This is a genomic window from Pseudomonas sp. HMSC076A11 (assembly GCF_001810205.1).
Classification (GTDB): domain Bacteria; phylum Pseudomonadota; class Gammaproteobacteria; order Pseudomonadales; family Pseudomonadaceae; genus Pseudomonas; species Pseudomonas aeruginosa.
The window spans coordinates 1-54,345 of record NZ_KV800319.1; the positions used below are offsets into that span (position 1 = coordinate 1).

General features: G+C 67.8%; 54 protein-coding genes and 1 pseudogene (1 of these 55 only partly in view). 31 read left to right on the forward strand and 24 right to left on the reverse strand.

The window, feature by feature from the left end:
* Positions 1 to 85: hypothetical protein (locus HMPREF2716_RS29910; protein ID WP_239667261.1), on the reverse strand; the 85-nt coding region annotated here is incomplete at its 3' end.
* Positions 86 to 423: 338 nt separating this feature from the next.
* Between HMPREF2716_RS29910 and eatR the strand changes: the two genes are divergently transcribed.
* The 4 genes from eatR (at position 424) to HMPREF2716_RS24400 (ending at position 4,783) form a co-directional block, all read left to right on the forward strand.
* Positions 424 to 2,355 (forward strand): sigma-54-dependent transcriptional regulator EatR, encoded by a 1,932-nt coding sequence (eatR, locus tag HMPREF2716_RS24385; RefSeq protein WP_010793418.1) that lies wholly within the window; start codon positions 424 to 426, stop codon positions 2,353 to 2,355.
* A 157-nt stretch (positions 2,356 to 2,512) separates the two neighbouring features.
* Positions 2,513 to 3,868, forward strand: a complete 1,356-nt coding sequence (mpl, locus tag HMPREF2716_RS24390) for a UDP-N-acetylmuramate:L-alanyl-gamma-D-glutamyl-meso-diaminopimelate ligase (RefSeq protein WP_070622033.1) — start codon at positions 2,513 to 2,515, stop codon at positions 3,866 to 3,868.
* A gap of 8 nt (positions 3,869 to 3,876) precedes the next feature.
* The gene (ubiX, locus tag HMPREF2716_RS24395; RefSeq protein WP_003093227.1) at positions 3,877 to 4,506 is read left to right on the forward strand and encodes a flavin prenyltransferase UbiX; all 630 of its coding nucleotides are present in this window, start codon (positions 3,877 to 3,879) and stop codon (positions 4,504 to 4,506) included.
* A 28-nt stretch (positions 4,507 to 4,534) separates the two neighbouring features.
* A complete protein-coding gene (locus tag HMPREF2716_RS24400) occupies positions 4,535 to 4,783 on the forward strand; it encodes a YceK/YidQ family lipoprotein (protein ID WP_042159398.1) in 249 nt (82 codons plus the stop codon).
* 19 nt (positions 4,784 to 4,802) lie between these two features.
* Here HMPREF2716_RS24400 and HMPREF2716_RS24405 read toward each other — a convergent pair whose 3' ends face one another.
* The 3 genes from HMPREF2716_RS24405 to HMPREF2716_RS24415 form a co-directional block, all read right to left on the reverse strand.
* On the reverse strand, positions 4,803 to 5,444 hold the full coding sequence (locus HMPREF2716_RS24405) for an oxidoreductase (protein ID WP_003100290.1): 642 nt from the start codon (positions 5,442 to 5,444) through the stop codon (positions 4,803 to 4,805).
* Positions 5,445 to 5,490: 46 nt separating this feature from the next.
* Positions 5,491 to 7,230 (reverse strand): C13 family peptidase, encoded by a 1,740-nt coding sequence (locus HMPREF2716_RS24410; protein ID WP_003453986.1) that lies wholly within the window; start codon positions 7,228 to 7,230, stop codon positions 5,491 to 5,493.
* Positions 7,231 to 7,419: 189 nt separating this feature from the next.
* On the reverse strand, positions 7,420 to 7,875 hold the full coding sequence (locus HMPREF2716_RS24415; protein ID WP_003093220.1) for a MaoC family dehydratase: 456 nt from the start codon (positions 7,873 to 7,875) through the stop codon (positions 7,420 to 7,422).
* 193 nt (positions 7,876 to 8,068) lie between these two features.
* Between HMPREF2716_RS24415 and HMPREF2716_RS24420 the strand changes: the two genes are divergently transcribed.
* Genes HMPREF2716_RS24420 through HMPREF2716_RS24430 form a run of 3 tightly spaced genes read left to right on the forward strand, consistent with a single transcriptional unit; the run spans position 8,069 to position 9,754 of the window.
* Positions 8,069 to 8,431: a CidA/LrgA family protein gene (locus HMPREF2716_RS24420; protein ID WP_003100294.1), complete on the forward strand. Its 363-nt coding sequence runs from the start codon at positions 8,069 to 8,071 to the stop codon at positions 8,429 to 8,431.
* The gene (locus tag HMPREF2716_RS24425) at positions 8,431 to 9,141 is read left to right on the forward strand and encodes an LrgB family protein (protein ID WP_003093214.1); all 711 of its coding nucleotides are present in this window, start codon (positions 8,431 to 8,433) and stop codon (positions 9,139 to 9,141) included. The genes HMPREF2716_RS24420 and HMPREF2716_RS24425 overlap by 1 nt, the downstream gene beginning before the upstream one ends.
* 19 nt (positions 9,142 to 9,160) lie before the next feature.
* Complete coding sequence (locus tag HMPREF2716_RS24430) at positions 9,161 to 9,754, forward strand: LON peptidase substrate-binding domain-containing protein (protein WP_003093212.1); 594 nt, start codon at positions 9,161 to 9,163, stop codon at positions 9,752 to 9,754.
* A gap of 10 nt (positions 9,755 to 9,764) precedes the next feature.
* Here HMPREF2716_RS24430 and HMPREF2716_RS24435 read toward each other — a convergent pair whose 3' ends face one another.
* Together HMPREF2716_RS24435 and HMPREF2716_RS24440 are read right to left on the reverse strand one after the other, a co-directional pair.
* Positions 9,765 to 11,078, reverse strand: coding sequence for a bifunctional DedA family/phosphatase PAP2 family protein (locus tag HMPREF2716_RS24435; RefSeq protein WP_003100297.1), 1,314 nt, complete (start codon positions 11,076 to 11,078; stop codon positions 9,765 to 9,767).
* Entirely contained in the window at positions 11,075 to 11,794 is a 720-nt protein-coding gene (locus tag HMPREF2716_RS24440; protein ID WP_003100299.1) for a DNA-3-methyladenine glycosylase, read from the reverse strand. Before HMPREF2716_RS24440 ends, HMPREF2716_RS24435 begins: the two co-directional genes overlap by 4 nt.
* A 63-nt stretch (positions 11,795 to 11,857) precedes the next feature.
* Here HMPREF2716_RS24440 and HMPREF2716_RS24445 point away from each other — a divergent pair, with 63 nt between their 5' ends.
* Positions 11,858 to 12,715, forward strand: a complete 858-nt coding sequence (locus HMPREF2716_RS24445) for a class I SAM-dependent methyltransferase (protein WP_003093206.1) — start codon at positions 11,858 to 11,860, stop codon at positions 12,713 to 12,715.
* Positions 12,716 to 12,722: 7 nt separating this feature from the next.
* On the opposite strand, the gene HMPREF2716_RS24450 is transcribed toward HMPREF2716_RS24445, so the two are convergent.
* Positions 12,723 to 13,946 carry an alpha/beta fold hydrolase gene (locus HMPREF2716_RS24450; protein WP_023518008.1) on the reverse strand — a complete coding sequence of 408 codons (1,224 nt, stop codon included), beginning with the start codon at positions 13,944 to 13,946 and terminating at the stop codon, positions 12,723 to 12,725.
* Positions 13,947 to 14,243: 297 nt separating this feature from the next.
* Between HMPREF2716_RS24450 and HMPREF2716_RS24455 the strand changes: the two genes are divergently transcribed.
* The 12 genes from HMPREF2716_RS24455 to lipA all read left to right on the forward strand — a co-directional run bounded on the left by HMPREF2716_RS24455 (position 14,244) and on the right by lipA (position 25,362).
* The gene (locus tag HMPREF2716_RS24455) at positions 14,244 to 15,509 is read left to right on the forward strand and encodes a glutamate-5-semialdehyde dehydrogenase (RefSeq protein ID WP_003114089.1); all 1,266 of its coding nucleotides are present in this window, start codon (positions 14,244 to 14,246) and stop codon (positions 15,507 to 15,509) included.
* Positions 15,509 to 16,153: a nicotinate-nucleotide adenylyltransferase gene (gene nadD, locus HMPREF2716_RS24460; RefSeq protein ID WP_003093199.1), complete on the forward strand. Its 645-nt coding sequence runs from the start codon at positions 15,509 to 15,511 to the stop codon at positions 16,151 to 16,153. The genes HMPREF2716_RS24455 and nadD overlap by 1 nt, the downstream gene beginning before the upstream one ends.
* Before the next feature lie 22 nt (positions 16,154 to 16,175).
* On the forward strand, positions 16,176 to 16,532 hold the full coding sequence (rsfS, locus tag HMPREF2716_RS24465; RefSeq protein WP_003100305.1) for a ribosome silencing factor: 357 nt from the start codon (positions 16,176 to 16,178) through the stop codon (positions 16,530 to 16,532).
* 7 nt (positions 16,533 to 16,539) lie between these two features.
* Positions 16,540 to 17,007 (forward strand): 23S rRNA (pseudouridine(1915)-N(3))-methyltransferase RlmH, encoded by a 468-nt coding sequence (rlmH, locus tag HMPREF2716_RS24470; protein WP_003093193.1) that lies wholly within the window; start codon positions 16,540 to 16,542, stop codon positions 17,005 to 17,007.
* Between the two features lie 12 nt (positions 17,008 to 17,019).
* Positions 17,020 to 18,960 carry a penicillin-binding protein 2 gene (gene mrdA / locus HMPREF2716_RS24475; RefSeq protein ID WP_003093191.1) on the forward strand — a complete coding sequence of 647 codons (1,941 nt, stop codon included), beginning with the start codon at positions 17,020 to 17,022 and terminating at the stop codon, positions 18,958 to 18,960.
* Positions 18,961 to 18,991: 31 nt separating this feature from the next.
* The gene (gene rodA, locus HMPREF2716_RS24480; protein WP_003114090.1) at positions 18,992 to 20,095 is read left to right on the forward strand and encodes a rod shape-determining protein RodA; all 1,104 of its coding nucleotides are present in this window, start codon (positions 18,992 to 18,994) and stop codon (positions 20,093 to 20,095) included.
* Positions 20,096 to 20,103: 8 nt separating this feature from the next.
* A complete protein-coding gene (mltB, locus tag HMPREF2716_RS24485) occupies positions 20,104 to 21,126 on the forward strand; it encodes a lytic murein transglycosylase B (protein ID WP_003132500.1) in 1,023 nt (340 codons plus the stop codon).
* Positions 21,123 to 22,151, forward strand: coding sequence for a septal ring lytic transglycosylase RlpA (gene rlpA, locus HMPREF2716_RS24490; protein WP_003100310.1), 1,029 nt, complete (start codon positions 21,123 to 21,125; stop codon positions 22,149 to 22,151). The genes mltB and rlpA overlap by 4 nt, the downstream gene beginning before the upstream one ends.
* 65 nt (positions 22,152 to 22,216) lie before the next feature.
* A complete protein-coding gene (locus tag HMPREF2716_RS24495; protein WP_003093182.1) occupies positions 22,217 to 23,377 on the forward strand; it encodes a D-alanyl-D-alanine carboxypeptidase family protein in 1,161 nt (386 codons plus the stop codon).
* Between the two features lie 70 nt (positions 23,378 to 23,447).
* Positions 23,448 to 23,729 (forward strand): DUF493 domain-containing protein, encoded by a 282-nt coding sequence (locus HMPREF2716_RS24500; RefSeq protein ID WP_003093179.1) that lies wholly within the window; start codon positions 23,448 to 23,450, stop codon positions 23,727 to 23,729.
* Positions 23,729 to 24,382: a lipoyl(octanoyl) transferase LipB gene (lipB, locus tag HMPREF2716_RS24505; protein WP_003093177.1), complete on the forward strand. Its 654-nt coding sequence runs from the start codon at positions 23,729 to 23,731 to the stop codon at positions 24,380 to 24,382. The genes HMPREF2716_RS24500 and lipB overlap by 1 nt, the downstream gene beginning before the upstream one ends.
* The gene (gene lipA, locus HMPREF2716_RS24510) at positions 24,379 to 25,362 is read left to right on the forward strand and encodes a lipoyl synthase (protein WP_003119196.1); all 984 of its coding nucleotides are present in this window, start codon (positions 24,379 to 24,381) and stop codon (positions 25,360 to 25,362) included. Before lipB ends, lipA begins: the two co-directional genes overlap by 4 nt.
* Positions 25,363 to 25,506: 144 nt before the next feature.
* On the opposite strand, the gene HMPREF2716_RS24515 is transcribed toward lipA, so the two are convergent.
* The gene (locus HMPREF2716_RS24515) at positions 25,507 to 26,400 is read right to left on the reverse strand and encodes a LysR family transcriptional regulator (RefSeq protein ID WP_073650782.1); all 894 of its coding nucleotides are present in this window, start codon (positions 26,398 to 26,400) and stop codon (positions 25,507 to 25,509) included.
* Between the two features lie 105 nt (positions 26,401 to 26,505).
* Here HMPREF2716_RS24515 and HMPREF2716_RS24520 point away from each other — a divergent pair, with 105 nt between their 5' ends.
* Positions 26,506 to 27,396 (forward strand): alpha/beta fold hydrolase, encoded by an 891-nt coding sequence (locus HMPREF2716_RS24520; RefSeq protein ID WP_003119198.1) that lies wholly within the window; start codon positions 26,506 to 26,508, stop codon positions 27,394 to 27,396.
* Between the two features lie 109 nt (positions 27,397 to 27,505).
* Here the strand turns inward: HMPREF2716_RS24520 and HMPREF2716_RS24525 are convergent, their stop codons facing one another.
* The 6 genes from HMPREF2716_RS24525 to leuS form a co-directional block, all read right to left on the reverse strand.
* Positions 27,506 to 28,852, reverse strand: coding sequence for a lytic murein transglycosylase (locus HMPREF2716_RS24525; protein WP_003118255.1), 1,347 nt, complete (start codon positions 28,850 to 28,852; stop codon positions 27,506 to 27,508).
* A complete protein-coding gene (locus HMPREF2716_RS29630) occupies positions 28,845 to 29,249 on the reverse strand; it encodes a hypothetical protein (RefSeq protein ID WP_153274348.1) in 405 nt (134 codons plus the stop codon). Before HMPREF2716_RS29630 ends, HMPREF2716_RS24525 begins: the two co-directional genes overlap by 8 nt.
* A 178-nt stretch (positions 29,250 to 29,427) precedes the next feature.
* Positions 29,428 to 29,580 carry an alternative ribosome-rescue factor A gene (gene arfA / locus HMPREF2716_RS24535; RefSeq protein ID WP_003093169.1) on the reverse strand — a complete coding sequence of 51 codons (153 nt, stop codon included), beginning with the start codon at positions 29,578 to 29,580 and terminating at the stop codon, positions 29,428 to 29,430.
* 91 nt (positions 29,581 to 29,671) lie between these two features.
* Positions 29,672 to 30,709: a DNA polymerase III subunit delta gene (gene holA / locus HMPREF2716_RS24540; protein ID WP_003093168.1), complete on the reverse strand. Its 1,038-nt coding sequence runs from the start codon at positions 30,707 to 30,709 to the stop codon at positions 29,672 to 29,674.
* Between the two features lie 37 nt (positions 30,710 to 30,746).
* Entirely contained in the window at positions 30,747 to 31,370 is a 624-nt protein-coding gene (gene lptE / locus HMPREF2716_RS24545; protein ID WP_003100322.1) for an LPS-assembly lipoprotein LptE, read from the reverse strand.
* A gap of 66 nt (positions 31,371 to 31,436) precedes the next feature.
* Positions 31,437 to 34,058, reverse strand: a complete 2,622-nt coding sequence (gene leuS, locus HMPREF2716_RS24550; RefSeq protein ID WP_070622034.1) for a leucine--tRNA ligase — start codon at positions 34,056 to 34,058, stop codon at positions 31,437 to 31,439.
* Positions 34,059 to 34,228: 170 nt separating this feature from the next.
* Between leuS and HMPREF2716_RS24555 the strand changes: the two genes are divergently transcribed.
* Positions 34,229 to 34,660, forward strand: a complete 432-nt coding sequence (locus tag HMPREF2716_RS24555; protein ID WP_003114329.1) for a hypothetical protein — start codon at positions 34,229 to 34,231, stop codon at positions 34,658 to 34,660.
* A 72-nt stretch (positions 34,661 to 34,732) separates the two neighbouring features.
* Positions 34,733 to 35,494: a YdcF family protein gene (locus HMPREF2716_RS24560; protein WP_003100328.1), complete on the forward strand. Its 762-nt coding sequence runs from the start codon at positions 34,733 to 34,735 to the stop codon at positions 35,492 to 35,494.
* Positions 35,495 to 35,543: 49 nt separating this feature from the next.
* On the opposite strand, the gene lnt is transcribed toward HMPREF2716_RS24560, so the two are convergent.
* The 5 genes and pseudogenes from lnt to miaB all read right to left on the reverse strand — a co-directional run bounded on the left by lnt (position 35,544) and on the right by miaB (position 41,103).
* Positions 35,544 to 37,079: an apolipoprotein N-acyltransferase gene (gene lnt / locus HMPREF2716_RS24565; protein WP_023095215.1), complete on the reverse strand. Its 1,536-nt coding sequence runs from the start codon at positions 37,077 to 37,079 to the stop codon at positions 35,544 to 35,546.
* Between the two features lie 185 nt (positions 37,080 to 37,264).
* On the reverse strand, positions 37,265 to 38,104 hold the full coding sequence (locus HMPREF2716_RS24570) for an HlyC/CorC family transporter (protein WP_003093161.1): 840 nt from the start codon (positions 38,102 to 38,104) through the stop codon (positions 37,265 to 37,267).
* Positions 38,101 to 38,583 carry an rRNA maturation RNase YbeY gene (gene ybeY / locus HMPREF2716_RS24575; protein WP_023518004.1) on the reverse strand — a complete coding sequence of 161 codons (483 nt, stop codon included), beginning with the start codon at positions 38,581 to 38,583 and terminating at the stop codon, positions 38,101 to 38,103. The genes HMPREF2716_RS24570 and ybeY overlap by 4 nt, the downstream gene beginning before the upstream one ends.
* Positions 38,573 to 39,595: a PhoH family protein gene (locus HMPREF2716_RS24580; RefSeq protein ID WP_003093159.1), complete on the reverse strand. Its 1,023-nt coding sequence runs from the start codon at positions 39,593 to 39,595 to the stop codon at positions 38,573 to 38,575. Before HMPREF2716_RS24580 ends, ybeY begins: the two co-directional genes overlap by 11 nt.
* A 168-nt stretch (positions 39,596 to 39,763) precedes the next feature.
* Positions 39,764 to 41,103, reverse strand: a pseudogene (gene miaB / locus HMPREF2716_RS24585) (tRNA (N6-isopentenyl adenosine(37)-C2)-methylthiotransferase MiaB).
* A 128-nt stretch (positions 41,104 to 41,231) separates the two neighbouring features.
* Here miaB and HMPREF2716_RS24590 point away from each other — a divergent pair.
* A complete protein-coding gene (locus HMPREF2716_RS24590; RefSeq protein ID WP_003093157.1) occupies positions 41,232 to 41,564 on the forward strand; it encodes a DUF1820 family protein in 333 nt (110 codons plus the stop codon).
* 15 nt (positions 41,565 to 41,579) lie between these two features.
* Here HMPREF2716_RS24590 and HMPREF2716_RS24595 read toward each other — a convergent pair whose 3' ends face one another.
* The 4 genes from HMPREF2716_RS24595 to HMPREF2716_RS24610 form a co-directional block, all read right to left on the reverse strand.
* Positions 41,580 to 42,128: a tetratricopeptide repeat protein gene (locus tag HMPREF2716_RS24595; protein ID WP_003093155.1), complete on the reverse strand. Its 549-nt coding sequence runs from the start codon at positions 42,126 to 42,128 to the stop codon at positions 41,580 to 41,582.
* 208 nt (positions 42,129 to 42,336) lie between these two features.
* A complete protein-coding gene (gene hemL / locus HMPREF2716_RS24600; RefSeq protein WP_023518003.1) occupies positions 42,337 to 43,620 on the reverse strand; it encodes a glutamate-1-semialdehyde 2,1-aminomutase in 1,284 nt (427 codons plus the stop codon).
* Between the two features lie 37 nt (positions 43,621 to 43,657).
* Positions 43,658 to 44,287, reverse strand: a complete 630-nt coding sequence (gene thiE / locus HMPREF2716_RS24605; protein ID WP_023085572.1) for a thiamine phosphate synthase — start codon at positions 44,285 to 44,287, stop codon at positions 43,658 to 43,660.
* A gap of 10 nt (positions 44,288 to 44,297) precedes the next feature.
* Positions 44,298 to 45,095: a hydroxymethylpyrimidine/phosphomethylpyrimidine kinase gene (locus tag HMPREF2716_RS24610; RefSeq protein WP_003100335.1), complete on the reverse strand. Its 798-nt coding sequence runs from the start codon at positions 45,093 to 45,095 to the stop codon at positions 44,298 to 44,300.
* Between the two features lie 210 nt (positions 45,096 to 45,305).
* On the opposite strand from HMPREF2716_RS24610, the gene ladS reads away from it, so the two are divergent.
* From ladS to HMPREF2716_RS24640, 6 genes are all read left to right on the forward strand, one after another.
* Positions 45,306 to 47,693: a hybrid sensor histidine kinase/response regulator LadS gene (gene ladS, locus HMPREF2716_RS24615; protein ID WP_023518002.1), complete on the forward strand. Its 2,388-nt coding sequence runs from the start codon at positions 45,306 to 45,308 to the stop codon at positions 47,691 to 47,693.
* A gap of 105 nt (positions 47,694 to 47,798) precedes the next feature.
* Positions 47,799 to 48,446, forward strand: coding sequence for a TetR/AcrR family transcriptional regulator (locus HMPREF2716_RS24620; RefSeq protein ID WP_003093144.1), 648 nt, complete (start codon positions 47,799 to 47,801; stop codon positions 48,444 to 48,446).
* The gene (locus tag HMPREF2716_RS24625) at positions 48,443 to 50,092 is read left to right on the forward strand and encodes an acyl-CoA dehydrogenase family protein (RefSeq protein WP_003114325.1); all 1,650 of its coding nucleotides are present in this window, start codon (positions 48,443 to 48,445) and stop codon (positions 50,090 to 50,092) included. Before HMPREF2716_RS24620 ends, HMPREF2716_RS24625 begins: the two co-directional genes overlap by 4 nt.
* Positions 50,093 to 50,103: 11 nt before the next feature.
* Entirely contained in the window at positions 50,104 to 50,535 is a 432-nt protein-coding gene (locus tag HMPREF2716_RS24630) for a PaaI family thioesterase (RefSeq protein WP_003093139.1), read from the forward strand.
* 54 nt (positions 50,536 to 50,589) lie between these two features.
* Positions 50,590 to 52,089 carry an AMP nucleosidase gene (gene amn / locus HMPREF2716_RS24635; RefSeq protein WP_003119204.1) on the forward strand — a complete coding sequence of 500 codons (1,500 nt, stop codon included), beginning with the start codon at positions 50,590 to 50,592 and terminating at the stop codon, positions 52,087 to 52,089.
* Positions 52,090 to 52,239: 150 nt separating this feature from the next.
* A complete protein-coding gene (locus HMPREF2716_RS24640) occupies positions 52,240 to 52,806 on the forward strand; it encodes an SEC-C metal-binding domain-containing protein (RefSeq protein WP_010793411.1) in 567 nt (188 codons plus the stop codon).
* Here the strand turns inward: HMPREF2716_RS24640 and HMPREF2716_RS24645 are convergent.
* Positions 52,764 to 53,849 carry an MBL fold metallo-hydrolase gene (locus HMPREF2716_RS24645; protein WP_003132531.1) on the reverse strand — a complete coding sequence of 362 codons (1,086 nt, stop codon included), beginning with the start codon at positions 53,847 to 53,849 and terminating at the stop codon, positions 52,764 to 52,766. The two genes, HMPREF2716_RS24640 and HMPREF2716_RS24645, sit on opposite strands and share 43 nt — an antisense overlap.
* Before the next feature lie 138 nt (positions 53,850 to 53,987).
* On the opposite strand from HMPREF2716_RS24645, the gene HMPREF2716_RS24650 reads away from it, so the two are divergent.
* Positions 53,988 to 54,345, forward strand: the 5' portion of a protein-coding gene (locus HMPREF2716_RS24650; protein ID WP_003114324.1) for a pseudouridine synthase. The gene runs 212 nt beyond the window's last position; 358 of the gene's 570 nt are visible here — the first part of the coding sequence; it begins with the start codon at positions 53,988 to 53,990; its stop codon lies off the right edge, out of view.

Below are 54,345 nucleotides of genomic sequence, written 5' to 3' on the forward strand. Positions count from 1 at the left end.
GCACGAACTCGCCGCCGATGTAGTTGCCGTAGCGGGCCTTGAAGGAAACGATGGCGCCTTCGCTACCGGGATGGGCGTAACGCATGATGGTATCTCCTGGCTCTTGTGCTTATTAGGGGAGGACGCGCTGTCGCGCTTGTCGTAAGCCTGGAGCAAGGGCCGGGCCAGAGTGGCGAAAGGCCCGGAGTAGAGCGTCCTGGAGGTTTCGCAGGGGAGCTTGCGAACGCTCCCTGTCACGCGGGCGGGACGCTCGTGAGTGACACTCTGTACCGTTTTCGGCGCAGCGCATGACTCATCGGTCAGTCCGTCGTTGCATTGCGCCCCGGCCTGTTGGATGCTGCACCGATAGCCGTCCGGAGACTCGCGGACCGATCCACCGCGCCCAGGCAAGAGACGGCCCGTCCCTCGCGGAGAACCATAACAATGCCTGCCAGTTCCATGAGCCGCCACGCGCGGCAAGTGCTGACCGTCGCCCAGGGCAAGATCCCGCCGGGCGGCCCTGCGACCGATCCGTCCATCGCCCGCTCCTGGCTGCGCTGCCTGGAACAGCACCATCTCGATCCCGGCCAGCCGATGGCGCCGATGGTGCTGGAGCACGCGCGCATGCTCGAACGCCGCGAGCGCCTGCAACAGGTGCTGGAGATCGCCGATGGCGAGATGCACAGCCTCTACCAGCAGCTTTCCGGCAACGACCACGCGGTACTGCTCACCGATGCCCGCGGGGTGATCCTCAATTGCGTCAACGCCGACGCCCAGCGCCAGACCTTCGAACACGCCGGCCTCTGGCTCGGTGCCGACTGGAGCGAGCCCTGCGAAGGCACCAACGGCATCGGCACCTGCGTGGTCGAGCGGCAGGCCCTGACCATCCAGCAGGAAGAGCACTTCCGTAGCCGCCATACCGGCCTGACCTGCTCGGCGAGCCCGGTGTTCGATCCGCAGGGCGAGCTGATGGCGGTGCTCGACGTGTCTTCGGCGCGCCAGGAAGTCTCGCGGCAGAGCCAGTTCCACACCATGGCGCTGGTCAACCTGTCGGCGAAGATCATCGAGGGCTGCTATTTCCTCCGTCGCTTCGAGGGCTCTTGGCTACTGCGCTTCCATGTCCAGGGCGACTATGTCGGCCTGTTCAGCGAAGGGCTGCTGGCCTTCGAGGAAGACGGGCGGATCCGCGCGGTGAACCAGAGCGCGCTGAACCTGCTCGGTTGTCCGCGCCAGCGCCTGCTCGGCCAGCCGGTGGAGACCTTCTTCGATTGCCGTCTCGACGACCTGCTCGGTCGCGCCTCGCCGCAACCCAGCGCCAGCTGGCCGCTGCGCACCCGCGAGGGACGGACCCTGTACGCCATGCTGCGCGGCGCGCCGCGGGCGATACCCCAGGCCCTGGCGGTGCCCACGGCAGCGAAGCCGGCGCCTGCCGCGACCGGCCTGTGCCTGGGCGACGCCGAGCTGGCCGCCGATTTCCGCCGGGCGCTGAAGGTCTACGCGCGCGACGTGCCGTTGCTGCTCAACGGCGAGACCGGTTCCGGCAAGGAGGCCTTCGCCAAGGCCGTGCACCTGGCCGGCCCGCGCGCGGAACAGGCGTTCGTCGCGCTGAACTGCGCGGCGATCCCGGAAACCCTGATCGAGAGCGAACTGTTCGGTTATCGCGGCGGCAGCTTCACCGGCGCGCGCAAGGAGGGCATGCGCGGCAAGTTGCAGCAGGCTGACGGCGGCACCCTGTTCCTCGACGAGATCGGCGACATGCCACTGGCCTTGCAGACCCGCCTGCTGCGGGTGCTGGAAGAGCGCCGGGTGGTACCGCTGGGCGGCGAGCCGGAGGATGTCGACGTGCGCCTGATCAGCGCTACCCACCGCGACCTGGCCGGGCTGGTCGCCGATGGACGCTTCCGCGAGGATCTCTACTACCGCCTCAATGGCATGGTCGTGAGCCTGCCGCCGCTGCGCGAGCGCAGCGACCGCGAGGAGCTGCTGGACTACCTGCTGGCCGAGGAGGCCAGGGGCCAGCGCATCCAGCTCGACGGCGAGGTTCGCCAGGGCCTGCTGGCCTACCGCTGGCCGGGCAACGTCCGGCAGATGCGCACGGTGCTGCGGACCCTGGTGGCACTCTGCGAGGACGGCCGGGTCGGCCTGCGCGACCTGCCCGCGGATATCCGCCAGGCCCTGGCGGCGCTGCCGCCCGCCGCAGCGGCGCCCGCCCCGGCCGCGGGCAACAGCCTGGACGACGCCGAGCGAGCCGCGTTGCTGGCGGCGCTGGACGGCCAGCGCTGGCACGTGAGCCGGGTGGCCGAGCAACTGGGGATCAGCCGCAACACCCTGTATCGCAAGCTGCGCCGGCACGGCCTGGTGCGCGGCCAGGCCTGACGGGCGGGACGGCTCCAGGCGGGCCGCCGCGAGGCCGGCGGGAACCCCGCCGACGCCGCGTCGTCTGATGCCGCGACGCCGGGCGGCCGGCGCCTCCGCTGTGCTAATCTGCCGCCCATTCACAGCGCCTTCGACGGCTTGATCTGCAGGAGTCTGCATGCACATCCACGTACTCGGCATCTGCGGGACCTTCATGGGCTCGCTGGCCGTGCTGGCCAAGGAACTGGGCCACCGGGTGACCGGTTCCGACGCCAACGTCTACCCCCCCATGAGCACCCAGCTGCAAGCCCAGGGCATCGAGTTGATGCAGGGCTACGATCCGGCCCACCTGGAGCCGGCGCCGGACCTGGTAGTGATCGGCAACGCCCTGTCGCGCGGCAATCCGGCGGTGGAGCATGTCCTGAACAAGGGCCTGCCCTACGTTTCCGGCCCGCAGTGGCTGGCCGACCACGTGCTGCAAGGACGCTGGGTGCTGGCGGTGGCCGGTACCCACGGCAAGACCACCACCACCAGCATGCTCGCCTGGGTCCTGGAGCACGCCGGTATGAGCCCGGGCTTCCTGATCGGCGGGGTGCCGCAGAACTTCGGGGTTTCGGCGCGCCTGGGCGGTACGCCGTTCTTCGTGGTCGAGGCCGACGAGTACGACAGCGCCTTCTTCGACAAGCGCTCGAAGTTCGTCCATTACCGCCCGCGCACGGCGATCCTGAACAACCTGGAATTCGACCACGCGGATATCTTCCCCGACCTCGCGGCCATCGAGCGGCAGTTCCACCATCTGGTGCGCACCGTGCCGGGCGAGGGCCTGATCATTCGCCCGAGCGCCGAGAAAGCCCTGGAGCGCGTACTCGGGATGGGCTGCTGGACCCCGGTGCAGACCACCGGCGAAGGCGGCCAGTGGCAGGCGCGCCTGCTCGCCGAGGACGGCTTGCGCTTCGAGGTGCTGTTCGACGGCATCGTCCAGGGCGAGGTGGACTGGCCGCTGACCGGCCTGCACAACGTCGCCAACGCCCTCGCCAGCCTGGCGGCGGCGCGCCATGTCGGTGTGGTGCCCAGCCAGGGCGCGGTAGCGCTCAGCGAGTTCCGCAACGTCAAGCGGCGCATGGAGAAGGTCGCGGAGGTCCGGGGCGTGACCCTCTACGACGACTTCGCCCACCATCCGACCGCCATCGCCACCACCCTCGACGGCCTGCGCAAGCAGGTTGGCGCCGATACCCAGGTGATCGCCATCGTCGAGCCGCGTTCCAACTCGATGAAGCTCGGCGCTCATCGCGACGGCCTGCCGGACAGCGTGCGCCAGGCCGACCAGGTGCTCTGGTACGCGCCGCCGAACCTGGGCTGGGACCTGGCCGCCACCGCCGCGCAATGCGCGATACCGTCGCAGGTCTGCGATACCCTGGAGGCGATCATCGAGCAGGTGCGCCAGCAGGCCAGGCCCGGCGCGCAAGTGGTGATCATGAGCAACGGCGGCTTCGGCGGCTTGCACGGCAAGCTGGCCGCGGCGCTGGCCGAGTGAGGGGCGCGATGAGCGGTCCGGAACGCATTACCCTGGCGATGACCGGCGCCTCCGGCGCCCAGTACGGCCTGCGCTTGCTCGATTGCCTGGTGCAGGAAGAGCGCGAGGTGCACTTCCTGATCTCCAAGGCCGCGCAACTGGTGATGGCCACCGAGACCGACGTGGCCTTGCCGGCCAAGCCGCAGGCGATGCAGGCCTTCCTCACCGAATATTGCGGTGCCGCCGCCGGACAGATCCGCGTGTTCGGCCAGAACGACTGGATGGCGCCGCCGGCCTCCGGCTCCAGCGCGCCCAATGCCATGGTGATCTGCCCGTGTTCCACCGGCACCCTGTCGGCGGTCGCCACGGGGGCCTGCAACAACCTCATCGAGCGCGCCGCCGATGTCGCCCTGAAGGAGCGCCGGCCGCTGGTGCTGGTGCCGCGCGAGGCGCCGTTCTCCAGTATCCACCTGGAAAACATGCTCAAGCTGTCCAACCTCGGCGCGGTGATCCTGCCGGCGGCGCCGGGCTTCTACCACCAGCCGCAATCGGTGGAGGACCTGGTGGACTTCGTCGTCGCGCGAATCCTCAACACCCTGGGGATTCCCCAGGATATGCTGCCGCGCTGGGGGGAACAGCACCTTGTCAGCGACGAGTAGGGTGCTGCTGCTGGTCCTGGCGGTGCAGATGGGCGGTTGCGCCACCGTGCGCACCCTGGATGCGGCCAAGCCAGGGGCGCCAGTGGTCTACGCCGGCACCCGGCTGGACTGGTACAGCCTGCACGGCGGCTGCTGCCCGATGGAACGCTTCGGCGCGGAGGCGCCGGCCCATCCGGGGCTCGACCTGCCGGGCAGCGCGCTGCTGGACACCCTGTTGCTGCCGTTCTCGCTGGCCACCGCCATCGGCCTCAACCTCGGCGTCAGCGGCGGCATGTAGGGCGAGACCCGCCCCAGGCTCATTTCCCCAGCTTGCGCAGTTCGTCGGACTCGACGAAGCGCACGCCCTTGCCTTCCTCCAGCGCCAGGCGCCAGAGCGCGCGGGCCAGGTCGCAGGCCTCGATGCCGTGGTACTTGCCGGGAAGGATGCGGGCGATCGGCGCAGCGAGGATCTCGGCCAGGCGGAATTCCTCGCGCGGGCCGAACAGCAGCGATGGCCGGGCGATGGTCAGTTGTGGCCAGCCCTGTTCCTGCAGGGCCTGCTCCAGTTCGCCCTTGACCCGGTTGTAGAAGATCGACGACTTGGCGTCGGCGCCCAGGGCGCTGACCACCAGGTAATGCCGGGCGCCCATCTCCAGCGCGCGCTTGCCCACCGCCAGCGGCAGGTCGAAATCGACCGCGCGGAAGGCCTCCTCCGAGCCGGCTTCCTTGATCGTGGTGCCGAGGCAGCAGAAGGCGGTATCGATGCTGCCGTCGAGTTGCGGCAGCAGCTCGGCCAGCGGGCCGACCGGGTTGTCCAGCCGCGGATGCTCGGCCAGCGCCTTGCGGGCAGGGGCGATGACCTTGGCCAGGGTCGGCTCGCTCAATATCCGATCCAACAGGTGCTCGCCGGTAAGACCGGTCGCGCCGGCGAGCAGAACGCGCTTGGGCGTCGAGTGCATGTGTGTTTCTCCCCTTCCACACCAATGAGCGTAGTGCGCGGCGTATCTATTTGCCCGCCGCGCCCTCGCCGGTTTTTCCTTCCCGGAACGCGAGCGCGCGCTCGGCTTGCTGCCCCCGCAGCGTCCGCCAGTGCGCGAGCACGCGTTCCGGTAACCAGGCTTGCGGTTCCGAAGCTTCGAAACCTTCCTCCTTCTCCCTTTGACGCACTTCCTCTTTCGCCAGTTCGAACGCTTTGGACAGATCGTCGGTGCGGTTCAGCGCATTGGCCAGCAAGGCGCGGCCGAAATAGGTGAAGTCGGCGTCGTCGGAACAGCCGAACGAGACCCGGTCGGCACGCGCGGCGGTCAGGATCAGGGTACGTTCGTCTTTCAGCGGCGGGATGAAGCCCCCGCTGTAGCAGGCCGATACCACCAGCACCTTGTCGCGCTGGCGCAGCGGCGCGAGCAGTTCGGCCAGTTCCGCGGCCGGCAGGTCGCCGAGGTTCAGGCCGGGCATGTCCAGGGCCAACTGGTGGTCGCTGGAGCCGTGGCTGGTCAGGTAGATGAAGACCAGGTCTTCCGGCCCGCTGCGTTCGGCCAGGGTGCGCACGGCGCGGGACAGGCTTTCCCGGGTAGCCAGCGGGCGGTCGCCGAAGTGGTCGCGGTGGTTGACCAGGCGAATCACGCCACGAGCGGCGAAACGCTGGCCGAGCAGGTCGCCGGCGTAATCGGCCTCGCGCAGGAACACGCCCTGGCGGCCATCGCCGCCCAGGCTCAGGGCATAGAGTTCGCTGGCCGGCGTCGAGGCCGGGATCTTGCGCAGTTCTTCGTCGAGCAGGCGACCCTGGGCCAACAGGCCGATTTCCAGGGTGTCGGGCAGGGCCTTGCCGGCGGCGTCGCGGATGCGCTTGCCGTCGGCCCAGAGTCCCTGCTCACGGCTGCCGTCGGCGCGGTCCAGGGTGCCTTGGCCGGCATAGGCGCCGGCGGCGAAGCCGCCTTCGTAGCGGGTGCCGTCCAGTTGTTCGAGCAGGCCCTGGCCATGGAAGCGCCAGAACTGGAAACCGCCGCGGTAGCGGCTGCCGTCGGCGCCGAGAAGCTCGCCGGGGCCGTTCAGCGCGCCTTCGCTGAAGCGGCCGATCCAGACATCGCCGCTGGCGCTTTCGTAGCGCCCCTGGCCATGGAACTGGTTGTCCTTGAACTGGCCGACGTAGCGGTCGCCATCGGGCCCGCTCCAGCGCCCCTTGCCGTTCAGTTGCCCGTCGCGGAAGGTACCGGCGTACTGGTTGCCCTGGCTGTCGCTGAAGCTGCCTTCGCCTTCCAGGCGGCCCTGGCGGAAGCTGCCCTGGTAGCGGCTGCCATCGCTGCCGTCCAGCGTGCCCTGGCCGCTGTACAGGCCCTTGCGGAAACCGCCGCGGTAGCGAGTGCCCTGTTGTTCCAGGCTGCCTTCGCCATCGAACAGGCCCTGGCGGAAACCGCCCTGGTAGACGCTGCCATCGGCCATCGCCAGGCGTCCCTGACCGTCGAACAGGCCGGCCGCGAAGCCACCGCTGTAGCGGCTGCCGTCGGCGCCCTGCCAGGTGCCATGGCCGTGCAGCAGGCCATGCTCGAAGCGGCCGGCGTACCAGGCGCCGTTGTCGTAGTCCAGCCGGCCCTGGCCTTCCAGGCGCCCGTCCACCAGCTCGCCGCGATAGCGCGCGCCGTCCGGCAGGCGCGCATCGGCCGGGAGCAGCGGTTCGCCCTCGCCACAGGCGGCGAGCAGGATGACCAGGGCGGAGCAGAGCGAGAGAGACCTGGCGGGGCGAAGCATGCGGCGTTCCCGATGAGTGGTTCGGTCCGAGGGTGGAGGGGAGACAGTGTGGCGGAAAAATCGTTGCCTGGCAGTAGGGTATTTCCCTGCCGGCCCAGAGCGCCCCCGCGAGCGGGGGCTTTTGGAAGGGGGAGAGGGGCGCGAAGGCGCCTGGCCGTCAAGCGAACGGCAGCGCTCGCTGGGGCGGGCTCAGACGAAGCAGAGGCTGAGGGTCTCGGCGATGTAGGCGGGTTTCTCCTGGCCTTCGATCTCCAGGGTGGCGCGCGCCTTGATCAGCCACTGGCCGGGATTCTTCTCGTTGACGTCGAGTAGGGTCAGGCCCAGGCGGACCCGCGAGCCGACCCGCACCGGCTGGATGAAGCGCACCGTATCGAGGCCGTAGTTGACCGCCATCTTCAGTCCTTCGGGAAGCACCAGCAGGCCTTCCATCAGCTTCGGGATCAGCGACAGGGACAGGAAACCGTGGGCGATGGTGCCGCCGAAGGGCGTCTTCGCCGCCTTCTCCGGATCGACGTGGATGAACTGGTGGTCGCCGGTGCATTCGGCGAACTGGTCGACCCGCTCCTGGTCGATGGTGAGCCATTCGGAATGGCCGAGATCCTTGCCGACATAGTCCTTGAGCGCTGCTACGGGTACGAATGGCATAAGTCCTCCGGGAGGATGGCTGTTGTTCTCATGGTGCAGGAAGATCAGCACGCGTTGGCGACCGGGTCAAGAAACCATCGGCCTGGCGAATATCGCGTCATGCGGTGCCGCGACTGCGACTGATGGATAGGCGAGGAGCGTGCCAATGTCCCGGCGGGCTGGGCATAATGGTCGGCCCTTGCTGGAGGTGCCCATGTTGCTTCGTGGTCTGACCTGGCTGGTGCTGTTCCAGTTGCTCGGCACAGGTCTGAACGTTCTGTTGTTGCCCATGCTGCCCGGTCCGATCATCGGCCTGGTGCTGCTGTTCGGTTATTTCCTGGCGCGTGGCGAGGTCGGCAAGCCGGTCAACGAGGCGGCCGGCTCGTTGCTGCGCTACCTGCCGCTGCTGCTGGTGCCGGCGGCGGTCGGGGTGATGGCCTATGCGCGGGAGATCGCCGCCGACTTCTGGGCCATCGTCGGCGCGCTGGTACTGTCGCTGGTGCTGTCGTTCCTGTTCGCCGGCTGGATGATGCAGAAGCTCATCGATCGCCAGCAACGTCGCCGGGAGGAGTCCTGATGGCCTGGCAGGCCGCCCTCGAGGCGGTGATCCACCATCCGCTGTTCGGCGTCGGCGTGACCCTGGGCGCCTACCAGTTGGCCCTGGCCGCCTATGAACGGACCCGCTGGGTGTTCCTGCAGCCGGTGCTGGTATCGATGCTGGTGGTGATCGGCGTGCTGCTGCTTTGCGGCATCGACTACGACGAATACAGTGCCAGCGCCAAGGTCCTGACCATTCTCCTCGGCCCCGCCACGGTGGCCCTGGCGGTGCCGCTGTTCCTCAACCTGCGGCGTATCCGCCAATTGTTCTGGCCGACCCTGCTGACCCTGGTGGTCGCCGGTACGCTGGCGACGGTGCTGGGCATCGCATTCGGCTGGTTGTTCGGTGCCGAGCCGCGGATGCTGATGAGCATGGCGCCGAAGTCGGTGACCTCGCCGATCGCCATGCTGGTGGCCAGCCAGATCGGCGGCGTGGCGGCGCTGGCCGCCGTGTTCGTACTGATCACCGGGGTACTCGGGGCGATCCTCGGGCCGGAGCTGCTGCGCGCCATCGGCGTCCGGCACCCCGCCGCGCAGGGCATGGCGCTGGGCATGACGGCCCACGCGGTAGGCACTTCGCGGGCCTTGCAGGAAGGCGAGGAGTGCGGCGCCTTCGCCGCCCTGGCGATGAGCCTGATGGGCGTTGCCACCGCAGTGCTGCTACCGTTGGCGGTAGCGCTGGTTGCCTGACGATGCCCGAGGAGTCGCGATGAAGTTGCCGTTGTTTCCCCTCAACGCCGTGCTGTTCCCCGGTTGCCGCCTGGACCTGCAGATCTTCGAGGCGCGCTACCTGGACATGATCAGCCGCTGCATGAAGCAGGGCACCGGTTTCGGCGTGGTGACCATCGGCGAAGGGCGGGAGGTCGGCGAAGCGCCGAGCCGCCTGGCGATGGTCGGCTGCGAGGCCTCGGTCCGCGACTGGCAGCAGCGCCCGAACGGCCTGCTGGGCATCCGCGTGGAGGGCGGTCGGCGTTTCCAGGTGCTGTCGGTGGAGGTCCAGGCCGACCAGCTCAGCGTCGGCGAGATCGAGTGGTTCGAAGACCTGCCGGAGCAACCCCTGACGTACGAACACAACGATCTCGCCGCGTTGCTCAGCGTGCTGGCCGAGCATCCGATGGTGGCCGCGCTGGAGATGGGCGGCGAGCCCGGCGGCCAGCAGGACCTGGCCAACCAGTTGGCCTACCTGCTGCCGTTCGATACCGAACGCAAGCTCGAACTGCTCGCCCTGCCCGACGCGCAGATGCAACTGGCGCGGATCCAGGTGCTGCTGGAGCACCTGCAGGGCGAGTTGGGTATCGACTGAGCGCCAACCCTCACAGCGGCCGGTAGCGCGCAATGGCTTCCGGCAGGGCCCAGCCGGCGGCGATCGCCAGGGTCGCCACGCAGACCGGCAACAGCAGCCACCAGACCCGTTGCGGCAGCGCCGGCAGCGACTCGCGGCGCTGGCTCAGCCACAGGCTGGCGGCGCAGACCGTAGTGGCGAGCAGGGCGCCGGCGACGATGTCCGACGGCCAGTGCACGCCAAGGTAGACCCGCGACAGGGCGATGCTCAGCGACGGGATCACCGCCAGCAGTACCCAGGTCAGGCGCCAGCGCGGCGGTTGCTGGCGGCTGGCGAGGACGCCCAGGGTGAGGAAGAAGGCGAAGGACGCCGAGCTGTGTCCGCTGGGGAAGCTGAAGCTGCTCAGCGGTTCGGCCAGCACTTCCGGGCGGGCGCGGGCGAACAGGGTCTTCAGGGTCTGGTTGGCCAGCGCGGTACCCACCAGGGTGCCGATGGCGAAGATGGCCGGACGCCATTGCCGGGTCAGCAGGAGGATACCGCCGAGCAGCGCGCCGGCGATGAACTGGGTGCGGAAATCGCCGAGCCGGGTGACCACCACCATCACCGGGTTCAGGTCGGCGTTGCGATGCTCCTGGACCAGCGTCATCAGGCCCTGGTCGAGGTCCTGGAGGTACGGCCAGGCGACGGTCATCGCCAGCAGCAGGACCAGGCTCAGCGCGGCCGCCACAGCGGTTGCCCAGCGTTTGCGCCGCAGGCTGGCCTGGACTACCACGCCGACCAGCACCGCCAGGCAGGCCGCGACGATCCCGGCTTCGCTCCAGAAGCCTTCCGGCAACGGCAGGCGCAGGGCTGCGCCGGTGGCCCAGCCGGGCAACAGGTAGGCGACCGCCCAGCCGGCGGCGGCGATCAGCGAAACGCCGAGAAAACGGCCGAACGGCATGTCGAGCATGCCGGCGACCATCGGCAGCATCGGTCGCAGGGCGCCGATGAAGCGGCCGACCAGCAGGCTGGCGATACCGTAGCGTTCGAAGTACACCTCGGCGGCGGTGATCCACTGCGGATGGCTGCGCAGGCCGGGCAGGCGGCGGATGTTCTGGTGGAAGCGGCGGCCGATCCAGTACGAGCTGAGGTCGCCCAGCACCCCGCCGGCGTAGGCCAGCAGCAGGGTTTCGCCGAGGCCGAGGGCGCCGCTGCCGGCGATCACCGCGACGCCGAACAGCAGCACCACGCCGGGGAGGACGATACCGACGATGGCCGCGCATTCGAGGAAGGCGATGAGGAAGATGGCCAGCCCCAGCCACTCGGGGTTGGCGGCCATCCAGGCGTTGAAGCTGTCGAGACTCATTGCAGGTGCGGGTCCTGATGTCCGAGTAGATGATAGTCGCGCCCGGCGACCTGGCCGCGGCGCAGTGGGTTGCGGGTGCAGAAGGCGGCGAAGGTGGCATCGACGAAACGGTACGGCAGGTGTTCGTCGCGCCCCTTCGGAATGCCCAGCCGAGCGGCCTGGATCACCTGGCTGGGGCGCTCGCCGACATCGTCGACGAACAGTCGCTGCGGGTCGAAGCGCTGTGCGTCCCACTCCGGCACCTTCAGCCCCATGGCCTTGCACAGCAGGGTCTGGCCGGCGCACAGGCGGCCGATCTCGCGGGGCCGGCCCTGGCTGTCCGGGTTCAGGCTCTGCATCCGCTCCAGCGCCGTGTGGTCGCTGATGCGATCCAGCCAGGGATGGCCGGACTTGATCAGCACCGCATTGCCCGGCCCGCCGGCGCTGAAGTTCAGCGAGTCGCCGCCGCGCGCGTAATACATATAGATGTGCCCGCCGTCGAGGAACAGTGCCTTGCGCTTCTCGGTGTAGCCGAGCGAGGCATGGCTGCCTTTCTCCTCCAGGTAGTAGGCCTCGGTCTCGATGATTCGCGCCGCCAGCCAGAGATTGCCCTGGCGATGGCGGATCACCTTGCCCAGCAACTCGCGGGCGACCAGCAACGCATCGCGGTCGAAGAAGGTGTCGGGGAGCGGCCGGGCGTCGGGCCAGGGCAAACTAAGGATGGGATCGCGGGACATGGGATTGTCGCTGGGACCATGGCAGTCATAGGCTGGCGAATGATAACAACAAGAGCCTGAATCATGGTTGAACGAGAGCGTGTCGACAGTGCCCACATCACGCCCAGCGCCCATTACACCGGGTACGTCTGGTTCCGCCATCGACTCGCCGAACCGGCCTTCGCCACCGTCTTCGGCCGCTGGGTACACGGCTTCGTCGCGCCGATCAACTGGGGCGCGCAGCTCGGTTTCGGACTGAACATCGAGGATTTCCTGTTACAAAGACACCTCATGATCGACGCGCGCCTGACCCAGGCCGTCGAACGCGAGGGAGTGGTCCAGGTGGTGGAAATGGCCTGCGGGCTCTCGCCGCGTGGGCGACGCTTCCGGCAACGCTATCCACAGTTGCGCTACCTGGAGGCCGACCTGCCGCCGATGGCCGCGCGCAAGGCGGCGTTGCTCCGCGAGCAGGGGTGGCTGGGCCCGGAGCACGCGGTGGCGGCTGTGGATATCCTCGCCGAGGACGGCGAGCGCAGCCTTGCCGCGCTGTTCGCCGGGCTCGATCGCGAGCGCCCGCTGGTGGTGATCACCGAGGGGCTGGTGAACTATTTCCAGCGCCCGGTGATCGAGGCCTTCTGGAGTCGCCTGGCGACCGAACTTAAACGCTTCCCCCAGGGCACCTACCTGACCGACCTCTATCCCGATCTCCGCGAGCACCCGCGCTACCGGCAGATCCGCTGGGGAGTGGGGATCATCGGGCGGCTGACGCGGGGAAGCTATCCGTTGCATTACCGCAATGCCGCGGAAATCGAGGCGGCCTTCGCCCGCTGCGGCTTCGCCTCCACCCTGGTGCTCGACCCGCAGCGCGAAGGCGCCGCCCTGGGCTTGCCGCAGGGACGCCTGCCGAGCCTGGTGCGGGTGATCGAAAGCCGCACGGCATAGCCGCCTCTCAGGCGACCTCCGCTCGCTCCCAGGCGGCGAGGAGGTCGGCCAGTCCGGCGCTGGCCGCCGGATCGGAGTGCGGGAAGATGAAGGCGAAGCCGCCGGCGGTCGAGCGCAGGGGCAGGATGTCCAAGTCCGCCGGGCCGTCGCAGCACAACCGCCAGCCGCGTTGCGGGCGGGATTCGGGCAGCTCGGCGTGCAGCCGCCCGCCGAAATAGCCGAGTTCCATCAGTTCCGCCGCATAGACGCCGAACTGCGGATGTTCCAGCCGAGCGTGCCCCTGGGCTGGCCGATGGCGGACCTCGAAGCGTCGCTCCAGGCCGAGCAGGCGCGTGCGCGGGATCCGCGTGCTGCCCTCGGCGCGCTCCGGCAGTGCCTCGCCGCGCAGGAACGGGCCGTAGAGCCGGGCGCAGGCCTCGCGTCGTTCGAACTGGGCAAGATGGTCGGCGTCGTGGATCAGGGCGAACTCGGCGTTCCCGCAGGCATGGGCGAACACCGCATGTTCCCAGGGCTGGGTGAAATGGTCGTACTCGCCGGCGAGCACCAGGGTCGGGCAGGTCGGGTGCCGCTCGAAGCCGCCGAAGGCCAGCAGGCGCCGGCTATTCTGCCGGTAGCGTTCGATCTCCGCCGCGGTCAGGCGTTGCAACTGGCGCAGCATGGCCTTGCGAAATACCGGGGAGACGCCGGTACGTTCCAGCTGTAGCGGGTTGATCAGGCCGGTCAGTACGCCGTGGGCGAAGGCGCTCTGGTCGCCCTCGTCGAGCCGGGCCAGGGCTTCTTCCAGCAGCAGCCGCGCACCGGGGCGGCCGAATGCGGTGATGCCGGCCAGTAGCAGGCGCGCGCAGCGGCGCGGATGGCGGGCGGCGAACAGCGCGGCCAGGGCCGAGCCGTAGGACAGGCCGATGGGCATCAACGGCGGCAGGCCGAGCTGTTCGGCGAAGGCCGCGATCAGGTCGGCGAGGTCTTCCAGGCTCAGTTCCGCCGCCAGTTGCAGGTTGCCGCCCTGGCTCGGCAGGTCGAGCAGGATCACCGGGTGCTCGGCGAGCAGTTCGCTGACCTCGCCGGTGAACGAGCGGAAGCTCTGGAAGGCGCCGCCCAGCAGGAGCACCGGCGGGCGCGGGTCGTCGGCGCGGGCGGCGAAGGCCTGGTAGCGCAGTTGCCAGCCGTCTAGGAAGAGGATATCCGGTTCGCTGCTCAGCGACTGTGCGCTGTAGTCGGTACGGTAGCGCATGGCGAGGCCCCGCGGTGTGTGCGTCGTTATTGTTGTTCTGCCGAGCGGGTGCCGGTGGGTGGCAGTGGCCAGGCTCGCCTCGAAGGTAAACAGAGGTAGCAATTTTGTTTACCTATCCTTCGGCCGGCGCCTGCGCCCGGGTGTCACCGTCTCGCGCACAGCCCCAGGCGCAGCGGGGCTGCCGCGTTACCGCCGGGGGCGATGGAACGCACTGTCTACCGACCGGCTGTTGCGGCTGGGCGCGCCGGGGCTGGCTCGCTATAATCGCGCATTTCCCTGACGCCAGATGCCGAGACCATGACCGAGTCCGTCCTCGACTATATGAGCCGCCTTGGCCGCGATGCCCGCGCCGCCTCGCGGTTGCTCGCGCGCGCCGCCACCGCGCAGAAGAACCGCGCCCTGCTGGCCGCGGCCGATGCGTTGGACGCCGCCCGCGCGGAGTTGTCCCACGCCAACGAGCAGGACCTCGCCGCCGGCCGCGCCAATGGCCTGGAGCCGGCGATGCTGGACCGCCTGGCGCTGACCCCGGCGCGCATCGACGACATGATCGAGGGCCTGCGCCAGGTCGCCACGCTGCCCGACCCGATCGGCGAGATCCGCGACATGCGCTATGTGCCCTCGGGCATCCAGATCGGCAAGATGCGCGTGCCGCTGGGCGTGGTCGGGATCATCTACGAGTCGCGGCCGAACGTGACCATCGACGCCGCCAGCCTGTGCCTGAAGTCCGGCAACGCGACCATCCTGCGCGGCGGCTCCGAGGCGATCCACTCCAACCAGGCGATCGCCCGCTGCATCCAGCAGGGCCTGGCCGAGGCCGGCCTGCCGGCCGCCGCCGTGCAGGTGGTGGAAACCACCGACCGCGCCGCGGTCGGCGCGCTGATCAGCATGCCCGAATACGTCGACGTGATCGTCCCGCGCGGCGGCAAGGGCCTGATCGAGCGCATCAGCCGCGAGGCCAAGGTGCCGGTGATCAAGCACCTGGACGGCATCTGCCACGTCTACATCGATGTCGCCGCCGACCTGGACAAGGCGATTCGCGTCGCCGACAACGCCAAGACCCAGCGCTACGCGCCGTGCAACACCATGGAGACGCTGCTGGTGCATGCCGGCATCGCCGAGCGGGTGCTGCCGCCCCTGGCCACGATCTACCGCGAGAAGGGCGTGGAACTGCGCGGCGACGCCGCGACCCGCGCGCTGCTTGGCGCAGACGTGCTGGAGGCTACCGAGGAGGACTGGCGTACCGAGTACAACGCGCCGATCCTGTCGATCCGCATCGTCGACGGGCTGGACGCGGCGATCGAGCACATCAACACCTACGGCTCGCAGCACACCGACGCGATCATTACCGAGAACTTCAGCGATGCGCGGCGTTTCCTCGCCGAAGTGGATTCCGCTTCGGTGATGGTCAACGCCTCGACCCGCTTCGCCGACGGCTTCGAGTACGGCCTCGGCGCCGAGATCGGGATTTCCACCGACAAGCTGCACGCCCGCGGCCCGGTCGGCCTGGAAGGCCTGACCAGCGAGAAGTACGTCGTCTTCGGCGACGGTCACGTGCGCACCTGATGGGCAAACGTATCGGCCTGTTCGGCGGCACTTTCGACCCCGTGCATATCGGACATATGCGCAGCGCCGTGGAAATGGCCGAGCAGTTCGCCCTCGACGAACTGCGCCTGCTGCCCAATGCGCGGCCGCCGCACCGGGAAACCCCGCAGGTGTCGGCCGCGCAGCGGTTGGCGATGGTCGAGCGGGCGGTGGCGGGAGTCGAGCGATTGACGGTCGATCCCCGCGAACTGCAGCGCGACAAGCCGTCCTACACCATCGACACCCTGGAGTCGGTGCGGGCGGAGCTGGCGGCCGACGACCAGTTGTTCATGCTGATCGGCTGGGATGCCTTCTGCGGCTTGCCGACGTGGCACCGCTGGGAGGCGTTGCTGGATCACTGCCACATCGTCGTGTTGCAGCGTCCGGATGCCGACAGCGAGCCGCCGGAGTCGCTGCGCGACCTGCTGGCGGCGCGGAGCGTGGCCGACCCGCAGGCCCTGAAAGGGCCGGGCGGACAGATCACCTTCGTCTGGCAGACGCCGCTGGCGGTGTCCGCCACCCAGATCCGCGCGCTGCTGGGTGCCGGGCGCTCCGTGCGTTTCCTGGTGCCGGACGCGGTATTGAACTACATCGAGGCGCACCACCTGTATCGTGCGCCACACTGATAAAGAAACAGAGACCGACTCAATGCAAACCGAACAACTCGTCCAAGTGGCCATCGATGCCCTGGAAGACCTCAAGGCCCAGGACATCGTGACCCTCGATGTGCGGGACAAGACCAGCGTCACCGACTACATGGTGATCGCCTGCGGCAGTTCCAGCCGCCAGGTCAAGTCGCTGGCCGACAACGTCCTGACCAAGGCCAAGGAAAACGGCGTCAAGCCCCTGGGCAGCGAAGGCCTGGAGTCCGGCGAATGGGCGCTGCTCGACCTGGGCGACGTGGTGGTCCACGTGATGCTCCCGGCGACCCGCCAGTTCTACGACCTGGAGCGCCTGTGGCAGGGCGCCGAGCAGAGCCGCGCCCAGCACCAGCCGGAAGAGTGACGCCGGCATGCGGTTGCGCCTGATCGCGGTTGGCTCGCGCATGCCTCGCTGGGTCGAGGAAGGCTGGCAGGAATACGTCAAGCGCCTGCCGGCCGAGCTGTCCCTCGAACTGGTGGAGATCCCGCTCAACACCCGCGGCAAGAACGCCGACGTGGCGCGCCTGATCCGTCAGGAAGGCGAGGCCATGCTGGCGCGCGTCCAGCCGGGGGAACGGGTGGTGACCCTGGAGGTCGAAGGTCGGCCCTGGAGCACCGAGCAACTGGCTCGCGAACTGGATCGCTGGCGTCTCGACGCACGCACCGTGAATCTCATGGTCGGCGGCCCGGAAGGGCTGGCGCCGGAGGTCTGCGCGCGCAGCGAGCAGCGCTGGTCGCTGTCGCCGTTGACGCTGCCGCACCCGTTGGTGCGGATCCTGGTCGGCGAGCAGATCTACCGGGCCTGGACCGTGTTGTCCGGGCACCCCTACCACAAATAGTCCCCAGTCCCGATGCCGCAGCCGATCCACCTGAAAGACCACGAGAAAGACGCCCGCCTGGTGCGTCGGCGCGTCATCGTCGGGGCGGTGGCGGTGGTCTTGCTGACCCTGGTGCTGGTGGCGCGCATGTACCACCTGCAGGTGACCCAGTACGAGTACCATTCGACGCTGTCGGAGAACAACCGGGTCCATGTGCAGCCGATCCCGCCGACCCGCGGGATCATCTTCGACCGCAACGGCGTGATCATCGCCGACAACCGGCCGAGCTTCAGCCTGACCATCACCCGCGAACGCACCGAGGACCTGCAGAAGACCCTCGACACGCTGGTGGAGATCCTCGGCCTGACCGAGGACGACCGGGCCATCTTCGAGAAGCGCATGAAGCAGGGGCGGCGTCCGTTCGAGCCGGTTCCCATCATGTTCGAACTCAACGAGGAACAGATCGCCCGCATCGCGGTGAACCAGTTCCGCCTGCCGGGCGTCGACGTGGCGACCCAGTTCGTCCGCCACTACCCGCTGAAGGAGCACTTCGCCCATTCGGTCGGGTACGTCGGGCGGATCAACGAGCAGGAACTGAAGAACCTCGACCCGATCAACTACAGCGGCACCCACCATATCGGCAAGACCGGCATCGAGCGCTTCTACGAGAGCGAGTTGCACGGCACGGTTGGCTACGAGGAAGTCGAGACCAACGCCCGCGGGCGGGTGCTGCGGGTGCTCAAGCGCACCGACCCGATTCCCGGCAAGGACATCGTCCTGAGCATCGACAGCCGCCTGCAGGAGGCCGCCGAGAACGCCCTGGCCGGGCGGCGGGGCGCCATCGTGGCGATCCAGCCGTCCACCGGCGACGTGCTGGCGATGGTCAGCCAGCCGAGCTACGACCCCAACCTGTTCGTCACCGGCATCAGCTTCAAGGCCTATGCCGAGCTGCGTGACTCCATCGACCGGCCGCTGTACAACCGCGTCCTGCGCGGGCTCTATCCGCCGGGCTCGACGGTGAAGCCGGCGGTGGCGCTGGCCGGCCTCGACGCCGGGGTGGTCACGCCGACCTCGCGGGTCTTCGACCCCGGCTACTACCAGTTGCCCAACTACGACCACAAGTACCGTAACTGGAACCGCTACGGCGATGGCTGGGTGAGCCTGGAGTCGGCGATCTACCGGTCCAACGACACCTATTTCTACGACCTCGCGCACAAGCTGGGGATCGACCGCCTGCACGCCTTCATGAGCCGCTTCGGCTTCGGCCAGAAAGTCGCCCTGGACATGTTCGGCGAAGCCGACGGGCTGATGCCCTCGCGCGAATGGAAGCGCAAGACCCGCCGCCAGGTCTGGTACCCGGGCGAGACCCTGATCCTCGGCATCGGCCAGGGCTACATGCAGGCGACGCCGATCCAACTGGCGCAGATGACCGCGCTGCTGGCCAACAAGGGCCACTGGATCCGCCCGCACCTGGCCAAGACCATCGACGGCCAGCCGCCGGTCGATCCCGACCCGATGCCCGACATCGTGCTGCGCGACCCGGCCAACTGGGACCGCGTCGACTACGGCATGCAGCAGGTGGTGCATGGCGCCCGCGGCACGGCGCGCAAGGTCGGCGCCACTTCGGCCTACCTGATCGCCGGCAAGAGCGGTACCGCCCAGGTGGTGGCGATCAAGCAGAACGAGCGCTACGACCGCTCCAAGCTGCTCGAGCGGCACCGCGACCACGCCCTGTTCGTCGGCTTCGCGCCGGCCAACAACCCGCAGATCGCGGTGGCGGTGATGGTGGAGAACGGCGAGTCCGGCTCCGGCGTCGCCGCCCCGGTGGTCAAGCAGGTGATGGACGCCTGGCTGCTCGACGAGCACGGCAAGCTCAAGGCCGAATACGCGGAACCCGTCGCGCCGCTCGCGGCGGCGGTGGCCAAGCCCGAACCCACGGCAGCCGAGCCGGAGGCGCCCGCCCTTGAACAGTAACTTCGACCGCACCCTGTCCAACGAAGACGTGATGCGCCGGCGCGCCAGCCTGTTGCAGCGCCTGCACATCGACGGGATTCTCCTGCTGCTGTTGCTGATCCTCGGCGCCACCGGCCTGTTCGTCCTCTATTCGGCGAGCGGCAAGAGCTGGGACATGCTGATGAAGCAGGCCACCTCGTTCGGCCTGGGACTGGGCATGATGGTGGTCATCGCCCAGATCGAGCCGCGCTTCATGGCCCGCTGGGTGCCGCTGGGCTACCTGGTGGGGGTCGCGCTGCTGGTGGTGGTCGACGTGATCGGCCACGACGCCAAGGGGGCGACGCGCTGGATCAACATCCCCGGGGTGATCCGCTTCCAGCCCTCGGAGTTCATGAAGCTGCTGATGCCGATGACGGTGGCCTGGTACCTGTCCAAGCGCAACCTGCCGCCGGGGCTCAAGCACATGGTGATCAGCCTGGCGATCATCATCACCCCGTTCGTGCTGATCCTGAAACAACCCGACCTCGGCACCGCCATGCTGATCCTCGCTTCCGGCGGCTTCGTGCTGTTCGTCGGCGGCCTGCGCTGGCGCTGGATCGTCGGCGCGGTGTCGGCGGCGGTGCCGATCGCCGTGGCGATGTGGTTCTTCATCATGCACGACTACCAGAAACAGCGGGTGCTGACCTTCCTCGACCCGGAAAGCGACCCGCTGGGCACCGGCTGGAACATCATCCAGTCTAAGGCGGCCATCGGTTCCGGCGGGGTATTCGGCAAGGGCTGGCTGCTGGGCACCCAGTCGCACCTGGATTTTTTGCCGGAAAGCCACACCGACTTTATCATTGCGGTCCTCGGCGAGGAGTTCGGCCTGGTCGGCGTCTGCCTGCTGCTGGTGCTCTACCTGCTGCTGATCAGTCGTGGCCTGGTGATCACCGCCCAGGCGCAGACGCTCTACGGCAAACTGCTGGCCGGTGGCATCACCATGACGTTTTTCGTTTATGTCTTCGTGAATATCGGTATGGTGAGCGGGTTGTTGCCGGTGGTGGGGGTACCGCTGCCTTTCATTAGTTATGGCGGAACTTCGCTGGTTACCCTGTTGTCAGGGTTCGGGGTTCTGATGTCGATCCATACCCATCGGAAGTGGATCGCCCAGGTTTGAGACCAAGAGTGAAGAACGCAATGCAAGTACTGCGTACATGGGCGGCCAGGGGCGTCCAATGGGTCGGCGTAGCCGGCGTCATTGGCCTGTCCGGGGCGGCCCAGGCGGGGGACTACGACGGCTCGCCGCAAGTGGCCGAGTTCGTCAGCGAAATGACCCGCGACTACGGCTTCGCCGGAGAGCAGCTGATGGGGCTGTTCCGCGACGTGAACCGCAAGCAGTCGATCCTCGATGCGATCTCGCGCCCGGCCGAGCGGGTCAAGCAGTGGAAGGAATACCGGCCGATCTTCATCAGCGACGCGCGCATCAGTCGTGGCGTCGACTTCTGGAACAAGCATGCCGAAGACCTGGCGCGGGCGGAGAAGGAATACGGCGTGCCGGCCGAGATCATCGTCTCGATCATCGGCGTGGAAACCTTCTTCGGCCGCAACACCGGCAGCTACCGGGTGATGGACGCGCTGTCCACCCTCGGCTTCGACTACCCGCCGCGAGCCGACTTCTTCCGCAAGGAGTTGCGCGAGTTCCTCCTGCTCGCCCGCGAACAGCAGGTCGACCCGCTCAGCCTGACCGGCTCCTACGCCGGCGCCATGGGCCTGCCGCAATTCATGCCGAGCAGCTTCCGCGCCTACGCGGTGGACTTCGACGGCGATGGCCACATCAATATCTGGAGCGACCCGACCGACGCCATCGGTAGCGTCGCCAGCTACTTCAAGCAGCACGGCTGGGTCACCGGCGAGCCGGTGGTCTCGGTGGCCGAGATCAACGACGAGAGCGCCGAGAGCGCGGTGACCAGGGGCGTCGACCCGACCATGAGCCTGGGTGAGCTGCGTGCCCGCGGCTGGCGCACCCACGATGCGCTGCGCGACGACCAGAAGGTCACGGCGATGCGTTTCGTCGGCGACAAGGGCATCGAGTATTGGGTCGGTTTGCCGAACTTCTACGTGATCACCCGCTATAATCGCAGCGCCATGTATGCCATGGCGGTTTATCAGCTGGCGGGCGAGATTGCCCGCGCGCGAGGTGCCCATTGAGCAAGCGTGTCCGCTCCTCCCTGATCCTGCCCGCCGTCTGCGGCCTCGGGCTGGCGGCCGTGCTGTTGAGCAGTTGCTCCAGCAAGGCGCCCCAGCAGCCGGCCAGGCAGGCGGGCATTTCCGGGCCGGGCGACTATTCCCGTCCGCATCGCGACGGCGCCCCCTGGTGGGACGTCGACGTGTCGCGGATCCCCGATGCGGTACCGATGCCGCACAACGGTTCGGTGAAGGCCAACCCCTACACCGTGCTGGGCAAGACCTACTACCCGATGAACGATGCGCGGGCCTACCGGATGGTCGGCACCGCGTCCTGGTACGGCACCAAGTTCCACGGCCAGGCCACCGCCAACGGCGAGACCTACGACCTCTACGGCATGACCGCCGCGCACAAGACCCTGCCGTTGCCGAGCTATGTGCGGGTGACCAACCTGGACAACGGCAAGAGCGTGATCGTCCGCGTCAACGACCGCGGCCCGTTCTATTCCGACCGGGTCATCGACCTGTCCTTCGCCGCGGCGAAGAAGCTCGGCTATGCCGAGACCGGCACCGCGCGGGTCAAGGTCGAAGGCATCGACCCGGTGCAGTGGTGGGCCCAGCGCGGCCGGCCGGCACCGATGGTCCTGGCGCAGCCCAAGCAGGCGGTGGCCCAGGCCGCTCCCGCCGCGGCGCAGACGCAGGCGGTGGCGATGGCCCAGCCGATCGAGACCTACACTCCGCCGCCGGCGCAGCACGCGGCCGCCGTGCTGCCGGTGCAGATCGACTCAAAAAAAAACGCTTCATTACCAGCCGATGGCCTGTATCTCCAGGTGGGCGCCTTCGCCAACCCGGATGCGGCGGAGCTGCTGAAGGCCAAGCTGAGCGGCGTGACGGCTGCGCCGGTGTTTATCAGCTCGGTCGTGCGCAACCAGCAGATTCTGCACCGGGTGCGGCTGGGACCGATCGGTTCGGCGGACGAGGTTAGCCGCACCCAGGACAGCATCCGCGTGGCCAACCTTGGCCAGCCGACGCTGGTACGCCCCGACTGAGCGCCTACTCACGCAGGGAATTCCCGCAAGGGATTGTTTGACCATTGGTAGAACCAGAGAGACGGATGAACATCACCACTATCGCGAAACGCTTGTCACTGCTTGTCCTGTTCATCGCCCCTACGGCTGGCTGGGCTGCTGAATCCATGGTTCCGGCGCCGCCGCAACTGGCCGCCAAGTCGTACGTCCTGATGGACGGCGAGAGCGGCCAGGTTCTGGTCGAGAACAACGGCGACCAGCGCCTGCCGCCGGCCAGCCTGACCAAACTGATGACCGCCTACATCGCCACCAAGGAGATCGAGGCCGGCCGCATCGGCGAGAACGACCTGGTCACCGTCAGCGAACATGCCTGGCGCACCGGCGGTTCGCGGATGTTCATCAAGGTCGGCAGCCAGGTCTCGGTGAGCGACCTGCTGCATGGCATCATCATCCAGTCCGGCAACGACGCCAGCGTCGCCCTGGCCGAGCATATCGCCGGCAGCGAAGACGCCTTCGCCGACATGATGAACACCACCGCGCAGAAGCTGGGCCTGACCAACTCCCACTTCATGGACGCCACCGGCCTGCCCAACCCGGACCACTATTCCTCCGCCCGCGACATGGCGGTGCTGGCCCGCGCGATCATCTACGGCGAGCCGAGCCACTACGCGATCTACGCGCAGAAGGAATTCCTCTGGAACAACATCAAGCAGCCGAACCGCAACCTGCTGCTGTGGCGCGACAAGACCGTCGACGGCCTGAAGACCGGCCACACCGACGAAGCCGGCTACTGCCTGGTGGCTTCCGCGGTACGCGACGGCCAGCGCATGATCGCGGTGGTGTTCGGCACCAACAGCGAGCAGGCCCGCGCCGCCGAGACCCAGAAGCTGCTGACCTATGGCTTCCGCTTCTTCGAAAGCCGCAACTTCTACAAGAAGGGCACCGAGCTGACCAAGGGCCTGGTCTGGAAGGGTTCCGAGCATGAAGTGAAAGCCGGCCTCGCCGAAGACCTGACCATGACCCTGCCGCGCGGCCAGATGCAGAAGCTGCAGGCCAGTATGGTCCTGGAGCCGCAGCTGATGGCGCCGATCCAGCAGGGCCAGGTGATCGGCAAGGTGGAAGTGAAGCTGGACGACAAGGTCATCCGCAGCGCCGACCTGGTCGCCCTCAACGCCGTCGAGGAGGGTGGTTTCTTCCGCCGCCTGTGGGATAGCATCCGCCTGTTCTTCTACGGTTTGTTCAACTGACCGACCGGCGCCCGCCCGCTCACGAGGCCAGCGGGCGCCCGTCCCCGCGGACCACGGGTCCGCCGCCGCCATGACCGATACCCCTGACGTTCAACCCCCGAAAATCGAATTCCCCTGCGAGCGTTATCCGATCAAGGTGATCGGCGACGCCGGCGAAGGTTTCTCCGACCTGGTCGTGGAAATCATCCGGCGCCACGCGCCGGATCTCGACGTCGAGACCCTGGTGGTCCGCGACAGCAGCAAGGGGCGCTTCCTCTCGGTGCAGGTGCTGATCACCGCCACCGATGTCGACCAACTGCAAGCCATCCATAACGACCTGCGCGCGACCGGACGCGTGCACATGGTGCTCTGATGGGACTCGAGCTGGGCTTCCGTGAGCTCGGCGAGGTTCCCTACGAACCGACCTGGCATGCCATGCAGCGCTTCGTTGCCGAACGCGACAAATCGGTAATGGACGAAGCCTGGCTGTTGCAGCACCCTGCGGTCTTCACCCAGGGGCAGGCCGGCAAGGCCGAGCATGTGCTGTTCCCCGGCGACATCCCGGTGATCCAGGTGGATCGCGGCGGCCAGGTGACCTACCACGGCCCCGGCCAGTTGGTCACCTACCTGCTGCTCGATGTCCGCCGCCTGGGACTGGGCGTGCGCGAGCTGGTCAGCCGGATCGAGCAGAGCCTGATCGGCCTGCTGGCGTCCTATGACGTGCAGGCCGTGGCCAAGCCGGACGCGCCGGGTGTCTACGTCGACGGGGCGAAGATCGCCTCCCTCGGCCTGCGCATCCGCAACGGCTGTTCCTTCCATGGCCTGGCGCTGAACCTGGACATGGACCTGCGACCGTTCCAACGAATCAATCCCTGCGGCTACGCCGGGATGCCCATGACCCAACTGCGCGACCTGGTTGGGCCGGTGGATTTTGCCGAGGTGTGTACCCGATTGCGCGCTGAGCTCGTCTCACGCCTTGGCTACGCTGAACAGAAGACCCTTACGGGCGGGATCGAACTGACATGAGCACTGTTGTGGAGAAGTCCGGAGAAGCCAAGCCGGGCAAGGTGGAAGTCGGCGTGAAGCTGCGCGGCGCGGAAAAGGTCGCGCGGATTCCGGTGAAGATCATTCCCACCGAGGAACTGCCGAAGAAACCCGACTGGATCCGCGTGCGCATCCCGGTTTCCCCCGAGGTCGACCGCATCAAGCAACTGCTGCGCAAGCACAAGCTGCACAGCGTCTGCGAAGAGGCGTCCTGCCCGAACCTGGGCGAGTGCTTCTCCGGCGGCACCGCGACCTTCATGATCATGGGCGATATCTGCACCCGACGCTGCCCGTTCTGCGACGTCGGTCATGGCCGGCCGAAGCCGCTGGACGTCGACGAGCCGACCAACCTGGCCATCGCCATCGCCGACCTGCGGCTGAAGTACGTGGTGATCACCTCGGTGGACCGCGACGACCTGCGCGACGGCGGCGCCCAGCACTTCGCCGACTGCCTGCGCGAGATCCGCAAGCTGTCGCCGGGGATCCAGCTGGAAACCCTGGTGCCCGACTATCGCGGTCGCATGGACATCGCCCTGGAGATCACCGCCAACGAGCCGCCGGACGTGTTCAACCATAACCTGGAGACGGTACCGCGCCTGTACCGCTCCTCGCGGCCGGGCTCGGACTTCGAGTGGTCGCTGGACCTGCTGCAGAAGTTCAAGCAGATGGTTCCGCACGTACCGACCAAGTCCGGGCTGATGCTCGGCCTGGGCGAGACCGACGATGAGGTCATCGAGGTCATGCAGCGGATGCGCGAGCACGACATCGACATGCTGACCCTCGGCCAGTACCTGCAGCCGTCGCGCAACCACCTGCCGGTGCAGCGCTTCGTGCATCCGGACACCTTCGCCTGGTTCGCCGAGGAAGGCGAGAAGATGGGCTTCAAGAACGTCGCGTCCGGCCCGCTGGTGCGTTCGTCCTACCATGCCGACCAGCAGGCGCACGGCAACAAGATCGGCTGATCTACGCCGCGCCAATGCCTCCGACGCCGCGTCCCTGCACAGGGACGCGGCGTTTTTCGTTGGGCAGCCACCAAGCCTCTTCGGACGTAGGACGAACAACCGCTTGCGGTTATCCGCCGGCGCGTAGGTGAGTACCGTTTGCGCTCATCCCTGTGCGGTAACGAAGCGACTGCGCTGGCCGAGCTGCCGCACCGCCTCGATCAGTGCCTCGGCCGCCAGGCTGGATTGGCGCGAGAAGGCGTAGAAACGCGCCTCCGGCAGCGGCGGAAAACCCTGTTCCGGGCCCAGTTCGCGCAGCCCCTCGCGCATCTGGCTGCGCGCCACCACTGTCACGGCGAAACCGGCCAGCGCGGCGGACAGGCAGCCGGCCATGCTGGCGCTCTCGAACACCAGGCGCCAGGGACGTGCAGCGGCGCCGAGGGCTGTAATCGCCGCTTCGCGGTAGACGCAGGGTTCGGGGAACAGCGCCAGCGGCAGCGGTTCGCCCACGGGCAGCTCGATCGCGGTCGCCGCGGCCCAGACCAACGGTTCCTCCCAGAGCAGTTCGCCGTCGTCTCCGACCCGCCGGCACTGCTTGCCGAACACCACGTCGGTGCGCCCCTGGGCCTGCTGGCGGAGCAGGTCGGTGGTGATACCGACCTTGAGTTCGATGGATGCTTCGGGGTGCCAGCGGCGAAAGCGTTGCAGGACGCGTGGCAGCCAGGCGCTGGCGAAGTCCTCCGAAGCGCCGATACGCAGGCGGTCGCGGATCGGCGTGCCGTGCAGCCTGGCGCGGGCCTCGCGCTCCAGCTCGACGATGTTGCGGGCATAGGCGTAGAGCGTCTCGCCCGCCTGAGTCAGCTCCAGGCGGCGGGTGGTGCGGCTGAGCAGGCTGACGCCGGCTGTCTGTTCCAGGCGCTTGATATGCCCGCTGACCGCGGAGGGAGTGAGCGCGAGATTGTCCGCGGCGAGGGCGAAGCCGCCGCTGTCGACCACTTCGAGAAAGGTACGCAACAACACGATATCCAGGGATTGGGAGGTGGGGACGGCAAGCTCCATGAGGTCTTCCATTCATCTCGTTTCATGAATAGTAGACGCTAACTATTCATGAATCACCCTTGGCAAGCGTCCTAGGATGTCCCTTCTTTCTCTTGGAGAGGTCCGATGAGCCGCTATGCCTTCGTTTCCGCCGATGTCCTGGATATCGCCTACCTGGAGTGGAATCCGCAGGGGGCGCGCAGCGCCGTCTTGTTGCACGGTTGGCCGGACAGCCCGCATACCTGGAAAGACCTGGCGGAGTCCCTGGCGGACGCCGGCTATCGGGTGCTGGCACCAGCCCTCCGGGGATTCGCCCCGACCCGCTTCCGCGATGCGTCTACTCCGCGCAGCGGGCAACTGGCGGCTCTGGCTTGCGATCTGCTGGCATTCGTCGACAGCCTGGCATTGCAACGTCCCCTGCTGGTCGGCCATGACTGGGGGGCTCGCGCGGTGGCTAGTGCCTGCGGACTGCGCGAGGGCGTAGCCTCGCACCTGGTGATGCTCTCGGTGGGGTACGCCAGCAACGATCCGCAGCAAGTTCTTTCCCTGCCGCAGGCCCGTAGCTTCTGGTACCAGTGGTTCATGGCTACGCCACGCGGAGAGCGCGCGCTGCGCGAGGAGGGCGAGGCGTTCGCCCGGCAGATGTGGGACACCTGGTCGCCGCCGGGATGGTATGCCGAGCGCGATTTCCAGGAGGCCGCCCAGGCCTTCTCCGGGCCGGACTGGGTGGCCGTGGTGCTGCACTATTACCGGCATCGCTGGGGCTTCGTCGCGGGGGAGCCGCGCTACGGGGCGGCGGAACAGCGCTTGCTCCCGGCACCGCGCCTGGCGCTGCCGACCCTGGTGCTGCACGGCGGCGCGGATGCCTGCACCCACCCCGACGGCTCCCGCGGACGCGAGCACTACTTCAGCGGGCGCTACCAGCGGCTGGTGCTGGAGAGCGTCGGCCATTTTCCGCAGCGCGAGGCGGCCGCCCAGGTGGCGGACGCTATCCTGCGGTTCTGCGCGGATGACTAGGTCCTGGACACCGCAGCGGCGGATAACGCCCATGGCGTTATCCGCCCTACGAACCGGTGTGCCGCGAGCGGTCGCGGCGGACGTGGGGGCGTAAGCTCCGCCGGTGGCCCTATGGCGTCCGCAGGCGGTCGAGCAGCGCCGGGGTCGGATAGCCGTCCGCCGGCCAGCCGAACTCCTGCTGGCAGGCGCGGATCGCCTTGCGCGTATTGGCGCCGATGATGCCATCCACCGCGCCCGGATCGTGTCCGCGGGCGGCCAGTTGCCGTTGCAGCTCGATGCGCTGCGAGCGGCTCAGCGGAACATCCTCCAGCGGCCAGGCGCCGACTATCCGGCCGCCGCCCTTGAAGCTGTCGGCGAGCAGGCCGACGGCCAGGGCATAGGCACTGGAGTTGTTGTACTTGAGGATGGCGCGGAAGTTGTGCAGCACCAGGAAGGCCGGGCCGCGGTGCCCGGCCGGCAGCAGCAGCGAGGCCTGTTCGCCGGAGAGCCCGGAGGGCAGGGGGCCGCCGTTGACACCTTGTACGCCCATCCCTTGCCATTCGCCCAGGGGCTTGCGGATGGTGAGTTCCGCCAGGGAATAGTCGAAGCCTGCCGGCAGGCGGACTTCGAAACCCCAGGGTTGTCCGGCGATCCAGCCGGAGGCTTTCAGGTAGTTGGCGGTGGAGGCCAGGGCGTCGCCGGGCGAGCCCCAGATGTCACGCTTGCCGTCGCCGTCGAAGTCCACGGCATACTGGTTGTAGGTGGTCGGGATGAACTGGGTCTGGCCCATGGCGCCGGCCCAGGAGCCGATCATGAAGGAGGCCGGAACGTCGCCGTGCTGGAGAATCTTCAGGGCGGCGAGCAACTGGGCGTGGGCGAATTCCGGGCGGCGTCCTTCATAGGCGAGGGTCGCCAGGGAGCGGATCACGTTCTTGTTGCCCATGTGCGAACCGTAGTTGCTCTCCATGCCCCAGATCGCCACCACCGCATCCGCATCCACCGCATAGCGCGCGTCGACTTCGCCGAGGATGCGCGCATGCTGCGCCAGGCGCGCCTGGCCCTGGCGAACGCGCAGCGGATCGAGGGCGCCTTCCAGGTACTTCCATACCGGTCGGGTGAATTCCGGCTGGCTGCGGTCTGCTTCGACCACGGCGGGATCGGGCTGGACGCCGGCGAAGGCGCGATCGAAGGTCTGCGCATCGATTCCACCGGCCAGCGCCTGTTGACGGAAGGCGTCGCGCCACTGTTCGAAGCTTTGCCCAGGCTGGGCCTCGTTCGGCGCGCCAGCGGGCACCGAGGCGGCCGGGCCGGCGCCGGAGAAGGGCGCCTTGGTCTGCAGGGGAGCGGCAGGCTGGTTGTATTCGACTGTCGGATTCTTCTGCGCGCAGGCGCTGGAGAGGCCAAGCCCCATGGCGACGACGGTGCTGCCCAGCAGCCCGCTCACCTTCAGCAGGGCGGATCGTTCGGGGTTACGCATTGCTCTCCTCAGCAGGGTCCTCGGGACGGGCCACCTTAGCACGCCGGCCAGGACGCGTCTGCCGTCGTTGGACGCGCCGGCGGGGCCCCGGGTTCGCCAATGTGGTTCCATCGGCGCGGTGGATATCGTTCGCCATATGTTCGGTCACTGTCGGGCGGCCAATGGTTTCGTCCGTACCGCTCCGCCGCCTGTCGAAGCCTCGCGGCGCACCCGAGTCGGGATCGGCGACGGGTCGCGCGGCATGCTCGAGGCCTTCGACTTCTTCTTCCTGGCCTTCGTTCTGCGCGACATGGCTACCCGCTTCGGCGTCGGCATCGAACGCCCGAGCCTGGTTCGTGCGCTGCAATGGCCAGAGGGTTGCCAGTCGGCCGCGCGGGATGTCGAGGCCGCGGATCATGATGGAGGAACCATTGGCTTTTCGCCCAACCCGATGGGGCCAGGGCTTGCGCGCCGACGATAGTGTGCCCATGGGCGGCAGGCTGGCGGTGGGGTTGGTCTTGTCGACGGGCTTCGGGCGGGGTAGGCGGGGCGCGTGGGTGAGGAGGGCGTTGCGGGAGGATGGACCAGCGGCTGTTTCAGGCCGCCATAACGAAAGAAGCCTCCCAGTTACGGGAGGCTTCGCGGCGGTAGCTGCCTTTGCCTTTCTTCGCCTGTTCCTGGCGGCTGCGGAACAGTGGCTGGGCGACCAGGGATTTGGCCTTGTTCGGCCGCTTGCTTTTCTTTGCCATGGCATAGGTCCTCGAAGGTGATCGGGCTGGCGCTCGCCAGCGCGCGCATCATCTGCCTGTCGCCGCGGATTGTCCAGTGCCGGTTGCGCCTTCAGGCTGCCGGCAGGCCGAGGCGCTGGCCGGCGAGGCTCAGGGCGAGAAGCGAGAGACCGCTCCAGGGGCTGCCGGGTGCCTGTCCCTTGATCTGCGCGTCGATCAACTGGGCATCCCTCAGCATCTGGTTCCAGCGGCTGCTGGAGTGGCGTTGCAGGGCACGGGTCAGCAGCGGACGGCGCTTGTCCCAGACCGGCGGACGCGCCTGGGCGAAGGCTTTCTCCAGCGGGATGCCCTGGCCGTATTGCTGGGACAGGCCAGCCAGCAGGCGGATCTCTCGGGCCAGGCCCCAGAGGATCACCGGCGGCTCGATGCCTTCGCCGCGCAGTCCTTCCAGGATGCGCAGGGCGTGGGCCGCTTCACCGCCAAGGGCAGCGTCGATCAGGCCGAAGACATCGAAGCGTGCGCTGTCGGCGACCGCGGCCTGTACGGTGGCGGCGTCGATCTGGTTGCCCTCGGCGAGCAGCTTGAGCTTTTCGATTTCCTGGGCGGCGGCGAGCAGGTTGCCTTCCACGCGCGCGGCGATCAGCTCCAGGGCCTCGGGGCTGGCGGACAGGCCGGCCTGGGACAGGCGCTGGCGAATCCACTGCGGCAACTGGTGGACGTCGACCGGCCAGACCTGGATGAACTGCGCGGCGTTGCCATCGATCAGGGCCTTGGCCCACTTGGTCTTCTGCGTGCTGCCATCGAGCTTGGGCAGACTGAGCAGGAGCACGGTGTCTTCCGGCGGCCGTTGCAGGTATTCCTGGAGAATCGCCGCGCCTTTGTCGCCGGGCTTGCCGGAGGGCAGGCGCAGTTCGATCAGGCGCTTCTCGGCGAACAGCGACAGGCTGGCGCCGGCCTCCAGCAGCAAGCCCCAATCGAAGTTGGCTTCGGCATTGAATACCTGGCGCTCGCCGAAGTCGCGCTCGCGGCAGGCCTGGCGAATGGCATCGCAGGCTTCCTGGCAGAGCAGCGGTTCATCGCCGCTGACGACATAGACGGGCGCCAGGGGGCCCTGGAGGTGCTTGGCGAGTTGCGCGGGAGTCAGCTTCATAGGAGAAGACGGGGCCGGCGAAACCGGCCCCGGGGCATCACGGGGTGGGGAACTCGATCGGCGACTGCTGCGGCTCGGCGGCGCGGCGCTGGCGCTCCGCCTCGTCGGCGGCGCGCAGGGCTTCGGCTTCCGCCTTGGCCTTGGCTTCTGCCTGGCGCTGGGCTTCGTCGAGTTGCGCCGGGGTCAGCGCCTGGAGGCGCATGGACAACTGCTGGATCAGGTCGCGCCGCATCTCGCTGCGCAGCTGCGCGGCTTCCTGGTCGGAACCGATCAGGTTGTTTTCGTCGTGCACGTAGACCTTCTGCACCTGTACCTGATTGCTCATCAGGACCAGGTCGTTGGCGCCGACGATCTCGTAGTTGATCGTGTTGGTCAGCTCGAACTCCGCGCCGCGCGCGGAACCGGTGTAGCTGACGGTGCGCTGCTGGTTGTCCTCGCGGACCAGCACCAGGTGGTAGGGCGCGTTGCTGGTGACCTTCACGCCGCTGTTTTCCAGGGTTTCCTTCAGTTCGCGCACGGTCGGGCCGTAGGCGTTGCGCGCGGACACGTCGATTTCCTTGAGCGCGAATTGCGCATCGCCCAGGCCGCGCAGTTGGAAGCCGCAGGCGGCCAGCAGGGTGGTCATACCGATCAGCGCGGCGCTGGTCAGGATACGTTTCATCAAGCTTCCCTCACTCCTGTTGATCAGCGCCCCCGGATGGCCGGGGGCGTCCAATGGAATCGCGTATCAGTTGGCGACGATGTTGACCAGTTTGCCCGGTACCACGATGACCTTGCGGATGCTCAGGCCTTCGGTGAAACGCAGCACGTTCTCGTTGGCGCGCGCGGCGGCCTCGACATCCTCGCGGCTGGCGCTGGCGGCCACGTCGATGTGTCCGCGCAGCTTGCCGTTGACCTGCACCACCAGTTGCAGGGTGTCCTGCACCAGTGCGCTCTCGTCGACGCTCGGCCAGCGCGCATCGATCACCGCTTCGGCATGGCCGAGCTGGCCCCAGAGCACGTGGCAGATGTGCGGAGTGATGGGCGCCAGCAGCAGGACCACGGTTTCCAGGCCTTCCTGGATCAGGGCGCGGTCCTGGGCGTCCTGGTTCGGCGCCTTCTCCAGCACGTTCATCAGGGTCATCACCGCGGCGATGGCGGTGTTGAACTTGTGGTGCTGGCCGACATCCTGGCTGGCCTGCCTGATCGCCAGGTGGATGGCGCGGCGGACCTGCTTCTGCGCGTCGCTCAGGGCGGCGACGTCCAGCGCGCCGGGGAGGCCGGCGCTGACGTGGGCGTGAGCCAGGCGCCAGACGCGGCGGAGGAAGCGGTTGGCGCCCTCGACGCCGGCGTCCGACCACTCCAGGCTCATGTCCGGCGGCGAGGCGAACATCATGAACAGGCGGCAGGTATCGGCACCGTACTGGTCGATCATCGATTGCGGGTCGACGCCGTTGTTCTTCGACTTCGACATCTTCTCGGTGCCGCCGATCTCGACCGGCTGGCCGTCGCTCTTCAGGCGCGCGCCGACGACCTTGGCCTTGGCGTCACGCTCGACCTCGACGTCGGCCGGGTTGAACCAGTCCTTGCCGCCGTTGGCGGTGGTCCGGTAGTAGGTATCGGCGACCACCATGCCCTGGGTCAGCAGGTTCTTGAACGGTTCGTCGCTGCCGACCAGGCCTTCGTCGCGCATCAGCTTGTGGAAGAAGCGCGCATAGAGCAGGTGCAGGATGGCGTGCTCGATGCCGCCGATGTACTGGTCGACCGGCAGCCAGTAGTCGGCCGCCTTCCTGTCCAGCATGCCGCCTTCGAACTGCGGGCAGGCGTAGCGGGCGAAATACCAGGACGACTCGACGAAGGTGTCCATGGTGTCGGTTTCGCGCTTGGCCGGCTGGCCGCATTTCGGGCAGTTGCATTCGTAGAATTCCGACATCTTCGCCAGCGGCGAACCGGAGCCGTCCGGTACCACGTCTTCCGGCAGCACCACCGGCAACTGGTCGGCCGGCACCGGGACGTCGCCGCAAGCCTCGCAGTGGATGATCGGGATCGGGCAGCCCCAGTAGCGCTGGCGGCTGATGCCCCAGTCGCGCAGGCGGAACTGGGTGCGCGCCTGGCCCAGGCCCTTGGCCTCGAGGTCGGCGCCGATGGCGTCGAAGGCGGCCTGGTAGCCGAGGTTGTCGTACTTGCCGGAGTTGACGGTGAGCACGGACTCGTCCTTGGCGCCGTACCACTCCTTCCAGACGCTGGACTCGAAGTCGTTGTCGCCCTCGACCTTGGCGATCACCTGGCGGATCGGCAGGCCGTACTTGTTGGCGAACTCGAAGTCGCGCTCGTCATGGCCGGGCACCGCCATCACCGCGCCTTCGCCGTAGTTCATCAGCACGTAGTTGGCGACCCATACCGGCAGCTTGTCGCCGGTCAGCGGGTGTTCGACGAACAGGGAAGTGGCCATGCCTTTCTTCTCCTGGGTGGCGATGTCGGCCTCGGCGACGCCGCCGCGCTTGCATTCGTCGATGAACGCCTGCAACTGCGGGTCGTTCTGCGCTGCCTGGGTGGCCAGCGGGTGTTCGGCGGCGACGGCGACGTAGGTGGCGCCCATCAGGGTGTCCGGACGGGTGGTGAACACCTTCAGTTGGCCGGCGTGGCCGATGGAGGCCTGGTCGTAGGGGAAGCCGATCTCCATCCCGCGCGACTTGCCGATCCAGTTGCGCTGCATGGTCTTCACCTGCTCCGGCCAGCCGGGCAGGTTGTCGAGGCTCTCCAGCGGTTCCTCGGCGTAGGCGGTGATCTTGAAGTAGTACATCGGGATCTCGCGCTTCTCGATCAGCGCGCCGGAGCGCCAGCCGCGCCCGTCGATCACCTGCTCGTTGGCGAGTACGGTCTGGTCGACCGGATCCCAATTGACCGTGCCGTTCTTGCGGTAGATCACCCCTTTTTCGAACAGGCGGGTGAACAGCCACTGCTCCCAGCGGTAGTAGTCCGGCTTGCAGGTGGTGACCTCGCGGCTCCAGTCGATTGCCAGGCCGAGGCTGTCCAACTGCGACTTCATGTAGGCGATGTTGTCGTAGGTCCAGGCCGCCGGGGCGACGTTGTTCTTCATCGCGGCGTTTTCCGCCGGCATGCCGAACGCGTCCCAGCCCATCGGCTGCAGCACGTTGCGGCCCTGCATGCGGTGGTAGCGGCTGATCACGTCGCCGATGGTGTAGTTGCGCACGTGGCCCATGTGCAGCTTGCCGCTCGGATACGGGAACATCGACAGGCAGTAGAACTTCTCCTTGTCGGGTAGCTCCCTGACGAGGAAGGACTGGTGTTCTTTCCAGTAGTTCTGGGCCTGGGTTTCGATCTCGAGTGGCTGATATTGCTCGTGCATGGCGCTACTTAGACGTGACTGTTCGAAAGCCTCGTAGCATACATGACCCCCACTCCTGTCGATAGCCCGCGCCGTTTGTCGCCGGGGGCGGTTCAGCCGAACGGGAACGCTAAGCTTGCCCTATGGGCCGTCGATGGCTGGCTGCCCAGTGGTACCTTCAGAGGTGTTCGATGGCTGAGCTGCAACGCGCGAGTGTGACGGGAGGTGGGCTGTACGAGAGGCTGCTGCAGCGTCTCGCCCTGGCTCTGGATGAAGCGGATACGGCCGAGCGCCTGCGTGACGAGCATCCCACGGAGCTTGAGTTGCGTGGTTTGAGCGAAGCGGAGATGGGGCTGATACGCGCCTATCTCGACCAGGACCTGCACTGGTTGCGCGGCTGGCATGCGGCCGCCGAGGAGCTGGCGCTGCTCGAGCGCCAGCCCGGCAGGACACCCCGGCCGCCCCGGCCGCAACCGCCGGCGCCCCGTCGCCACGTCTCGTTGAAACAGCGGCAACTGCTCTGTGCGCTCTGCGGTGCGCCGGTGCAGTGGAGCAAGGGGCATGGCGTGTTGCCGTGCGGCCATTGCGGCTCGCAACTGTTCCGTTCGGGCAACGGCCGCTAGGGTCTCTTTCCGGGAAGTTTCGCCAGGCGTCGCGCAATCCTTTAGATTGCCTCTTCCGACAGGGAGGGGGCGATGCCGATCCGTTATTTCTTCAAGCAACTTCTGCTGCCGCCGGGCGGCCTGTTGCTGCTGCTGTTTTTCGCTTTCTGGTGGCGCACCAGCCGACCGAGGCTGGCGCGGCTGTGCGGTGTCTGCGGGTTCTTCGGTCTGTGGCTGATGAGCATGCCGCTCAGCGTGGAGTGGATGGCGCGCTGGCTCGAAAGCGAACCGGCCCTGCTGGCGGAGGATCTGCCGGGCCTGGCGCAGCGCGCCGACGCCATCGTCATCCTCGGTGCCGGCCGGCAGACCAACGACCCGGCCTGGGGCGACGATGCGCCGAGCCTGCTGGCGGCCGAGCGGCTGCGCTATGCCGCGCGGCTGGCCAAGACCTCGGCGCTGCCGGTACTGATCAGCGGCGGGTTGCATTACGGACGCCCGCCCAGCGAGGCGGCGCTGATGGCCAATGCCCTGTTGCAGGACTTCGGCGTGCCGACGCGCTGGCAGGAAGGTCTCAGCCGTACCACCTGGGAAAACGCCACCCTGAGCGCCCCGCAGTTGCGCGAGGCCGGCGTGCGCCGGGTGGTGCTGGTGACCCAGGCCTGGCACATGCAGCGGGCACGCTGGAGCTTCGAGCGCCAGGGGTTCGAGGTGATCCCGGCGCCGGTCGGCTTCCTCGGCGGGGCCAACCTGCGGCCCTTCGGCGGCTGGCTGCCGGAAGCGCAGGCCTTCTGGCAGAGCGGCATGCTGCTGAACGAGGCGATCGGCCTGGTCGGCTATCGCCTGTTCTACCGCTGAGACGCAACCGGCGCCGCAGGGGCGCCGGTCTTTCCAGGAGGGGCTGGTTTCAGCCGAACAGGCGTCGCTCCTGCGGACGCAACTGGCGGCCGAGCAGAGCCCATAGCAGCAGCACGCCGGCCAACCCGGCCAGCGGCCAGACGCGGTATTGCAGATAGGGCGTCAGGCCCTGCATGGGAATCACCTCGCCGCGCAGGATGCCCTGCTGGAACTGCGGGATCTGCCGGACGATCCGGCCATAGGGATCGATCAGGCCGGTGACGCCGTTGTTGGTCGCGCGGATCATCCAGCGACCGCTTTCCAGGGCGCGCATCTGTGCCATCTGCAGGTGCTGCAAAGGGCCTATGGAAGTGCCGAACCAGGTGTCGTTGCTCACTGTCAGCAACACCTGGCTCTGCGCCGCGAGCGCGGCGGCGAACTCCGGGTAGACCACTTCGTAGCAGATGTACGGGGCGATCTCGTAGCCCTTGGCCTTGAGCAGCGGCTGGTCGGCCGGGCCGCGAGCGAAGTCGGACATCGGCAGGTCGAAGAAGGCGATCAGGCCGCGCAGCAGGTCCTGCAGCGGCACGTACTCGCCGAACGGCACCAGCTTCTGCTTGAGGTAGGTGCCCGCGCCTTCGCCGACCACGGTGATGCCGTTGAAGTAGCGACTCTTGCCGTCGGCGAGACGTTCGCGCACCGGGACCCCGGTGATCAGCGCGGCGTTCTTCTCGTCGGCGACCTGGCCCATGGCGCCGAGGTAGCCGCTGGCCATGTCTTGGAGAATCGGCACCGCGGTTTCCGGCCAGACGATCAGGTCGACGTCCTGCTGCGGCAGGCTCAGGTCGCGGTAGAGGTCGAGTTGCGCGCGGACCTGATTCGGGTCCCATTTCAGCTCCTGGGCGATGTTGCCCTGGATCGCCACGACCTTCAGCGGTTCGCCGGCCGAATGGGTCCAGGCGTGGCCCTTGAGATAGAGGCCGGCCGCCCACGGGCCGAGCAGCAGGACCAGCCCCAGAAGCAGGCTGGCACCGTGCGGGAAGAGGCGCGGCAGGTTCACCAGCAGGGCCGCGCTGAGGGCGATGACGAAGGAGGACAGCCATACGCCGCCCACCGGCACCAGCCCGGCCAGCGGTCCCTGCAACTGGCTATAGCCGGCGTAGAGCCAGGGGAAACCGGTCAGGAACCAACTGCGGAACAGCTCCAGTGCCAGCCACAGGGCGGCGAACGCCAGGGCGTCGCCCAGCGGCGCGTTGTCGCGGCGCAGGCAGCGCGCCCACAGCCAGGCCGGCAGGGCGAAGAAGAAGGCGACGCCGGCGGTGAAGCCGAGCATGAGGAAGCTCGCCAGCGGCACCGAGGCGGCGCCGTAGTCATGGATACTGACGTAGATCCAGCTGGTGCCGGCGCCGAACGCGCCGAAACCGTACCACCAGCCGCGCCACAGGGCGGACTTGCCGGGAAGGCCGCGCAAGCCGAGATAGAGCAGGGCGATCGAGAGGATCGCCAGCGGCCAGTAGTCGAAGGGCGCCAGGGCCAGGGGTGTGAGCGCGCCTGCGGCGAGTGCCAGCAGGTGTCCGGGCCAGCCGGGACGAGAAATCCAACGCATCGAATGTCCTTAGAGCCTGTTCAATGTCCGACTGCGCAGACCGGGGCCTCCTTCGGCTGCCGGACGGCAACGTCCGCGGCGACAGGGGAGTCTGGCGCAAGGCGCAAGAGTAAAGGAGGGGCTGGCGAGACGCCAGAAGGACGGCGCGGGAAGATGCCCCCTCCGCCGCGGCGGAGGGGGCGCGCTCAGTTCTGCAGGGGAGACAGGCGCAGCAGGTGGACGCGGCGGCTGTCGGCGTTGAGCACGCGGAAACGGAACTCGCCCAGCTCGACCACTTCGTTGCGCTTGGGCAGGTGGCCGAAGGCGCTCATCACCAGGCCGCCCACGGTATCGAATTCCTCGTCGGAGAATTCCGAGCCGAAGAAGTCGTTGAAGGCGTCCACGGGGGTCAGCGCCTTGACGATGAAATCGCCGCTGGGCAGCGGCTTGATGTAGCTGTCCTCCTCGACGTCGTGCTCGTCCTCGATATCGCCGACGATCTGTTCCAGCACGTCCTCGATGGTCACCAGGCCGGCCACGCCGCCGTATTCGTCGATGACGATGGCCATGTGGTTGCGGTTGGCGCGGAATTCGCGGAGCAGCACGTTGAGGCGCTTGGATTCGGGGACGAAGGTGGCCGGACGCAGCAGTTCCTTGATGTCGAAGGGACGCTCGTCGTTGTGCAGGATCAGTGGCAGGAGGTCCTTGGCCAGCAGTACGCCCATGACGTCGTCGAGGCTTTCGCCGACCACCGGGTAGCGCGAGTGGGCGGCTTCGATGATGGCCGGAAGGAATTCCTTCGGCGTCTGGGTCGAACGGATGCTCATCATCTGCGAGCGCGGCACCATGATGTCGCGCACCTGCAGGTCGGCGACCTGGATCGCCCCCTCGACGATGGACAGCGCCTCGCTGTCCAGCAGCTTGTTGTCGTGGGCATCGCGCAGCAGCTCGAGGAGCTCCTGGCGGTTTCTCGGCTCGTGGGCAAAAGCCTGGGTGATCTTGTCCAGCCAGGACTTGTGCCCGTTGCTCGATCGGTCTTCGCTCATTTTTCCTTGCTCGGTGGCTCTTCGTCGTCGTAGGCGTACGGATCGGGATGACCCAGTTCCGCCAGCAATTCACGTTCCAGTGTTTCCATTTCTTCCGCTTCGGCGTCGTCGATGTGGTCGTAGCCGAGCAGGTGCAGGCAGCCGTGGATCACCAGGTGGGCCCAGTGGGCCTGCAACGGCTTGCGCTGTTCCAGGGCTTCGCGGGCGACCACCGGGGCGCAGATCACCAGGTCGCCGAGCAGCGGGATATCGAGAAGCTCGTCCGGGACATCGGCGGGGAAGGACAGCACGTTGGTCGCGTAGTCCTTGTGCCGGTAGGTGCTGTTCAGTTCCAGGCCTTCGGCCTCGTCCACCAGGCGGATGGTCAGCTCCGACTCCGGACGCTGGCGCAGGGCCAGTTCGCACCAGGCGCGGAACTGCGCTTCGGAGGGCAGGTCCGGGGCGGCGCTGGCGACCTGCAGGTCGAGCTCAAGCGGCATCGTGACCGCCCTTGCCCGTTCCCTCGACCGGCCGCACCTGGCCTTGCTGGCGGCTCTCGTGACGCTCGTAGGCTTCGACGATACGCTGCACCAGCGGGTGGCGGACCACATCCTTGGGCTTGAAGTGGGTGAAGCTGATGCCGGGGACGTCCTGCAGGACCTCGATCACGTGCTTGAGGCCGGAGCGGGTGCCGCGGGGCAGGTCGACCTGGGTGACGTCGCCGGTGATCACCGCGGTGGAGCCGAAGCCGATCCGGGTGAGGAACATCTTCATCTGCTCGACTGTGGTGTTCTGGCTCTCGTCGAGGATGATGAAGCTGTTGTTCAGCGTGCGCCCGCGCATGTAGGCCAGCGGCGCGACCTCGATGACGTTGCGCTCGATCAGCTTGGCCACGTGTTCGAAGCCGAGCATCTCGTAGAGCGCGTCGTAGAGCGGGCGCAGGTAGGGGTCGATCTTCTGCGACAGATCGCCGGGAAGGAAACCGAGCTTCTCGCCGGCCTCGACCGCCGGGCGCACCAGCAGGATGCGGCGGATCTGCTCGCGCTCCAGGGCGTCGACGGCGCAGGCTACGGCGAGATAGGTCTTGCCGGTGCCGGCCGGGCCGATGCCGAAGTTGATGTCGTGGTCGAGGATCGCCTTGACGTAGCGCTGCTGGTTGGCGCCGCGCGGGCGGATGTGCGCCTTGCGCGATTTCAGGGTGACCTGCGGCGCGCTCTGCAATTCCTCGAGGTCTTCCAGGCCGGACTCCTGCAGGTACAGGTGCACGGTGTCGGGAGTGAGATCGGTGCCGTTCTGCGCCTCGCGGTAGAGACGCTGCAGCAGGCGTTCGGCGACCTTGGTCCGGCGCGGTTCGCCGGCCAGTTCGAACTGGTTGCCGCGGTTGCGGATCTCGATGTCGAGGCGTTTCTCGATCTGGTGGAGATGCTCGTCGAACTGCCCGCAAAGTGTCGCGAAGCTGCGGGCGTCGAACGGCTCGAGGATAAAGCGATGAAGTTCCTGGGGGGCGTTCAAGGTGTTCTGTCGTACTCGCCAGTGGCTGATTGATAGGGAAGAGAATAACCGCTGGATATCGTCGCGCAAAGTTGCCGTATCGCGGCGGCGCTTTCCCGGTTCCCGCTGAAACGTTGGTGCACCGTGGCGGCGGGAAGGTTCAGCGAGCCCGCCGTACGGTCGTCGGCCTCAATGCAGGGTGCTGTCGATCAGGGTACCGCGCAGCGAGTGCGGCAGCGCGTCGTCGATGTGCACCTGGGCGAACTGGCCGATCAGGCGTGGATTGTCGCAGCGGAAGTTGACGATCCGGTTGTTCTCGGTGCGCCCCTGGAGCATGCCTGGGTCCTTCTTCGAGAAGTCGGTGACCAGGATCCGCTGGGTGCTGCCGACCATGCGCCGGCTGATCTCGTAGCCTTGCTGGTGGATGCGGCTCTGGAGGATCTGCAGGCGCTGTTTCTTCACTTCTTCCGGCAGGTCGTCGGCGAGGTCGGCGGCGGGCGTGCCGGGCCGCGCGCTGTAGATGAAGGAGAAGGAGAAGTCGAAGCCGACGTCCTCCACCAGCTTCATGGTCTGCTCGAAGTCCTTCTCGGTTTCGCCGGGGAAACCGACGATGAAGTCGGAGCTGATGCAGATGTCCGGTACCGCGGCCTTCAGCTTGCGGATACGCGACTTGTATTCCAGCACGGTATGGTTGCGCTTCATCGCCGCCAGCACGCGGTCGGAGCCCGACTGCACCGGCAGGTGGATGAATTTCACCAGCTCCGGCACCTCGGCGTGGCCTGGATCAGCGCGTCGGAGAATTCCAGCGGGTGCGAGGTGGTATAGCGGATGCGCTCGATACCGTCGACGGCGGCGACCACCCGCAGCAGTTCGGCGAAGTCGGCCAGGCGGCCATCGTGGGTCAGGCCGCGGAAGCCGTTGACGTTCTGTCCCAGCAGGGTGACTTCGCGGACGCCGTTCTCGGCCAGGTGGATCACTTCGGCGATCACGTCGTCGAATGGTCGGCTGACTTCCTCGCCGCGGGTGTAGGGCACCACGCAGAAGCTGCAGTACTTGCTGCAGCCTTCCATCACCGAGACGAAGGCGGTGGGGCCATCGACCCGCGGTTCCGGCAGGCGGTCGAATTTCTCGATTTCCGGGAAGGACACGTCGACCTGCGGCTTGCGCGTGCTGCGCGCGGCGTCGATCATTTCCGGCAGGCGGTGCAGGGTCTGCGGGCCGAAGACCACGTCGACATAGGGCGCGCGCTCACGGATCGCGGCGCCTTCCTGGCTGGCCACGCAGCCGCCGACGCCGATCACCAGGTCGGGATTCTGCTGCTTCAGCTCGCGCCACATGCCGAGCTTGGAAAACACCTTTTCCTGGGCCTTCTCGCGGATCGAGCAGGTATTGAGCAGGATGACGTCGGCCTCGGCGGCGTTTTCGGTCACCTCGAGGGCTTGGTGTTCACCGAGCAGGTCCGCCATTCGCGACGAGTCGTACTCGTTCATCTGGCAGCCGTGGGTTTCGATGAAAAGCTTCTTGGCCATGCGCTTCGTCGGACAGTTCGAAAAGGACCGCGCATTATAGAGGGCGGGGCCCCCGGTTCCTAGCGTTGCTGGCCGAAAGGCTGTGCTATGATTCGCGCCCTTCATTTTCCGGCATTGCTTTCCCCGCCATGAACAAGCGCGAAAACCCCATCTACAAGGTGATTTTCCTCAACCAGGGCCAGGTCTTCGAGATGTATGCCAAGCAGATCTACCAGAGCGATCTGTGGGGCTTCCTGGAAATCGAGGAGTTCGTCTTCGGCGAGCGCACCCAGGTGGTGGTGGACCCCAGCGAGGAGAAGCTCAAGGCGCAGTTCGAAGGCGTTCTGCGCAGCTTCGTGCCGATGCACGCGATCGTCCGCATCGACGAGGTCGAGCGCCTGGGTACGCCGAAGATCAGCGAGGCCAAGGGCGCGGGCAACGTCATGCCGTTCCCCATGCCGATGCCCGGCAAGAGCGACTGATTCGCGAAAGGGACGTCAGGGCAGCGGCGCGAAGGGCGTGACGCCGCCGGCAGTCTGCAGTTCGATCAGGTAGTTGCGGAAGATCTGCCCCAGCACCCGGGTGGCGATGTCCAGTTCGTCGCGGTTCATCTGCTCGGCTACCAGGTCGGCGCTGTCCAGGGCGTCCTCGGCGCCGTTCACCGCTGCCATCTTCAGCACGATGTAGGCCTGTACGTTGTTCGCCGGAACCCCTTCGCCACGGAAGAACATGGTGCCGAGGTGGTACTGGGCCTGGGCATGGCCCTGTAGAGAAGCTTTCTCGAACCAGTTGAGGGCGGCCTGGAGGTCGCGCGGGATGCGCTCGCCGTCGTAGAAGAATTCGCCCAGTTCGTATTGCGCCTCGGCGTCGCCGCCATTGGCGACCTGCTGGCAGGCGGCGAGCGCCTGTTGCAATTCTTCGGGAACGGTGTTCAGCGCGCAGCGGCCGGTCGCTGGAATCAGCAACGAGTTGCCTCCCGCCTGCGCGAGCAGCGGCTGGAGGATCAACAGGCAACCCAGGGCGAGGGTGCGGCCGGTACGGAACATGAGGGGAAGACACCTCCTGGATCGGGGCGGGCAAGGGCTGCCCGGCCAACGAAATGCGCTGACCCTCACATTATGAAATAAGCCGACGCCTCCTTACAAAGTCTTTACTGTCTTTTCGGGAACTTTGTCGGCGCGTTTATGCATTTCGGCTAGGAAGGCGTTCCGGCGGGGAGGAGGGCGGCGCCCGGGAAGGGCGCCGCGAAGAGGATCATTTCAGCGCGGCGAAGGCTTTTTCGGCGGCGTTCAGCGTGATTTCCAGCTCCTTGTCGCCATGGGCGATGGAGGTGAAGCCGGCCTCGAAGGCGCTAGGCGCAAGGTACACGCCACCGTCGAGCATCAGGTGGAAGAAGCGCTTGAAGCGTTCGACGTCGCTGGCCATCACGTCCTCGAAGGTGACGATGGCGTCGGCGCCGCTGAAGTACAGGCCGAACATGCCGCCCGCCTGGGTGGTGACGAAGGGGATGCCGGCGGCATCCGCGCGCTGTTGCAGGCCGTCGAGCATGCGCGTGGTGTAGGCGGTCAGTTCGTCGTGGAAACCGGGGCGGCTGATCAGGCGCAGGGTGGTCAGGCCGGCGGCCATTGCCAGCGGGTTGCCCGAGAGCGTGCCGGCCTGGTAGACCGGGCCCAGCGGGGAAATCTGCTGCATGATCTCGCGCTTGCCGCCGAAGGCGCCCACCGGCATGCCGCCGCCGATGATCTTGCCGAAGGTCGACAGGTCCGGGGTGACCCCGTAGTAGGCCTGGGCGCCGCCGAGGGCGACACGGAAGCCGGTCATCACTTCGTCGAAGATCAGCACCACGCCGTGTTCGTCGCAGGCTTCGCGCAGGCCTTCGAGGAAGCCCGGCGCCGGCGGCACACAGTTCATGTTGCCGGCAACCGGCTCGACGATGATGCAGGCGACCTCCTTGCCGACCCCGCCCAGGGTCTTGCGCACCGCCTCGATGTCGTTGAACGGCAGGGTCAGGGTGTGCTTGGCGAAGGCCGCCGGAACGCCCGGGGAGTTCGGCACGCCGAAGGTCAGGGCGCCGGAGCCGGCCTTCACCAGCAGGCTGTCGGAGTGACCGTGGTAGCAGCCTTCGAACTTGATGATGCTGTCGCGCCCGGTGTAGCCGCGGGCCAGGCGGATGGCGCTCATGGTCGCCTCGGTGCCGGAGCTGACCATGCGCACCATCGCCATCGACGGCACCATGGAGCAGACCAGGTCGGCCATTTCCACTTCCAGCGCGGTCGGCGCGCCATAGGACAGGCCGTGGTCGAGTTGCCGGCGCACCGCGTCGAGCACGTCCGGATGGCTGTGGCCGAGGATCATCGGGCCCCAGGAGCCGACATAGTCCACGTAGCGCTTGTCGTCCTCGTCCAGTACATAGGCGCCTTCGGCGTGCTTGAAGAACAGCGGGGTGCCGCCGACGCTCTTGAAGGCGCGCACCGGGGAGTTGACCCCGCCGGGAATGTGTTTCTGGGCGTTGTTGAACAGCGTTTCGGAACGGGACATGGCTAGCTCTCTATCTCTCGGGCGAGGCGCGGAGGCGTCAGGCAGGTTCGAACAGGGCGCTGAAGGCGCGGGCGCGGCGTTCCACCTCGGCGGCGGACGCGGCGGCGAACAGCGCATGGATCACGGCGACCAGATCGACGCCGCGGGCGATCAGGCCGGGCGCGGTGTCGAGGCTGATGCCGCCGATGGCGGTGATCGGCAGGTGCAGGCGCGGCCGGGCCTGGTCGAGCAGCTCGACGCTGGCGGCGGGGGCGCCGGGTTTGGTGCTGGAATTGAAGAAGCGGCCGAAGGCGACGTAGCTGGCGCCCTCGGCCACCGCCTGCTCGGCCAGTTCCAGTTGGGCGTGGCAGGTGGCGCCGATGATCGCCTGGCGGCCGAGCAGGGCGCGCGCCGCCGACAGCGAACCGTCGGTCTGGCCGAGGTGCAGGCCGACGCCCAGGCGCGCGGCGAGTTCGGCGTCGTCGTTGACGATCAGCTGCGCGCCGTAGCGTTCGCAGAGTTCGCGCAGGCTTTCCGCCTCGCGCAGGCGCCGCGCCTGGTCGCTGGATTTGTCGCGGTATTGCAGCAGGCGCGCGCCGCCGCGTAGCGCGGCTTCGACGTAGGGCAGCAGGCGGCCGTCGTCCAGTAGCTGGCTATCGGTGATGGCGTACAGGCCGCGCAGTTTCATCGGCTGGCTCTCAGTGACAGAAGTCGGTGGGCAGGCGGCGCGGCACGTATTGGCCGTGGCCCGGACTCTCGGCGTCGCGCAGGGTCCGCCAGGTGTAGTCGAGGGCGCTCTGCACGGCGCCGTGCAGTGCTTCGCCGAGGGCGATGCGACCGGCCAGGGCGCTGGCCAGGGTGCAGCCGGAGCCATGGTAGCTGCCGGGCAGGCGCTGGCAGGTGAAGGTGCGGCGGCTGCCGTCGCGGCTGTACAGGCGATTGTGCACTTCGCTTTCGTCGCCGTGTCCGCCGGTGATCAACAGGTGCTCGCAGTGTTCCAGCAGGCGCTCGGCGCACTGGTCGGCGCTGCCCTCGGGCAGGTCGGCGAGCAGGCGCGCTTCCGGCAGGTTCGGCGTGGCGATGGTGGCGCGCGGCAGCAGCCGCTCGCGCATGGCGAAGCCGACGTCGCCCTTGCCCAACGCACCGCCGCCGCCGGCGCGCAGCACCGGATCGCAGACCACCGGCAAGTGCGGGTGGGCGGCGAGGATCTCGGCCACCGTGTCGACCATCTCCAGCGAACCGAGCATACCCAGCTTGACCGCCGCGACGGGCAGGTCGGCGAGTACGGCGTTGGCCTGGGCCAGCACCCACTCGCGGTCGAGGACGCGGAAGTCGCTGACGTTGACGGTGTCCTGCACGGTCAGCGCGGTGACCGCCGGGGCGGCGTGGCAGCCCTGGGCGAGCAGGGCTTCGATGTCGGCTTGCAGTCCGGCGCCACCACTGGGGTCGTGACCGGACAGGCAGAGCACTACGGGGCGGGAAGTCGGTGTTTTCATGGCGCGTGAGCTTACCACTAAAAGCGCTTCGTGGCGGCTGCGCGGACGACCTTTCGGGCGCCGCGCCCGGGCCCTGCGTGACACGTCCCGGGCCTGACGTGGCGTGGCGTGTGCTAAAGTTCGGCGAATATTCATACAACGCTCGCCAAGGGCGGACCATTACGAGGGAGGTGGGGCTCCCGGTCCGTTCGAGGAGCACTGCGGGGCATCATGCGGCACTGGCTGATTCTCTTTCTTCTTGCGTTGCCGTGCCTGGCGGGTGCGGTGAGCTTCAACGAGCAGGTCGAGCGCCTGCCGCTGGGGCAGTCCATCGACGTGTTCGAGGACGTGCGCGGTAGCGCCGATATCAACGACATCACCTCGCTGGCCATCGACAGCAGCTTCCGCCGCCATGACAAGGACGTGCTCAATGCCGGCTATTCGCGCTCGGTGTTCTGGTTGCGCCTGGACCTGGACTACCGGCCGGTCGCCTCCAGCGATCCGCGCACCTGGCTGCTGGAGCTGGCCTATCCGCCGCTGGACAAGCTCGACCTCTACCTGCCCGATGGCCAGGGCGGCTACCGCCTCGCCCAGCGCACCGGCGACACATTGCCGTTCGCCAGTCGGCCGATCCGGCAGAACAACTACCTGTTCGAACTCGGCCTCGAGCCGAACAAGCCGCAGCGTGTCTACCTGCGGCTGGAAAGCCAGGGGTCGATCCAGGCGCCGCTGACCCTGTGGTCGCCCAAGGCCTACCTGGAGGAGCAGCCCGAACGCATCTATGTGCTCGGCATCATCTATGGCGTGCTGCTGGTGATGCTGATCTACAACCTGTTCATCTTCCTCAGCGTCCGCGATACCAGCTATCTCTACTACATCCTCTATATCGCTTCGTTCGGGCTCTACCAGGTCTCGGTGAACGGCGCCGGCATCGAGTACTTCTGGCCCGACAGCCCCTGGTGGGCGAACGCCGCCACGCCATTCCTGATCGGTTCGGCGGCGCTGTTCGGCTGCCAGTTCGCGCGCAGCTTCCTGCATACCCGCGACCACAGCGTGTGGGTCGACCGCGGCCTGCTGGCGCTGATGGCGGTCGGCGCGCTGGTCATGCTGATGGCGCTGACCATGAGCTACGCCGTGGCCCTGCGCCTGGCCACCTACCTGGCGCTGGCCTTCACCGGCCTGATCTTCGCCGCCGGCATCCTCGCCTGGCTGCGCGGCATGCGCGTGGCGCGCTATTTCATCATCGCCTGGACCGCCTTCCTTCTCGGCGGCATCGTCAACACCCTGATGGTCCTCGGCTACCTGCCGAACATGTTCCTCACCATGTATGCCAGCCAGATCGGTTCGGCGCTGGAGGTGGGCTTGCTGTCGCTGGCACTGGCCGACCGGATCAACGCGATGAAGGAGGAGCGCGCGCGAATCCTCCAGGAGTCCAGCCGCAAGCTGGAAGCGCTGAACCAGGAACTGGCCAACAGCAACCGCCTGAAGGACGAGTTCCTCGCCACCGTCACCCACGAACTGCGCACCCCGATGAGCGGGGTGATCGGTTCGCTGGAGCTGATGCAGACGGTGCCGATGGACGTCGAACTCGCCGAGTACCAGCGCACCGCCGCCGGTTCGGCGCGGGACATGATGCGGATGGTCAACGACATCCTCGCCCTCATCGAACTGCAGGCCGGCAAGCTCTACCCGCGCCGCGAGCCGTTCAGCCTGCGCGGCCTGTTCGACAGCCTGCGCGCGCAGTACGCGCCGCGCGCCGAGGAGAAGGGCCTGCGCTTCGCCCTGCAACTGGACGACAGCCTGCCGGACACCCTCGAAGGTGATGCCGGCAAGCTGGCCCAGGCGCTGGGCTACCTGGTCGACAACGCGATCAAGTTCACCGCCAGGGGCAGCGTGACCCTGCGCGTCGCCGCCGGGCGTACCCATGACGGGGTGGCGCTGCGGGTGGAAGTGATCGACACCGGCATCGGTTTCGACATGGCCGCCGGCAGCGACCTCTACCAGCGTTTCGTCCAGGCCGACAGCTCGTTGACCCGTGGCTACGGAGGCCTCGGCATCGGCCTGGCTCTGTGCCGCAAGCTGGTGGAGCTGCTTGGCGGCGAGCTGACCCACGAGTCCCGGCCGGGACAGGGCAGCCGCTTCCTCCTGCGCCTGCAACTGACCCAGCCGGCCCAGGGCCTGGCGCCGCCGCCGCGGCGCGCCGGCGGGCAGGCGGTGCGGCGTCCCGAGGAGTGCACGGTGCTGGTGGTGGAGGACAACGCCATCAACCAGTTGGTGACTCGCGGCATGCTGCTCAAGCTCGGCTACCGGGTGCGCACCGCCGACAACGGTAGCGAAGCCCTGGAGTTGCTGGCGCGCGAGCGGCCGGACGGCGTACTGCTCGACTGCCAGATGCCGGTGATGGACGGCTTCGCCACCTGTCGGGCGATCCGCGCGCTGCCCGGCTGCGCGGAACTGCCGGTGCTGGCGTTGACCGCCCACAGCCACAGCGGCGATCGCGAGCGCTGCCTGGCGGCGGGCATGAGCGACTACATGGCCAAGCCGGTCAAGTTCGAAGAGTTGCAGACCCTGCTGCACGATTGGCTGCTGTGCCAGCCGATCGTCACCAAGTCCGCCTGAAGCCGTTCCGCGGCTGGCTGAAATGCCGGCCTGCGCGACCTGTATGTCTCTTTAGGCAAAGCCTGAAGCGTGATTCACTGGGAAAAAGTGAATCCGGATTCAGTCATGGTCTATCGTGTCACCGAACGCCGCCTGCAACGCGATTCCGCGCTGCGCGAGCGCATCCTCCAGCTAGGCCTGCGGCGTGTCGCGGAGGGCGGTTTCGCCGCGCTGACCATGCAGGCCCTGGCCGACGACGCGGGGATTGCCACCGGCAGCCTGTACCGCCACTTCCGGGGCAAGGGCGAGCTGGCGGCGGAAATCTTCCGCCGCGCCAGCCAGCGTGAGGTCGATGCCCTGGCCGTGGTCCTGCGCGGTCCCGGCGCGCCCGCCTGGCGCCTGGCCGAGGGCTTGCGGCGCTTTGCCGCGCGCGCCTGGAGCAGCCAGCGGCTGGCCTTCGCCCTGATCGCCGAGCCGGTGGATCCTGAAGTCGACGAGCAGCGCCTGCGCTATCGCGAGGCCTACGCCGCACTGTTCGTCGAACTGCTCGAGGAGGGCCGGCGCAGTGGCGCATTCCAGCTTTCCCTGGTGCCGCTTGCCGCGGCCTGCCTGGTCGGGGCCATCGCCGAGGCGCTGGTCGGCCCCTTGTCTCCCCCGGCGCGCGCCGCTCGCGACAGCGGCCAGCCGGAACCGAGTCTGGAGCCGGTGAGTACGGCTCTGGTGAACTTCTGCCTGCGCGCGGTGGGCGCGCCTGTCTGCGAGGAACCCTCATGAACCTGCACCAGTACGCCGAAACCCACGAAGTGACCAACCAGGTACCGTCGCTGGATGGCGCCAACCTCTACCGCCTCGATCTGCCTCTCCAGGAGTGGGTGCGTCGCTACCAGGGCGGCTGGGCCGAGGAGCGCCTGCAGCGCTACGGCGAGCTGGCCGGCGGCCCGCTGATGGCGGCCGGCTTCCTGGCCAACCAGCACAAGCCGGAGTTCCATAGCCACGACCGCTACGGCAACCGCGTCGACCTGGTGGAGTTCCATCCCGCCTACCACGAGCTGATGCGCGCCGCCATCGAGCACGAACTGCCCTCGCTGCCCTGGACCGACCCGCGCCCCGGCGCCCAGGTGGCGCGGGCCGGGCTGTCCTACCTGCACAGCCAGGCGGAGGCCGGCACCGGTTGCCCGTTGACCATGACCTACGCCAGCGTGCCGGCGATTCGCCTGCAGGCGGACCTGGCCGAGAAATGGCTGCCGAAGATCCTCTCCCGGGAGTACGACCCGCGCAACGTGCCGATGGAGCAGAAGGCGGGCGTCACCATCGGCATGGCGATGACCGAGAAGCAGGGTGGCACCGACGTCCGGGCCAATACCACGCGGGCCTACCCGGTGGGGATTCCCGGGCCGGGGCAGGCCTACGAACTGGTCGGGCACAAGTGGTTCTGCTCGGCGCCGATGTGCGACGCCTTCCTCACCCTGGCCTACACCGACAAGGGCCTGACCTGCTTCCTGCTGCCGCGCCACCGGCCGGACGGCAGCCGCAACCAGTTCTACATCCAGCGCCTGAAGGACAAGCTGGGCAACTGGTCGAACGCTTCCAGCGAAATCGAGTATCGCGGCGCCCTGGCCTGGATGGTCGGCGAGGAGGGCCGTGGCGTGCCGACCATCATCGAGATGGTCGCCATGACCCGCTTCGACTGCATGATCGGCTCCAGCGCACTGATGCGTCAGGCGTTGACCCAGGCTGCCCACCACTGTGCCTACCGCAAGGTCGGCGGGCGGGTGCTGGCCGAGCAACCGCTGATGCAGAACGTGCTCGCCGACCTGGCCCTGGAAAGCGAGGCGGCGCTGGCCCTGACCCTGCGCATGGGGCATGCCCTGGACCGTGCCCACGACGAGCAGGAGGAGAAGTTCGCCCGCCTGGTCACCGCGGTGGGCAAGTACTGGATCTGCAAGCGTGCCCCGGCGATGATCAACGAAGCCTCCGAATGCATGGGCGGTGCCGGCTACGTCGAGGAAACCATCCTGCCGCGGCTGTACCGCGAGGCCCCGGTGAACTCGATCTGGGAAGGTTCCGGCAACGTGCAGTGCCTGGACGTGCTGCGTGCTCTGTCGAAGGAGCCGGGGGTGCTCGACGCGTTGTTCGCCGAACTGGGCGACGGCCATGGCGACGCCCGTCTCGCCGCGCACATCGGCAACCTCAAGGCGGCCTTCGCCGACACCGCCGACATCCAGTACCGCGCCCGCCAGCTCACCGAGGACGTGGCGATCGCCCTGCAGGCCAAGCTGTTGCTGGAAGCCGGCAACTCCGCGGTGTCCGACGCCTTCATCGGCAGTCGCCTGGGGGACGGCGGGCGGGTCTACGGCACCCTCCCGCGCGGCGTCGAGGTCGAGGCGCTGTTGGCTCGTGCCACCCCGCACCTGACCTGAGGCGCGTCGCGATGCAGGCGCATCCGCGCTACCGGGAGCTGGTCGAGCAGGGCTTCGCCGCGGCCAGTTTCGTCGGCGACCTCGGCATCCGTCCGCTGGACTGCGGGCCGGGTTGGGTCGAAGCGGGGCTGGACATCCTGCCCCGCCACGCCCAGCAGAACGGCTTCATCCATGCCGGGGTCCAGGCGACCCTGGCCGACCATGCCGCCGGGGCCGCCGCCGCGACCCTGGTGGAGGAGGGGCAGACGGTGCTGACCCTGGAGTTCAAGCTCAACCTGTTGCGCCCGGCGCTTTGCCAGCGCCTGTTGTGTCGCGCCGAGGTGCTCAAGGCCGGGCGCCAGGTGACGGTGGTCGAGGCCGAGGTGTTCGCCGAGCGGGACGGTCGGCGGCACCTGTTCAGCAAGGCCACCGTGACCATGGCGGTGGTGGCGCTGGCCGAATGAGATAGCGGGAGAAAAGCGCTGTGTTTTCCTGTCGGTACAGGCAAGATGTTTTCCATGCGAACCGACAGGAAGCCCACCATGAGTATCGATTCCGACGACGGGTTCGTCGTCGCCCGCACGGCCGAGGAGGCCGTCGACCGTCTTGCCGAGCTGCACCGCCAGGCCACCGCGGCGCTGAGCCAGGCGCTCAAGCGCTACATCAAGGAGCGCATCGAGCCAAGCGAGGCCGAGCGGCAGAACTTCCACTACCCGCAACTGCGCATCGGCTACCGCTGCCAGGGCGAGGTGCCGTCCACCACCCGCGCCTACGCCAAGGTCCAGGTGCCGGGCGAATACAGCGTCACCGTCACCCACCCCGACGCCTTCCGCAAGTACCTGCTGGAACAGTTGCGTCCGCTGATGGACGATTTCACCGTGCAGGTGCAGGTCGGCCCGAGCCAACAGGACATCCCCTATCCCTACGTGGTCGAGCAGGGCGACGAGCTGGCCGGCTCCGGGGTGACCGCCGCCGAGCTGGCGCGGGTGTTCCCCAGCACCGACCTGTCCGCCGCTTCCGACGACATCGCCGACGGCCTCTACGAATGGGAACGCGCCGACCAGTTGCCGCTGGCGCTGTTCGACGCCGCGCGGGTGGACTTCTCCCTGCGCCGCCTGGTGCACTACACCGGCAGCGACTGGCGCCACGTGCAGCCGTGGATCCTGCTGACCAACTACCACCGCTACGTCGACCAGTTCATCCGCCTCGGCCTGACCCGCCTGCGCGAGGACCCGCGCTTCGTGCGCATGGTCCTGCCGGGCAACGTGATCATCGAACGCGGGATGGACGAAGGCGAGGCCAACGCCATCGTCGCCGGGGTGGTCTGGCACCGCTACCAGATGCCGGCCTACCACCTGATCGCCGCCGATGGCGACGGCATCACCCTGGTCAACATCGGGGTCGGCCCGTCCAACGCGAAGAACATCACTGACCACCTGGCGGTGTTGCGTCCGCATTGCTGGCTGATGATCGGCCACTGCGGCGGCCTGCGGCAGTCGCAGACCATCGGCGACTACGTACTGGCGCACGCCTACATGCGCCGCGACGGCATCCTCGACCGCGCGCTGCCGCCGCACATCCCGATCCCGGCGCTGGCCGAAGTCCAGGTCGCCTTGCAGGAAGCCGCCGCCGAAGTCACCGGCGAGCGCGGCGAGTCGCTCAAGCGACGCTTGCGCACCGGCACCGTGCTCACCTACGACGACCGCAACTGGGAGCTGCGCTGGGCCCAGGAGCGGCCACTGATCAACCTGGCGCGGGCCATCGCGGTGGACATGGAGAGCGGCACCATCGCCGCCCAGGGCTACCGCCTGCGGGTGCCCTACGGCACGTTGCTGTGCGTCTCGGACAAGCCGCTGCACAGCGAGATCAAGCTGCCCGGCTCGGCCAACGCCTTCTACGAGCGCGCGGTGAACCAGCACCTGCGGATCGGCATCGCCGCCCTCGACCTGTTGCGCAGCCAGCTCAACTCGCTGCACTCGCGCAAGCTGCGGAGTTTCGACGAGCCGCCGTTCCGTTGATCGGACGCGCCGCGGTTTCCGTGCGGAAACCGCGGCGCGCTTCTACGCCTTGCGGCGCCGAGGCCCTACAATGATGGCCCTTCGCCCTGCGTGGAACCGCGGCGCCCTCTGCCGGTCGGAACGACCACGCCTGCCATCGATGTGAGCCCCATGCCGTTCAGCGTCCCCACTCATCTCAGCAACCCGCTCCGTCGCTTCGCCCGCCGCCTGGTACCCGATGCCGCGCCGGAAGTGGCAGCGCCGTTGCCGATGCCGGAAAGCCTGGCCGGCGAACCGTGGTTCTCGGTCGGGCGGGCGGTCGAGGCCCTCGGCGGCGAGCGGGTCGATGGCTGGATCCTGGAAGAATGGCGTGGCTTGGCCCTGCGCGCGCGTTTCAGCGCTTGCTGGCGCGATCCGCGCGGCAACCTGTGGAATGTCCTGCCGCAGGCGGGCGCCATCGCTTTCCTGGCCGACCCGCAGCGGCGCTACGAAGGCGTGCCGCTGGCCGACCAGTACCAGGCGCTCAGCCGCGATGTCCTGCTGGAAGACTACCTCGGCCTGCGGCGCCAACTGGCCCGCGCCGGCCTGGACGATGAGGCCCGCGAGCGCCTGGCCGGGATGGCCGCGCGCCTGGAAAGCTGGCTGGCCCTGGGCGGCCGTGGCGACCAGGCTTGTCCGTGCGGCAGCGGCAAGCGCTACCGCAACTGCTGCTCCCGCCTGGTGGCCCCGGCCTCCTGAGCGACGTTGCGCGGTGCGACGCGCCACTGCTCGCCGGGTTTCGGCGTGCCGAAGGTCGCCGGGTCCACGCCTTGGCTGCGCAGCGCCGCCTGGAGCGCCTTGGGCGGGTCGTCCTGCTGTTCGTCGGTGAGATTGAAGGTACCGAAGTGGATGGCCATGCTGGTCTGCGCCTGCAGCGTGCGATGGGCCTGCACCGCGTCGTCGGGATTCATGTGGTGGTCGCGCATGAACCAGCGCGGCTCGTAGGCGCCGATCGGCAGGGCGGCGAAACGCATCGCCCCGAAGCGCTGGTTGATCAGCCCGAACTCCGGGCCGAGCCCGGTATCGCCGGGAAACAGCAGCGGGCCGTCCGGCGAGTCGATGACGAAGCCGAGCCAGAGCGTGCGGTTGGTGTCGCTGCGGGTGCGCGACGACCAGTGCTGCACCGGTACGCCATGCAGCGTCAGGCCAGCGCCCAGCGGCACGGCCTGCCACCAGTCGATCTCCACGACGTCGGCGAAACCTGTCTGGCGGATCAGCCCGGCGTTGCCCAGGCCGCTGACCACCTTGGCCGTCGGCCAGCGCCGGTGGAGCTGGCGCAGGGTTTCCAGGTCGAGGTGGTCGTAGTGGTTGTGGCTCACCAGCACCAGGTCGATCGGTGGCAACTGGTCGAGCGTCAACCCGGGCGGATGGTGGCGCTTCGGGCCGATGAAGGCGAGCGGGCTGACCCGTTGCGACCAGACCGGGTCGGTGAGGATGTTCAGGCCGCGGTGCTGGATCAGCAGGGTGGCGTGGTTGATGTAGGTGACCCGCAGTTCTTCGCCGCGGGCGCGCTCGTTCACCCTTGGCGGCGTTGCCGTCGGCGGCAGGGCGACCCACGGGCGTTGCGGCGGGCGGTTCCACTGCCACTTGAGCAGGTCGCGCAGGCTCTTGTGCGCGGTCGGCTGGATATTGCGGAAACGTTCGCCGTCGAAATGGTCCGAAGGCGGACCCTGATAGGCGCTGCCAGCGCAGCCGGCCAGGGTCAGCAGGCTGATCAGCCAGGTGGGACGCAGGGAGGGCATGAGGGGATGCTCTTGCGGTCAGGCTCTCGGACAACCTAGCATGCCGCCCGGTACCCCGATCAAGCCAACTCGTTTCCAGTCATGTCCCGTCCCCCGCGTCCTTCCCCGCGTTATCCCGTCCGCCCTGCGCCACGCCGGGTGGCCAAGGCGCCGCCGAGCGAGCCGAAGCTGCTGCTGTTCAACAAGCCGTTCGACGTACTGACCCAGTTCAACGACGAGCAAGGGCGTTCGACCCTCAAGGACTTCATCCCGGTGCCGGGCGTGTATCCGGCCGGGCGCCTGGACCGCGACAGCGAGGGCCTGTTGCTGCTGACCAACGACGGTCGCCTGCAGGCGCGCATCGCCGACCCCCGGCACAAGCTGCCGAAGACCTACTGGGTGCAGGTCGAAGGTACGCCGGACGAGGAGCAATTGCGGCGCCTGCGCGAGGGCGTGACGCTCAACGACGGCCCGACGCTGCCCGCCGAGGCGCGTCTGCTGGATGAGCCGACGTTGT

Coding starts and splice junctions, on each gene's coding strand:
- hemL (WP_023518003.1), bottom strand. CDS start 43,620: ATGTCCCGTTCCGAAACGCTGTTCAACAACGCCCAGAAACACATTCCC.
- eatR (WP_010793418.1), top strand. CDS start 424: ATGCCTGCCAGTTCCATGAGCCGCCACGCGCGGCAAGTGCTGACCGTC.
- amn (WP_003119204.1), top strand. CDS start 50,590: ATGCGAACCGACAGGAAGCCCACCATGAGTATCGATTCCGACGACGGG.
- HMPREF2716_RS24590 (WP_003093157.1), top strand. CDS start 41,232: ATGAACAAGCGCGAAAACCCCATCTACAAGGTGATTTTCCTCAACCAG.
- lipB (WP_003093177.1), top strand. CDS start 23,729: ATGGGACTCGAGCTGGGCTTCCGTGAGCTCGGCGAGGTTCCCTACGAA.
- HMPREF2716_RS24420 (WP_003100294.1), top strand. CDS start 8,069: ATGTTGCTTCGTGGTCTGACCTGGCTGGTGCTGTTCCAGTTGCTCGGC.
- HMPREF2716_RS24625 (WP_003114325.1), top strand. CDS start 48,443: ATGAACCTGCACCAGTACGCCGAAACCCACGAAGTGACCAACCAGGTA.
- rlmH (WP_003093193.1), top strand. CDS start 16,540: ATGCGGTTGCGCCTGATCGCGGTTGGCTCGCGCATGCCTCGCTGGGTC.
- ybeY (WP_023518004.1), bottom strand. CDS start 38,583: ATGCCGCTTGAGCTCGACCTGCAGGTCGCCAGCGCCGCCCCGGACCTG.
- HMPREF2716_RS24495 (WP_003093182.1), top strand. CDS start 22,217: ATGAACATCACCACTATCGCGAAACGCTTGTCACTGCTTGTCCTGTTC.
- HMPREF2716_RS29630 (WP_153274348.1), bottom strand. CDS start 29,249: ATGATCCGCGGCCTCGACATCCCGCGCGGCCGACTGGCAACCCTCTGG.
- leuS (WP_070622034.1), bottom strand. CDS start 34,058: ATGCACGAGCAATATCAGCCACTCGAGATCGAAACCCAGGCCCAGAAC.
- HMPREF2716_RS24425 (WP_003093214.1), top strand. CDS start 8,431: ATGGCCTGGCAGGCCGCCCTCGAGGCGGTGATCCACCATCCGCTGTTC.
- thiE (WP_023085572.1), bottom strand. CDS start 44,287: ATGAAACTGCGCGGCCTGTACGCCATCACCGATAGCCAGCTACTGGAC.
- HMPREF2716_RS24620 (WP_003093144.1), top strand. CDS start 47,799: ATGGTCTATCGTGTCACCGAACGCCGCCTGCAACGCGATTCCGCGCTG.
- mpl (WP_070622033.1), top strand. CDS start 2,513: ATGCACATCCACGTACTCGGCATCTGCGGGACCTTCATGGGCTCGCTG.
- HMPREF2716_RS24415 (WP_003093220.1), bottom strand. CDS start 7,875: ATGCCATTCGTACCCGTAGCAGCGCTCAAGGACTATGTCGGCAAGGAT.
- nadD (WP_003093199.1), top strand. CDS start 15,509: ATGGGCAAACGTATCGGCCTGTTCGGCGGCACTTTCGACCCCGTGCAT.
- HMPREF2716_RS24445 (WP_003093206.1), top strand. CDS start 11,858: ATGGTTGAACGAGAGCGTGTCGACAGTGCCCACATCACGCCCAGCGCC.
- HMPREF2716_RS24555 (WP_003114329.1), top strand. CDS start 34,229: ATGGCTGAGCTGCAACGCGCGAGTGTGACGGGAGGTGGGCTGTACGAG.
- HMPREF2716_RS24640 (WP_010793411.1), top strand. CDS start 52,240: ATGCCGTTCAGCGTCCCCACTCATCTCAGCAACCCGCTCCGTCGCTTC.
- HMPREF2716_RS24525 (WP_003118255.1), bottom strand. CDS start 28,852: ATGCGTAACCCCGAACGATCCGCCCTGCTGAAGGTGAGCGGGCTGCTG.
- HMPREF2716_RS24430 (WP_003093212.1), top strand. CDS start 9,161: ATGAAGTTGCCGTTGTTTCCCCTCAACGCCGTGCTGTTCCCCGGTTGC.
- HMPREF2716_RS24435 (WP_003100297.1), bottom strand. CDS start 11,078: ATGAGTCTCGACAGCTTCAACGCCTGGATGGCCGCCAACCCCGAGTGG.
- HMPREF2716_RS24440 (WP_003100299.1), bottom strand. CDS start 11,794: ATGTCCCGCGATCCCATCCTTAGTTTGCCCTGGCCCGACGCCCGGCCG.
- HMPREF2716_RS24645 (WP_003132531.1), bottom strand. CDS start 53,849: ATGCCCTCCCTGCGTCCCACCTGGCTGATCAGCCTGCTGACCCTGGCC.
- HMPREF2716_RS24570 (WP_003093161.1), bottom strand. CDS start 38,104: ATGAGCGAAGACCGATCGAGCAACGGGCACAAGTCCTGGCTGGACAAG.
- lnt (WP_023095215.1), bottom strand. CDS start 37,079: ATGCGTTGGATTTCTCGTCCCGGCTGGCCCGGACACCTGCTGGCACTC.
- HMPREF2716_RS24500 (WP_003093179.1), top strand. CDS start 23,448: ATGACCGATACCCCTGACGTTCAACCCCCGAAAATCGAATTCCCCTGC.
- rodA (WP_003114090.1), top strand. CDS start 18,992: ATGCGCCGGCGCGCCAGCCTGTTGCAGCGCCTGCACATCGACGGGATT.
- HMPREF2716_RS24520 (WP_003119198.1), top strand. CDS start 26,506: ATGAGCCGCTATGCCTTCGTTTCCGCCGATGTCCTGGATATCGCCTAC.
- lipA (WP_003119196.1), top strand. CDS start 24,379: ATGAGCACTGTTGTGGAGAAGTCCGGAGAAGCCAAGCCGGGCAAGGTG.
- arfA (WP_003093169.1), bottom strand. CDS start 29,580: ATGGCAAAGAAAAGCAAGCGGCCGAACAAGGCCAAATCCCTGGTCGCC.
- mrdA (WP_003093191.1), top strand. CDS start 17,020: ATGCCGCAGCCGATCCACCTGAAAGACCACGAGAAAGACGCCCGCCTG.
- HMPREF2716_RS24400 (WP_042159398.1), top strand. CDS start 4,535: ATGGGCGGTTGCGCCACCGTGCGCACCCTGGATGCGGCCAAGCCAGGG.
- HMPREF2716_RS24515 (WP_073650782.1), bottom strand. CDS start 26,400: ATGGAGCTTGCCGTCCCCACCTCCCAATCCCTGGATATCGTGTTGTTG.
- HMPREF2716_RS24450 (WP_023518008.1), bottom strand. CDS start 13,946: ATGCGCTACCGTACCGACTACAGCGCACAGTCGCTGAGCAGCGAACCG.
- HMPREF2716_RS24595 (WP_003093155.1), bottom strand. CDS start 42,128: ATGTTCCGTACCGGCCGCACCCTCGCCCTGGGTTGCCTGTTGATCCTC.
- holA (WP_003093168.1), bottom strand. CDS start 30,709: ATGAAGCTGACTCCCGCGCAACTCGCCAAGCACCTCCAGGGCCCCCTG.
- HMPREF2716_RS24405 (WP_003100290.1), bottom strand. CDS start 5,444: ATGCACTCGACGCCCAAGCGCGTTCTGCTCGCCGGCGCGACCGGTCTT.
- lptE (WP_003100322.1), bottom strand. CDS start 31,370: ATGAAACGTATCCTGACCAGCGCCGCGCTGATCGGTATGACCACCCTG.
- HMPREF2716_RS24410 (WP_003453986.1), bottom strand. CDS start 7,230: ATGCTTCGCCCCGCCAGGTCTCTCTCGCTCTGCTCCGCCCTGGTCATC.
- HMPREF2716_RS24630 (WP_003093139.1), top strand. CDS start 50,104: ATGCAGGCGCATCCGCGCTACCGGGAGCTGGTCGAGCAGGGCTTCGCC.
- ladS (WP_023518002.1), top strand. CDS start 45,306: ATGCGGCACTGGCTGATTCTCTTTCTTCTTGCGTTGCCGTGCCTGGCG.
- HMPREF2716_RS24455 (WP_003114089.1), top strand. CDS start 14,244: ATGACCGAGTCCGTCCTCGACTATATGAGCCGCCTTGGCCGCGATGCC.
- HMPREF2716_RS24610 (WP_003100335.1), bottom strand. CDS start 45,095: ATGAAAACACCGACTTCCCGCCCCGTAGTGCTCTGCCTGTCCGGTCAC.
- rsfS (WP_003100305.1), top strand. CDS start 16,176: ATGCAAACCGAACAACTCGTCCAAGTGGCCATCGATGCCCTGGAAGAC.
- HMPREF2716_RS24560 (WP_003100328.1), top strand. CDS start 34,733: ATGCCGATCCGTTATTTCTTCAAGCAACTTCTGCTGCCGCCGGGCGGC.
- ubiX (WP_003093227.1), top strand. CDS start 3,877: ATGAGCGGTCCGGAACGCATTACCCTGGCGATGACCGGCGCCTCCGGC.